Source organism: Arthrobacter sp. TMT4-20, assembly GCF_054510775.1.
In genome coordinates this window covers 1-55,551 of record NZ_JBTNDW010000009.1, presented here as the reverse complement: position 1 = coordinate 55,551, position 55,551 = coordinate 1, and the positions used below count along the sequence as shown (strand labels likewise).

At 65.8% G+C, this 55,551-nt stretch carries 57 protein-coding genes (1 of these 57 only partly in view); 42 read left to right on the top strand and 15 right to left on the bottom strand.

What is annotated here, in order from left to right; translation table 11 throughout:
• Positions 1-261 carry the 5' portion of a MarR family winged helix-turn-helix transcriptional regulator gene (locus tag ACX80Z_RS10225; RefSeq protein WP_019483442.1) on the bottom strand. It extends 213 nt beyond the left edge of the window, so only the first 261 of its 474 coding nucleotides appear in the window; it begins with the start codon at positions 259-261; its stop codon lies beyond the left edge, outside the window.
• A gap of 98 nt (positions 262-359) precedes the next feature.
• Here ACX80Z_RS10225 and ACX80Z_RS10220 point away from each other — a divergent pair, with 98 nt between their 5' ends.
• The 7 genes from ACX80Z_RS10220 to dapF all read left to right on the top strand — a co-directional run bounded on the left by ACX80Z_RS10220 (position 360) and on the right by dapF (position 7,724).
• The gene (locus ACX80Z_RS10220) at positions 360-578 is read left to right on the top strand and encodes a DUF3046 domain-containing protein (RefSeq protein WP_024476256.1); all 219 of its coding nucleotides are present in this window, start codon (positions 360-362) and stop codon (positions 576-578) included.
• Positions 579-768: 190 nt separating this feature from the next.
• Positions 769-1,842: a recombinase RecA gene (gene recA / locus ACX80Z_RS10215; protein WP_019483440.1), complete on the top strand. Its 1,074-nt coding sequence runs from the start codon at positions 769-771 to the stop codon at positions 1,840-1,842.
• A gap of 213 nt (positions 1,843-2,055) precedes the next feature.
• Positions 2,056-2,679 carry a regulatory protein RecX gene (locus ACX80Z_RS10210; RefSeq protein WP_459315811.1) on the top strand — a complete coding sequence of 208 codons (624 nt, stop codon included), beginning with the start codon at positions 2,056-2,058 and terminating at the stop codon, positions 2,677-2,679.
• Between the two features lie 158 nt (positions 2,680-2,837).
• Entirely contained in the window at positions 2,838-4,199 is a 1,362-nt protein-coding gene (locus ACX80Z_RS10205) for a coiled-coil domain-containing protein (protein WP_459315810.1), read from the top strand.
• Positions 4,200-4,277: 78 nt separating this feature from the next.
• The gene (miaB, locus tag ACX80Z_RS10200) at positions 4,278-5,843 is read left to right on the top strand and encodes a tRNA (N6-isopentenyl adenosine(37)-C2)-methylthiotransferase MiaB (protein ID WP_459315808.1); all 1,566 of its coding nucleotides are present in this window, start codon (positions 4,278-4,280) and stop codon (positions 5,841-5,843) included.
• A gap of 2 nt (positions 5,844-5,845) precedes the next feature.
• A complete protein-coding gene (miaA, locus tag ACX80Z_RS10195; RefSeq protein WP_459315878.1) occupies positions 5,846-6,775 on the top strand; it encodes a tRNA (adenosine(37)-N6)-dimethylallyltransferase MiaA in 930 nt (309 codons plus the stop codon).
• Between the two features lie 4 nt (positions 6,776-6,779).
• A complete protein-coding gene (gene dapF, locus ACX80Z_RS10190) occupies positions 6,780-7,724 on the top strand; it encodes a diaminopimelate epimerase (RefSeq protein WP_459315807.1) in 945 nt (314 codons plus the stop codon).
• A gap of 53 nt (positions 7,725-7,777) precedes the next feature.
• Here the strand turns inward: dapF and ACX80Z_RS10185 are convergent, their stop codons facing one another.
• A complete protein-coding gene (locus ACX80Z_RS10185; RefSeq protein ID WP_459315806.1) occupies positions 7,778-8,386 on the bottom strand; it encodes a class I SAM-dependent methyltransferase in 609 nt (202 codons plus the stop codon).
• A 242-nt stretch (positions 8,387-8,628) separates the two neighbouring features.
• On the opposite strand from ACX80Z_RS10185, the gene hflX reads away from it, so the two are divergent.
• Positions 8,629-10,173, top strand: coding sequence for a GTPase HflX (gene hflX, locus ACX80Z_RS10180; protein ID WP_019483432.1), 1,545 nt, complete (start codon positions 8,629-8,631; stop codon positions 10,171-10,173).
• Positions 10,166-12,193, top strand: a complete 2,028-nt coding sequence (locus ACX80Z_RS10175; protein WP_459315805.1) for an ATP-dependent DNA helicase — start codon at positions 10,166-10,168, stop codon at positions 12,191-12,193. The genes hflX and ACX80Z_RS10175 overlap by 8 nt, the downstream gene beginning before the upstream one ends.
• Here the strand turns inward: ACX80Z_RS10175 and lexA are convergent.
• Positions 12,190-12,846, bottom strand: a complete 657-nt coding sequence (gene lexA / locus ACX80Z_RS10170; RefSeq protein WP_050994982.1) for a transcriptional repressor LexA — start codon at positions 12,844-12,846, stop codon at positions 12,190-12,192. The two genes, ACX80Z_RS10175 and lexA, sit on opposite strands and share 4 nt — an antisense overlap.
• Before the next feature lie 470 nt (positions 12,847-13,316).
• Here lexA and ACX80Z_RS10165 point away from each other — a divergent pair, with 470 nt between their 5' ends.
• From ACX80Z_RS10165 to ACX80Z_RS10130, 8 genes are all read left to right on the top strand, one after another.
• Complete coding sequence (locus tag ACX80Z_RS10165) at positions 13,317-13,691, top strand: LysM peptidoglycan-binding domain-containing protein (protein ID WP_116778796.1); 375 nt, start codon at positions 13,317-13,319, stop codon at positions 13,689-13,691.
• 158 nt (positions 13,692-13,849) lie between these two features.
• Positions 13,850-14,959, top strand: a complete 1,110-nt coding sequence (locus ACX80Z_RS10160; RefSeq protein ID WP_459315804.1) for a histidinol-phosphate transaminase — start codon at positions 13,850-13,852, stop codon at positions 14,957-14,959.
• 82 nt (positions 14,960-15,041) lie between these two features.
• Positions 15,042-15,659: an imidazoleglycerol-phosphate dehydratase HisB gene (hisB, locus tag ACX80Z_RS10155; RefSeq protein WP_019483426.1), complete on the top strand. Its 618-nt coding sequence runs from the start codon at positions 15,042-15,044 to the stop codon at positions 15,657-15,659.
• Positions 15,656-16,294 (top strand): imidazole glycerol phosphate synthase subunit HisH, encoded by a 639-nt coding sequence (hisH, locus tag ACX80Z_RS10150; RefSeq protein ID WP_019483425.1) that lies wholly within the window; start codon positions 15,656-15,658, stop codon positions 16,292-16,294. Before hisB ends, hisH begins: the two co-directional genes overlap by 4 nt.
• Positions 16,295-16,314: 20 nt before the next feature.
• Positions 16,315-16,455: a hypothetical protein gene (locus ACX80Z_RS10145; RefSeq protein WP_019483424.1), complete on the top strand. Its 141-nt coding sequence runs from the start codon at positions 16,315-16,317 to the stop codon at positions 16,453-16,455.
• Positions 16,456-16,495: 40 nt separating this feature from the next.
• Positions 16,496-17,254 carry a bifunctional 1-(5-phosphoribosyl)-5-((5-phosphoribosylamino)methylideneamino)imidazole-4-carboxamide isomerase/phosphoribosylanthranilate isomerase PriA gene (priA, locus tag ACX80Z_RS10140; RefSeq protein WP_459315803.1) on the top strand — a complete coding sequence of 253 codons (759 nt, stop codon included), beginning with the start codon at positions 16,496-16,498 and terminating at the stop codon, positions 17,252-17,254.
• Complete coding sequence (locus ACX80Z_RS10135) at positions 17,251-18,129, top strand: SseB family protein (protein WP_459315802.1); 879 nt, start codon at positions 17,251-17,253, stop codon at positions 18,127-18,129. The genes priA and ACX80Z_RS10135 overlap by 4 nt, the downstream gene beginning before the upstream one ends.
• A gap of 34 nt (positions 18,130-18,163) precedes the next feature.
• Positions 18,164-19,489, top strand: a complete 1,326-nt coding sequence (locus ACX80Z_RS10130) for an MFS transporter (protein ID WP_459315800.1) — start codon at positions 18,164-18,166, stop codon at positions 19,487-19,489.
• On the opposite strand, the gene ACX80Z_RS10125 is transcribed toward ACX80Z_RS10130, so the two are convergent.
• Positions 19,482-19,940, bottom strand: coding sequence for a DUF1844 domain-containing protein (locus ACX80Z_RS10125; RefSeq protein ID WP_459315799.1), 459 nt, complete (start codon positions 19,938-19,940; stop codon positions 19,482-19,484). The two genes, ACX80Z_RS10130 and ACX80Z_RS10125, sit on opposite strands and share 8 nt — an antisense overlap.
• Before the next feature lie 345 nt (positions 19,941-20,285).
• On the opposite strand from ACX80Z_RS10125, the gene infC reads away from it, so the two are divergent.
• From infC to ACX80Z_RS10105, 4 genes are all read left to right on the top strand, one after another.
• A complete protein-coding gene (gene infC / locus ACX80Z_RS10120; RefSeq protein WP_019483419.1) occupies positions 20,286-21,299 on the top strand; it encodes a translation initiation factor IF-3 in 1,014 nt (337 codons plus the stop codon).
• A 111-nt stretch (positions 21,300-21,410) separates the two neighbouring features.
• Positions 21,411-21,605, top strand: coding sequence for a 50S ribosomal protein L35 (rpmI, locus tag ACX80Z_RS10115; RefSeq protein WP_019483418.1), 195 nt, complete (start codon positions 21,411-21,413; stop codon positions 21,603-21,605).
• A gap of 99 nt (positions 21,606-21,704) precedes the next feature.
• Positions 21,705-22,127: a 50S ribosomal protein L20 gene (gene rplT, locus ACX80Z_RS10110; RefSeq protein ID WP_116778802.1), complete on the top strand. Its 423-nt coding sequence runs from the start codon at positions 21,705-21,707 to the stop codon at positions 22,125-22,127.
• Between the two features lie 75 nt (positions 22,128-22,202).
• A complete protein-coding gene (locus tag ACX80Z_RS10105) occupies positions 22,203-23,114 on the top strand; it encodes a TrmH family RNA methyltransferase (protein ID WP_459315797.1) in 912 nt (303 codons plus the stop codon).
• Here ACX80Z_RS10105 and ACX80Z_RS10100 read toward each other — a convergent pair.
• Positions 23,107-24,336, bottom strand: a complete 1,230-nt coding sequence (locus tag ACX80Z_RS10100; protein ID WP_459315795.1) for an MFS transporter — start codon at positions 24,334-24,336, stop codon at positions 23,107-23,109. The genes ACX80Z_RS10105 and ACX80Z_RS10100 overlap by 8 nt on opposite strands.
• 116 nt (positions 24,337-24,452) lie before the next feature.
• Between ACX80Z_RS10100 and ACX80Z_RS10095 the strand changes: the two genes are divergently transcribed.
• Complete coding sequence (locus ACX80Z_RS10095) at positions 24,453-24,908, top strand: (deoxy)nucleoside triphosphate pyrophosphohydrolase (RefSeq protein WP_026041162.1); 456 nt, start codon at positions 24,453-24,455, stop codon at positions 24,906-24,908.
• 40 nt (positions 24,909-24,948) lie between these two features.
• On the opposite strand, the gene ACX80Z_RS10090 is transcribed toward ACX80Z_RS10095, so the two are convergent.
• Positions 24,949-26,010, bottom strand: coding sequence for an Rv2578c family radical SAM protein (locus tag ACX80Z_RS10090; RefSeq protein ID WP_459315794.1), 1,062 nt, complete (start codon positions 26,008-26,010; stop codon positions 24,949-24,951).
• 80 nt (positions 26,011-26,090) lie between these two features.
• On the opposite strand from ACX80Z_RS10090, the gene ACX80Z_RS10085 reads away from it, so the two are divergent.
• A complete protein-coding gene (locus ACX80Z_RS10085) occupies positions 26,091-27,122 on the top strand; it encodes an ABC transporter ATP-binding protein (RefSeq protein WP_459315793.1) in 1,032 nt (343 codons plus the stop codon).
• Positions 27,119-27,964 (top strand): ABC transporter permease subunit, encoded by an 846-nt coding sequence (locus ACX80Z_RS10080; RefSeq protein WP_459315792.1) that lies wholly within the window; start codon positions 27,119-27,121, stop codon positions 27,962-27,964. The genes ACX80Z_RS10085 and ACX80Z_RS10080 overlap by 4 nt, the downstream gene beginning before the upstream one ends.
• Positions 27,965-27,980: 16 nt before the next feature.
• Here ACX80Z_RS10080 and ACX80Z_RS10075 read toward each other — a convergent pair whose 3' ends face one another.
• A complete protein-coding gene (locus ACX80Z_RS10075; protein WP_459315790.1) occupies positions 27,981-28,274 on the bottom strand; it encodes a hypothetical protein in 294 nt (97 codons plus the stop codon).
• Between the two features lie 27 nt (positions 28,275-28,301).
• Here ACX80Z_RS10075 and ACX80Z_RS10070 point away from each other — a divergent pair, with 27 nt between their 5' ends.
• Complete coding sequence (locus ACX80Z_RS10070) at positions 28,302-29,498, top strand: cysteine desulfurase-like protein (protein ID WP_459315788.1); 1,197 nt, start codon at positions 28,302-28,304, stop codon at positions 29,496-29,498.
• Positions 29,499-29,609: 111 nt separating this feature from the next.
• Positions 29,610-30,263: a pyroglutamyl-peptidase I gene (gene pcp / locus ACX80Z_RS10065; RefSeq protein ID WP_459315787.1), complete on the top strand. Its 654-nt coding sequence runs from the start codon at positions 29,610-29,612 to the stop codon at positions 30,261-30,263.
• A gap of 33 nt (positions 30,264-30,296) precedes the next feature.
• Here pcp and ACX80Z_RS10060 read toward each other — a convergent pair whose 3' ends face one another.
• The 4 genes from ACX80Z_RS10060 to ACX80Z_RS10045 form a co-directional block, all read right to left on the bottom strand.
• Positions 30,297-30,818: a hypothetical protein gene (locus ACX80Z_RS10060; RefSeq protein ID WP_116778810.1), complete on the bottom strand. Its 522-nt coding sequence runs from the start codon at positions 30,816-30,818 to the stop codon at positions 30,297-30,299.
• Positions 30,815-31,513 (bottom strand): hypothetical protein, encoded by a 699-nt coding sequence (locus tag ACX80Z_RS10055; RefSeq protein WP_459315881.1) that lies wholly within the window; start codon positions 31,511-31,513, stop codon positions 30,815-30,817. The genes ACX80Z_RS10060 and ACX80Z_RS10055 overlap by 4 nt, the downstream gene beginning before the upstream one ends.
• 75 nt (positions 31,514-31,588) lie before the next feature.
• Positions 31,589-32,236, bottom strand: coding sequence for an SIMPL domain-containing protein (locus ACX80Z_RS10050; RefSeq protein WP_459315786.1), 648 nt, complete (start codon positions 32,234-32,236; stop codon positions 31,589-31,591).
• Positions 32,233-32,691, bottom strand: a complete 459-nt coding sequence (locus ACX80Z_RS10045) for an eCIS core domain-containing protein (protein WP_459315785.1) — start codon at positions 32,689-32,691, stop codon at positions 32,233-32,235. The genes ACX80Z_RS10050 and ACX80Z_RS10045 overlap by 4 nt, the downstream gene beginning before the upstream one ends.
• 143 nt (positions 32,692-32,834) lie before the next feature.
• Here ACX80Z_RS10045 and pheS point away from each other — a divergent pair, with 143 nt between their 5' ends.
• Together pheS and pheT are read left to right on the top strand one after the other, a co-directional pair.
• A complete protein-coding gene (pheS, locus tag ACX80Z_RS10040; protein ID WP_459304154.1) occupies positions 32,835-33,926 on the top strand; it encodes a phenylalanine--tRNA ligase subunit alpha in 1,092 nt (363 codons plus the stop codon).
• Positions 33,927-33,928: 2 nt separating this feature from the next.
• Positions 33,929-36,469: a phenylalanine--tRNA ligase subunit beta gene (gene pheT / locus ACX80Z_RS10035; protein ID WP_459315784.1), complete on the top strand. Its 2,541-nt coding sequence runs from the start codon at positions 33,929-33,931 to the stop codon at positions 36,467-36,469.
• Positions 36,470-36,561: 92 nt separating this feature from the next.
• Here pheT and ACX80Z_RS10030 read toward each other — a convergent pair whose 3' ends face one another.
• Positions 36,562-37,527, bottom strand: coding sequence for a quinone oxidoreductase family protein (locus ACX80Z_RS10030; RefSeq protein ID WP_459315783.1), 966 nt, complete (start codon positions 37,525-37,527; stop codon positions 36,562-36,564).
• A gap of 113 nt (positions 37,528-37,640) precedes the next feature.
• On the opposite strand from ACX80Z_RS10030, the gene argC reads away from it, so the two are divergent.
• The 10 genes from argC to ACX80Z_RS09980 all read left to right on the top strand — a co-directional run bounded on the left by argC (position 37,641) and on the right by ACX80Z_RS09980 (position 47,979).
• Entirely contained in the window at positions 37,641-38,672 is a 1,032-nt protein-coding gene (gene argC / locus ACX80Z_RS10025; protein WP_019483400.1) for an N-acetyl-gamma-glutamyl-phosphate reductase, read from the top strand.
• Entirely contained in the window at positions 38,669-39,838 is a 1,170-nt protein-coding gene (argJ, locus tag ACX80Z_RS10020) for a bifunctional glutamate N-acetyltransferase/amino-acid acetyltransferase ArgJ (protein ID WP_024476439.1), read from the top strand. Before argC ends, argJ begins: the two co-directional genes overlap by 4 nt.
• Before the next feature lie 38 nt (positions 39,839-39,876).
• The gene (gene argB / locus ACX80Z_RS10015) at positions 39,877-40,785 is read left to right on the top strand and encodes an acetylglutamate kinase (protein ID WP_116778816.1); all 909 of its coding nucleotides are present in this window, start codon (positions 39,877-39,879) and stop codon (positions 40,783-40,785) included.
• Positions 40,782-42,047: an acetylornithine transaminase gene (locus ACX80Z_RS10010; protein WP_035747660.1), complete on the top strand. Its 1,266-nt coding sequence runs from the start codon at positions 40,782-40,784 to the stop codon at positions 42,045-42,047. Before argB ends, ACX80Z_RS10010 begins: the two co-directional genes overlap by 4 nt.
• The gene (gene argF / locus ACX80Z_RS10005; protein ID WP_459315782.1) at positions 42,044-43,009 is read left to right on the top strand and encodes an ornithine carbamoyltransferase; all 966 of its coding nucleotides are present in this window, start codon (positions 42,044-42,046) and stop codon (positions 43,007-43,009) included. The genes ACX80Z_RS10010 and argF overlap by 4 nt, the downstream gene beginning before the upstream one ends.
• Positions 43,006-43,530, top strand: coding sequence for an arginine repressor (locus tag ACX80Z_RS10000; protein ID WP_019483395.1), 525 nt, complete (start codon positions 43,006-43,008; stop codon positions 43,528-43,530). The genes argF and ACX80Z_RS10000 overlap by 4 nt, the downstream gene beginning before the upstream one ends.
• Before the next feature lie 55 nt (positions 43,531-43,585).
• Entirely contained in the window at positions 43,586-44,788 is a 1,203-nt protein-coding gene (locus tag ACX80Z_RS09995; protein ID WP_019483394.1) for an argininosuccinate synthase, read from the top strand.
• 2 nt (positions 44,789-44,790) lie between these two features.
• Positions 44,791-46,227, top strand: coding sequence for an argininosuccinate lyase (gene argH, locus ACX80Z_RS09990; RefSeq protein WP_459315781.1), 1,437 nt, complete (start codon positions 44,791-44,793; stop codon positions 46,225-46,227).
• Positions 46,228-46,280: 53 nt separating this feature from the next.
• Positions 46,281-47,042, top strand: coding sequence for a maleylpyruvate isomerase family mycothiol-dependent enzyme (locus ACX80Z_RS09985; RefSeq protein WP_459315780.1), 762 nt, complete (start codon positions 46,281-46,283; stop codon positions 47,040-47,042).
• A 61-nt stretch (positions 47,043-47,103) separates the two neighbouring features.
• Entirely contained in the window at positions 47,104-47,979 is an 876-nt protein-coding gene (locus ACX80Z_RS09980) for an SRPBCC domain-containing protein (RefSeq protein WP_019483391.1), read from the top strand.
• On the opposite strand, the gene ACX80Z_RS09975 is transcribed toward ACX80Z_RS09980, so the two are convergent.
• Together ACX80Z_RS09975 and ACX80Z_RS09970 are read right to left on the bottom strand one after the other, a co-directional pair.
• Complete coding sequence (locus ACX80Z_RS09975) at positions 47,952-48,497, bottom strand: methylated-DNA--[protein]-cysteine S-methyltransferase (RefSeq protein WP_459315778.1); 546 nt, start codon at positions 48,495-48,497, stop codon at positions 47,952-47,954. The two genes, ACX80Z_RS09980 and ACX80Z_RS09975, sit on opposite strands and share 28 nt — an antisense overlap.
• Positions 48,494-50,092, bottom strand: coding sequence for an AlkA N-terminal domain-containing protein (locus tag ACX80Z_RS09970; RefSeq protein WP_459315777.1), 1,599 nt, complete (start codon positions 50,090-50,092; stop codon positions 48,494-48,496). Before ACX80Z_RS09970 ends, ACX80Z_RS09975 begins: the two co-directional genes overlap by 4 nt.
• Before the next feature lie 94 nt (positions 50,093-50,186).
• On the opposite strand from ACX80Z_RS09970, the gene ACX80Z_RS09965 reads away from it, so the two are divergent.
• The 4 genes from ACX80Z_RS09965 (at position 50,187) to tyrS (ending at position 55,053) form a co-directional block, all read left to right on the top strand.
• Entirely contained in the window at positions 50,187-50,822 is a 636-nt protein-coding gene (locus tag ACX80Z_RS09965) for a DNA-3-methyladenine glycosylase (RefSeq protein ID WP_459315776.1), read from the top strand.
• Positions 50,819-51,370: an adenine phosphoribosyltransferase gene (locus tag ACX80Z_RS09960; protein ID WP_237715310.1), complete on the top strand. Its 552-nt coding sequence runs from the start codon at positions 50,819-50,821 to the stop codon at positions 51,368-51,370. Before ACX80Z_RS09965 ends, ACX80Z_RS09960 begins: the two co-directional genes overlap by 4 nt.
• Before the next feature lie 76 nt (positions 51,371-51,446).
• Entirely contained in the window at positions 51,447-53,699 is a 2,253-nt protein-coding gene (locus tag ACX80Z_RS09955; RefSeq protein ID WP_459315775.1) for a HelD family protein, read from the top strand.
• 13 nt (positions 53,700-53,712) lie between these two features.
• Complete coding sequence (gene tyrS, locus ACX80Z_RS09950) at positions 53,713-55,053, top strand: tyrosine--tRNA ligase (protein WP_019483385.1); 1,341 nt, start codon at positions 53,713-53,715, stop codon at positions 55,051-55,053.
• 274 nt (positions 55,054-55,327) lie between these two features.
• On the opposite strand, the gene ACX80Z_RS09945 is transcribed toward tyrS, so the two are convergent.
• On the bottom strand, positions 55,328-55,551 hold a 224-nt coding region (locus ACX80Z_RS09945; RefSeq protein ID WP_459315774.1), incomplete at its 5' end, for a hypothetical protein.

Below are 55,551 nucleotides of genomic sequence, written 5' to 3'. Positions count from 1 at the left end.
TTGTTCGAGCATCGCTATCTGCCGGCTGACCGATGGTTTGCCGACGCCGATACTCGCCGCAATGTCGGTCAGCCGCATGGCGCCCTCCCGCTGAAGGATCACCAGCAGGCCGTAGGCGGCCGGTTCCATGTCCGGGTGGACGCGCCGGGCCACCTTGTAGGAGTTCGATCGTGCCCTCCGCCACAGCATGCTCAGTTGTTGTTCCAATGCCTGGATGGCAGTGTCTACGGCGGGATCGGCTTCACGGTGCTCGGCTGTCATGTGCTTCATTCTATGGTTACGCACACAATCGCTCATCAACCGGCCCCGAAAGCGGGCCAGCAAGTCAGCCAACTCAGAGACAGTGAGAGGATTACATCATGCGCACCAGTGCCTTTTGGCGGCTTATGGATGACGAGTTCGGCGCGGGGTACTCCCGTACTTTGGCCCGAACGATCGTCCTCGCCGAACTCGGCGGCCGCACCCCCGAAGAGGCCCTGGGTGCCGGAATCAGCCCGCGCGATATCTGGGTCGCGGTGTGTGACCTCCAGGATGTCCCGTCGGAACGCCGGTTAGGCAAGGACATCACTCCCAAATAGTCCGGATGCGGCACCTGACACGCCGCCCAAGTTATTCGAATACTTGTTCGGATAGGACTATCATTTCTAACAGACGGCTGTCGTGGTTATCCACATACGCCGTGAAGCTTCTCAATTTGTCAGTGCCCCGGGCTACGGTCGAATTGAACACGAAAACGGCCGCAACGGCCATAACCAACCGAGGTGAAGAATGGCCGCACCAGCAGACCGCGAGAAAGCTCTCGAAGCAGCACTTGCGCAAATCGATAAGCAGTATGGCAAAGGTTCGGTGATGCGCCTGGGCGATGAGGTGCGCGCCCCCATCGAAACGATTTCGACCAGCTCCATCGCACTTGACGCTGCACTGGGCATAGGCGGGCTGCCCCGCGGCAGGGTCGTCGAAATCTACGGACCAGAGTCCTCGGGTAAGACCACGCTGGCACTGCACGCGGTCGCCAACGCGCAGCGCAACGGTGGCATCGCGGCATTCATTGATGCTGAACACGCACTCGACCCCGAATACGCGAAGCGGCTCGGCGTCGACACCGACGCGCTCCTGGTCTCCCAGCCGGACACCGGTGAGCAGGCGCTGGAAATCATGGACATGCTGATCGGGTCAGGATCGATCGACGTGATCGTCATTGACTCGGTTGCTGCGCTGGTGCCCCGCGCGGAAATCGAGGGTGACATGGGAGATAGCCATGTGGGCCTGCAGGCACGGCTGATGAGCCAGGCGCTCCGGAAGATCACCGGCCGTCTCGCCCAAAGCAAAACCACAGCTATTTTCATCAACCAGTTGCGCGAGAAGATCGGCGTGTTCTTCGGTAGCCCCGAGACCACTACGGGCGGCAAGGCACTGAAGTTCTACGCCTCCATCCGCATCGATGTACGCCGGATTGAAACCCTCAAGGAGGGCGCTGTCCCGGTAGGAAACCGGACCCGCGCCAAGGTAGTCAAGAACAAGATGGCACCGCCCTTCAAACAAGCCGAATTCGACATCCTGTACGGCTATGGAATTTCCCGTGAGGGCGGGCTGATCGATGTTGGAGTCGAGAACGGTCTCGTGAAGAAGTCGGGTGCCTGGTTCACCTACGACGGCGACCAGCTGGGCCAGGGTAAGGAAAACGCACGGAAGTTCCTGCTCGACAACCCCGACCTGACCGACGAACTGGAACGGCGCATCCGCGAGAAACTCGGTGTTGGATTGGCTGCTGAAGAGGCGGCGGTCGAGCCCAAGGCGAAGGCTGAGCCGAAGCTGAAAGCGGTCAGCGGAGAGAACCGCTAGCCAGCCATGCCTTTCGGACAGAACAACGGTTCCCGCAGTGGATTGAATTCCAGGCGGAAATCCGGGGTCGGCTCTGACGGGACAACCGCTCACCGGACATCAGGCGGCTGGAACGCTGGTGAGCGGAAGTCCGGGAGCGGGCGAAAGCTTCGTGGCCGGCAACCTGCTGGCGCCGGATCGGGTGCCATTGGCTCCTCCGGTTCGGCCTCAGAGATGTCTGCAGGCAAGGTGTCCGCGGGGGTGTCAGGGGATGAGACCGCCGGGGATGCGGCCGCCGGTGAGGCGGCGGGATCTGGCGGGGGAGCCCTTGCACCCGATGCAGACCCTTACGCGACGGCACGGTCCATCGTGTTGCGGCAGCTCACCCTCGCGCCCAAAAGCCGGCATCAGCTTGCCTCCAAACTAGCGGAGCGGGACGTGCCCGCAGAGGTGGCGGTGGCCGTCCTGGACCGCTTTGAAGAAGTCCAGCTGATCGACGATGCCGAGTTCGCGATGATGTGGGTGCGTAGCCGGGCAGCGACCCGATCCCTGGCCAGGAGCGCACTGAAACGCGAACTGGCTGAGAAAGGCATCCACGGCGAGATCGCCGAGGAGGCACTGTCCCAGGTGAGTGACGATGAGGAACGGGACGCTGCAGAACAGCTAGTGCGCCGAAAGCACCGCCCCGCCGCCACGGGTACAGATCGTGCCACCCTCGACAAGGAAACGCGGCGGCTGGTGAGCATGCTCGGGCGCAAGGGATACAGCCCGTCGCTGGCGTTCGGTGTGGTGAGATCGGTGCTCGACGACGTCGCTGCCGGTGCAGCTGACGACGACGCCGAACCTGATTTCCTCTGACGAGCCGAACCTGATTTCCTCTGACGAGGTCCGGCGGGCGCAGGTCAGTCACGCTCAGCCGTTATCCATTCGTTCCCTAAAACGGCCGGTTGAGGTCTGGCGGACCCAGAACACCGAACTGTAGGCTGAGCATCCTTATGATCGGGCTGGCGCGGGGAATGACTGCTGCACGGACGGGCGCTGGTGCAGCGTTGGCCGTGGTGCTCCTTGGCGCTTCCCTCCTCACCTCGATCGCTCCGGCTGCAGCCCAGGACTACCCAACCTGGGACGAGATCAAGGCAGCCAAAGCCGATGCCTCAGCCAAACAAGCCCAGGTCGGCGAGATTGAAAGCCTGTTGGAAGGGCTCCGCACCACCGCCGCCGAACTTGGCGACACCGCCGTCAGCTCAGCGGCTGATCACGCGCAGGCCGCAGAGGAACTGCGGGTGAGCGAACGGCTCTCCGACACGCTCGCCGAACAATTAGCCAATGCCGAGGCCGAGTCCGCGGACCTGCACCGGGCAGCTGGCGCAGCCGCTGCCCTCTCCTACAAGACCGGGAGCACCAACACCTCAATGCTGGCGCTGCTGGATCCGGAGGGCGCCATGGACCTGCTCGACCGCCTGATGATACTTGAAACCGTCACCGACCGGGCTGCCGGATCCTACAACGATGCGGTCGCCGCCGAGCGTGAGGCCGAGTCACTGCGGGACCGCTATGACGCCGCCACCGAGCGGCACCGGGAACTGACGGACGAGGCAGCCGAACGGTTACGCACTGCCCAGGGCGACGCCGCCGCCGCCCGCACCTCGGTGCAGGAGCAGGAAACCCGGGCCGCAGAGCTCTTCGAGCAGCTTGCCGAACTGAACGACACCACGGCCGACCTTGAAGCCGACCGCATCCAGGGCTTGCAGGAAGAAGCTGCTTTCCTCGAACAACAGGTAGCAGCAGAGGCTGCTGCGGCGGCCCGGGCGGCAGCCGAAGCCGCGGTGGCAACGACGACGCCACCGCGGGCTCCTGCACCGCCGGTCGTAGCGGGTCCCGCGCCACAACCGCCGGCGCCCCAGTCTCCGGCGTCCCAGTCTCCAGCGCCTCTACCCATACCCATCCCTGGCCCGGCCCCAGCCCCGCCCCACGCCGAGCCGGACCCCGGCACCGCGCCAACACCGCCAGCACCGGCCCCCGCACCAGCTCCAGCCCCCGCTCCGGCACCGGGCCCCGCACCGATCGTTGACGACCCCGCCGGAGCCCAGGCCTATGCTTCATCCCGACTACCGTCGTTCGGGTGGAACGGAGACGAGTTCCAGTGTCTGGTCAACCTATGGAACAAGGAATCCCGGTGGCTGACCAGCGCGAACAACCCGTACAGCGGGGCCTACGGTATTCCCCAATCCCTACCCGGCAGCAAGATGGGCAGCGCCGGCGCTGACTGGCGGACGAACTACCGCACCCAGATCGAATGGGGCCTCGGCTACATCTCCGGTAGATACGGTTCGCCGTGTGCAGCCTGGCAGCATTCCCAGCGGATGAACTGGTACTGACCGGTTCGCAGCGGTTGCCGCGGGAACTCCAGGTCCCGTCGATTGTGGGGGTCAGCGCAGCACACGTACCCTTAACGGGTGAGTCTCATTACCCCAACCCTTCCCACAGGTCCCGCCGCTGAACGGGCCGGTGTTCCTGGCGCAGCGGTGTCGGGGGCGCAGCGCACCTACGAGGTTCGGACCTACGGCTGCCAGATGAACGTCCACGACTCGGAGCGCATCTCCGGGCTGCTGGAGGCCGCCGGCTATGCCGCAGCAACGGACACCCAGGCCGACGTCGTCGTGTTCAACACCTGCGCGGTCAGGGAGAACGCTGACAACAAGCTCTACGGCAACCTCGGCATGCTCGCCTCGGTCAAGGAAACGCACCCCGGCATGCAGATCGCCGTCGGTGGCTGCCTGGCCCAGAAAGACCGCGACACCATCCTGAAGAAAGCGCCGTGGGTCGACGCGGTATTCGGCACCCACAACGTCGGCGCCCTCCCCGCGCTCCTGGAGCGGGCCCGCCACAACAACGAGGCGCAGCTGGAGATCCTCGAGTCCCTCGATGTCTTCCCGTCCACGCTCCCGACCAAGCGCGACGCCGTCTACTCCGGCTGGGTGTCCATCTCGGTCGGCTGCAACAACACCTGTACCTTCTGCATCGTCCCCGCCCTGCGCGGCAAGGAACGCGATCGGCGGCCGGGGGAGATCCTCGCCGAAATCGAGGCGCTGGTGGCCGATGGTGCGATCGAAGTGACCTTGCTGGGCCAGAACGTCAATTCCTACGGGGTGGAGTTCGGCGACCGGGGTGCCTTCGCCAAGCTCCTCCGCGCCTGCGGGAGCATCGAGGGTCTCGAACGGGTCAGGTTCACCAGCCCCCACCCGGCAGCCTTCACCGACGACGTCATCGACGCCATGGCCGAGACCCCCAACGTGATGCCCCAACTTCACATGCCCCTGCAATCGGGCTCCGACCAGATCCTCAAATCGATGCGCCGCTCGTACCGGTCGTCGAAATTCCTCGGCATCCTGGACCGGGTGCGGGCCAAAATGCCCCACGCATCGATCTCCACCGACATCATCGTCGGCTTCCCCGGGGAAACCGAGGAAGACTTCCAGGCCACCCTCGACGTCGTCGAGAAGTCCCGCTTCGCCACCGCCTTCACGTTCCAGTACTCGAAGCGGCCCGGCACCCCTGCCGCTGACCTGCCCAATCAAATCCCGAAGGCGGTGGTGCAGGAACGGTTCGAACGGCTGACCGCCTTGCAGGACCGCATCGCAGCAGAAGAGAATGCCCTCCAGCTCGGGCGGACGGTCGAGCTGATGGTCACCGCCCAGCAGGGCCGTAAAGCCAGCGAAACCCACCGTCTCTCGGGCCGGGCCCGTGACCAGCGCCTGGTTCATTTCTCGGTGCCCGACGGCGTCGAACCGCCCCGCCCCGGTGACCTGGTCACCGTCACAGTCACGGAGGCTGCCGCCTTCCACCTGGTGGCGGACCCCGCGACGCCGGCAGAACTTCACATCCGCCGGTCCCGGGCCGGTGACGCGTGGGATCGGGCACAGGCCGATTCGTGCGGCGTGCCAGCGCCTGGCGGGTCAGCTGCTGGCCCAGCAGGTGCCGTGTCGCTGGGGATGCCCTCGCTGCCGGTCCGCGGCGCCTGACGGTGCTTCCCGCTGCGCCCGCATCCCCGCCCCTGATCGCCGTCGTCGGACCCACCGGGTCGGGCAAGTCATCGCTTGGCATCGAACTCGCGCGCAGGTTCAACGGCGAAATCATCAACGCCGACTCGATGCAGTTCTATCGCGGCATGGACATTGGCACCGCCAAGGTCAGTCTTGACGAGCGGCAGGGGGTACAGCATCACCTGCTCGACACGCTCGACGTCCGGGAGGAAGCCAGCGTCGCCGCCTACCAGCAGCAGGCGCGGACCGCGATCGACGCTATCCGGGACCGCGGCAGGATGCCGATCCTGGTGGGCGGGTCGGGGCTGTACGTCCGGGCGGCCCTTGACGTCCTGGAGTTCCCTGGTACCGAGCCGGGCATCCGAGCCCAGCTGGAAGCCGACCTGGCCCGCGACGGCGCGGACCTCCTCCGCGAGCGCCTCGCGGCAGTGGACCCGATCTCCGCCGGCCGGGATCTCGATGACCGCCGGCTGATCAGGGCCCTCGAAGTGTACGAGGTGACCGGCCGCCCGTTCAGCTCCTTCATGCCGCAACGCCTGTACCACCAGCCGGCACTGCAGCTGGGCCTGCGGGTGGACCGGCCGGTGTTACGTGAGCGCCTGGCTACCAGGGTCCATACCATGGTCGACGACGGGCTGCTCGACGAAGTAGCACGCCTGGACCGCCAGGGTCTGCGGAGCGGTCGGACGGCATCCCGGGCACTGGGATACGCCCAGTTCCTGCAGGTCCTCGACGGTGAGCTGACCACGGAACAGGCAGCGAGCGACACCATCGACGCGACCCGGCGGTTTGCCCGCCGCCAGCTCACCTGGTTCCGCGCCGACCCGCGGATCACGTGGCTCGATTGGGAGGATCCGCTCCTGGGCGCCCGGGCCGCAGACCACCTCCAGCAGACCTTCGGCCTATCCTAGACACGTGACTATTCAATCCGACGCACTGGTTTCACCAGCACCGACCGCCCTGAGTGGTGTCGCCTTCACCAAGGGCCACGGCACCGGAAACGATTTTGTTCTGGTCACCGACCCGGACGGCGAGCTGGAGATCGGGCCCGACGACGTCCGCACCATCTGTGACCGGCACCGTGGTATCGGCGCAGACGGGTTGATTCGAGCGATCAGATCCCGCCACCTGCCGGAGGGGCGGGTGCTGCTCCAGAGTGATCCGTCGGCCGAGTGGTTCATGGATTACCGCAACTCGGATGGCTCGCTGTCGGAAATGTGCGGCAACGGCGTCCGGGTCTTCGTCCACCTGCTGGTCTCCGCGGGGCTGCTCAGCCTCGCCGAGGGAGCCACGGCGTCGATTGCCACCCGCGGCGGGATCAAACTGGTGGAACGGTCCGCCGATGGTTACTCGGTGGATATGGGTCCCTGGGAGTTCATTTTCCCCGACGCTGCAGCATCGCGAGCCACCGATTCCCTGGTGGAGGCCGATGGTCTGGAGGTTCCGCGGCCCGCCCTGTCAATCAGCATGGGCAACCCCCACACGGTCGTGGCACTGGCTGAGCCTGCCGAACTGGATGCCGCACGGCTGTTCACCGCGCCGGTCGTCGACCCAACGCCCGTCGACGGGACCAACGTCGAATTCGTGGTGCCGCACGATCCGCTGGTGCACGACGGCGTCGGCCGCGTCAGGATGCGGGTGCATGAGCGCGGCGTGGGGGAGACCCTGTCCTGCGGGACGGGGGCGTGCGCAGTTGCGGCGGCCACGAGATTCTGGGCCGGGGCCGAAGCGCCCCTCACCTGGCGGGTCGAGGTGCCCGGCGGCGTCGTCGGCGTCCGGTTCCACGCCGGACCTGACGGGCGCGAACATGTCAGCCTGAGCGGGCCAGCCGTCCTGGTGGCGACCGGGACCTTCCTCTAAGGGCTCCCAGACAGCCGAGCGGTGCTAGGCGGTACGGTGCTAGGCGGCGTGCGCTAGGGAGTGAGGCGTTCCACCCGGATGATCCTGAACGACTTCGAGGTAGCAGTACGGGACACCTCGAACCCGTCGGCCAGCTGATCGGCAATCCACTTCTGCAGCGAGTCAGCGCCGAGATTCTTCTGCACCACCAGCCACGCGGACCCGCCAGGCGACAGCCGGGGCAGCCACTTCAGCAGCAGCGCGTGCAGCTCGTCCTTGCCCACCCTGATCGGTGGATTGGACCAGATGGTGTCGAAGGTGGCATCGGCGTCGACCTCTTCCGGGCGGGTCGCCACCACATTGCCCAGGCCCAACAGTTTCGCGTTTTCCGCGGTGAGCGCCAGCGCCCGTTCGTTGACGTCGACGGCGACCACCTGGGCGTCGGGCGCCAGCAGCGCCATCGTCAGTGCCAGTGGACCCCAGCCGCAGCCAATATCGAGCATCCGGGAGCCCACCGGATTGGCGGCCTCAGCGAGCAGGATGCGGGTGCCCTTGTCGATCCCGTCGGAGCTGAAGATGCCCGAGGACGTCACCAGGGTGCGCTCTACCCCGGCCAGCACCGTGCGGAGCGGTTTGCGGGTCTCCGGGCCGGCCGGCTGGGCGCTGAAGTAATGGGAATCCATAACAAACCAGCGTAGTCGAGCCGCCGACGGTTTCTGGAACCCGGTCACCGCCGAATCCGCCAGCAACCTGGGCGCCCGTGAGGGGAATTTCGGCCACCGCCGTCCCGGTTGGCCCGCCCGGTCCACTTTGCTCACCGGTAGGGCCCTGCCGCGCCGGAGGGATCAATTGCGCGCTCAGTGAAGTGCCTCACCCGATCGGGACCGGGACGACTACCATTGAAGGACACCACTTTAGGGAGCGTATGACCACGAATAACGGGGGACCGGCGACGCCGGAACCAGAGATCGGCCCAGCCGAAATTCAGGCAGTGATTGATCGGATCCTGGCTAAAGACGAGGCCGCGTCCGCGAAGGGCGCAGGCAACCGTTTCGTCGGTGTCTCATCCGGGCACGACGACGAACGGTCGTCCTACGACGGCGACCAGCAGGACCTGGACGAACGGCGTGCACTGCGACGCGTCGCAGGGCTTTCCACCGAACTCGAAGACGTCACTGAGGTCGAATACCGGCAGCTCCGCCTCGAACGCGTCGTCCTGGCAGGGCTCTGGAGTGAAGGCACCGCCGAAGATGCTGAAAACTCGCTGCGGGAACTGTCGGCGCTGGCAGCCACCGCCGGTTCAGAGGTGCTCGACGGCATCGTCCAGCGCCGGCTCAAGCCAGACCCCGGCACCTTCCTCGGCTCGGGCAAGGCCCAGGAGCTCAAGGACATCGTGGTATCCACCGGAGCCGACACCGTCATCGTGGATAGCGAACTCTCTCCCTCCCAGCGCCGCGGACTGGAAGACATCGTCAAGGTCAAGGTCATTGACCGGACGGCCCTGATCCTCGACATTTTTGCCCAGCACGCGAAATCGCGGGAGGGCAAAGCCCAGGTCGAGCTGGCACAGCTCGAATACCTACTCCCCAGGCTGCGCGGTTGGGGTGACTCCATGTCCCGCCAGGCAGGCGGCCAGGTCGGCGGCGCCGGCGCCGGGATGGGTTCCCGTGGGCCCGGCGAAACGAAGATCGAGCTTGACCGGCGGAAGATTCGCACCCGGATGGCGAAGCTGCGCCGGGAGATCAGCGGGATGAAACCAGCCCGCGAAACAAAACGCGCCAACCGCCGTCGTAATGAGATCCCCTCGGTCGCAATCGCCGGCTACACCAACGCTGGCAAATCCTCTTTGCTGAACCGCCTCACCGACGCCGGCGTCCTGGTGGAGAACGCGCTGTTCGCCACCCTGGATCCCACGGTGCGTAAGGCCGAAACCGCCGATGGGTTGGGCTACACGCTCGCCGATACGGTCGGGTTCGTCAGGTCGCTGCCCACCCAGCTGGTTGAGGCATTCCGGTCGACGCTCGAAGAGATTGCCGACTCGGACCTGATTCTCCATGTGGTGGATGTGTCCCACCCCGATCCGGAGGGGCAGATCGCCGCGGTGCGGGAAGTGCTCTCTGAGGTCGATGCCCGCAAGGTCCCCGAAATCATTGTTCTGAACAAGGCCGATGCCGCGGATCCCTTCGTGATCGAACGCCTGCGTCAACGCGAGCCCCGGCACGTGGTGGTCTCAGCCCGCACGGGCGAGGGTATCGCCGAGCTCCTCGAAGCCGTCAGCGCTGCCATCCCGCGACCCAGCGTGAAGCTGACGCTGCTGGTGCCGTACGAACGCGGCGACGTCGTCAGCAGGTTGCACCAGTCCGACGCCGAGATCCTGAACCTTGAGCACGTTGAATCGGGCACCCGGCTCGACGTCATGGTCCGTGCGGGTCTTGCCGCCGATCTGGAGGAATTCCGCCAGCATGCCTGACAGCGGTACCGCGGGGCCGCTGGAACTTCTTGACGCCGCAGTTGAAGCCATGGGCGGCGAGAACCGGGTGGGCCAGCATGAGATGACGCAACGGGTCGCCGAGGCGCTGACCACCGGGGACCACCTGCTGGTGCAGGCTGGCACGGGCACCGGTAAATCGCTGGCCTACCTCATCCCCTTGATCTCCCACGCCCTGACCCACGACAAACCGGCCATCGTATCCACTGCAACGTTGGCGTTGCAGGCCCAGATTGTCGGTCGCGACGTGCCCCGGCTGCTGAAGGCCCTCAAAGGCAAGCTACCCCGCCCCGTCGACGTGGTGCTGCTCAAAGGGCGCGGCAATTACGTCTGCAAGCACAAGACGGGCGGAGGCTTCCCCGAAGAGGGGGCACCCGACGCGCTCTTCAGCCTCGGCGAGGACACCGCCGCACCGCATCCCTCCGCCGGCCCGGCCACCCCGCTGGGCCGCGAGGTTGTCAGGCTCCGGGAGTGGGCCGAAACCACCGACACGGGTGACCGGGACGAGCTGACTCCAGGGGTGAGCGAGCAGGCGTGGCGGCAGGTGTCCGTGACCAGCATGGAGTGCCTTGGCGCCCAAAAGTGCCCGGTCGCGGCGGAATGCTTCAGCGAACGGGCCAGGGCCAAGGCGGGCGACGCGGATATCGTCATCACCAACCATGCAATGCTCGCGATCAGTGCCTTCGAGGGGCTGGCGGTGCTCCCCGAGTACGACGTCGTCGTCATCGACGAAGCCCACGAACTGCATGACCGGGTCACCGGCGCGGTGTCCGGACAATTATCGGCGGGGATGATTTCCGCTGCGGCGTCGGCGGCCCGCCGTCATCTGTCAATCGCCACCGAGGGCCTCGACTCCGCAAACCGCTTTTTCGAGTCAACAGTCGCCGGGATCCCCACGGGGTTAATGGCTGCCGGACTCACCGAGGAGCAGGAAACGGCGATCACGCAGGTCCGCGAAGCCTGCCGGGCCGTCCTGTCGGACGCCAAAGGAGACGGACCGACCCCGGCAGACGGTGGCCGGCAGATGGCGAAGTCCCACGTCCTCGCCGTCTTCGAACTCTGCGAGCGGCTTCTGACGGCGACACCGGCCGGTGAGGTGCTCTGGGCCTCACGGCCAAGCACCTTCTCACCGGGCACCGGGTATTCACAGCCCGACGACGACGCACCCGCGACCATCAACATCGCGCCACTGTCCGTGGCCGGGAAGCTGCGGGAAGGCCTGTTCGCCGATCACACAGTGGTCCTGACCTCGGCAACGCTCGCCATCGGGGCCGAGTTCGGTCCAGTCGCCGGTTCGCTCGGTCTCGCGGGCGCCTCGGCGCCGTCATGGACCGGCGTCGACGTCGGCAGCCCCTTCGACTACCCGAAGCAGGGCGTCCTGTATGTCGCGAAGGACCTTCCAAAGCCGGAGCGGGGCACCTCGCCTGAGCAGCTCGACGAACTGGAGGTCTTGCTGAAAGCATCGCGGGGTGGGGCGCTGGGACTTTTTTCCTCCCGCCGCGCGGCCGAAGACGCAGCCGAATCACTGCGCCCACGGGTCGACTTCGAGATCCTGTGCCAGGGCGAATCGTCAATGTCGGCGCTGGTCAAACAATTCTCGGATGAGCCGGACACGTGCCTCTTCGGCACCATGTCACTCTGGCAGGGCGTCGATGTGCCAGGCCGGTCGTGCCGGCTGGTGACCATCGACCGCATTCCCTTCCCGCGCCCTGACGACCCACTCATGACAGCGCGGACGAGAGCCGTAGCGAAGGCCGGTGGAAACGGTTTCATGAGCGTTTCGGCAACCCACGCGGCCGTCCGCCTCGCTCAGGGCGCCGGACGCCTCATCCGCGCAGCCGAAGACAAGGGGGTGGTGGCGATCCTCGATTCCAGGCTCGCCAACGCACGCTACGGATCATTCCTGCGTGCCGCGCTGCCGCCTTTCTGGTCCACCACCGATCGCACGACGGCGGTCGGCGTCCTGGAGCGGCTGGCAGGAAAACCCACGCCCGGGGGTTAGAGGGCGCGCATCACCGAGACGACCTTGCCCATAATCGTGGCGAGGTCTCCCAGGATCGGCTCGTACTGGGTGTTCTGGGGGAGCAGCCAGGTGTGACCGTCGCGCTGGCGGAAAGTCTTCACCGTCGCCTCGTCGTCGAGGAGCGCGGCCACGATGTCACCGTTCTGTGCTTCCTGCTGGCGCCGGACCACTACCCAGTCACCGTCGCAAATGGCGGCGTCGATCATCGAATCGCCATAGACCCGCAACATGAAGAGATCGCCGTGTCCCACCAACTGGCGGGGTAGCGGCATGACATCTTCCACTACCTGGTCGGCCAGCACCGGGCCGCCGGCAGCGATCCGCCCCACCATCGGAACCATGGCTGCGTCGATCGCGCCGCCGACGTCCGGTGTCGTGCCCTGGCCCGATCCTTCTTCGCCGCTGTGCTGATCATGGTCGAGGGTCAGCGGAAGCAGGATCTCCATGGCGCGGGGGCGCTTCGGATCGCGCCTGAGATAGCCCATCCGCTCCAGCTGCGACAACTGATGGGTGACGCTCGAGAGACTGGCCAGCCCCACCGTGTCTCCGATCTCGCGCATGGAGGGCGGATACCCGTTGGTGCCGATGGCCCGCTGAATGGTCTCAAGGATCTTCTTCTGGCGGGGCGTCATGCCCTTGGGCACCTGGCGCCCACGCGGGCGGCCACGGGCTGGCAGGACGGCCGGGGCGGGGTCAGCCGGGGCAAGGTCGGAGGCCGGTTCATCCAGTGGTGCGTCGGACTCTTTCACGGTCGCTGTCCCTTCGATAAGAATCCATGTACCCCGGCAGATCCCTGGATTCCAGGGGCCGAGCTTATTTTGTCAGTGGCGGATGATGTGCTGGTTTCTGCTGGATCCCGAACCTTCATCCTTGCCCTAACGGTAAGGGAGTCAGGACACGTTTTCAAACATTTGTTCGATCGTGTCTCGACAAAGTTCGTCAATCAGTGCTAAAAATAAACAAGCAGTAATTCGAAGATAAGTTCGAACAAAACAGGAATCGCCGGTTTTAGCTCGAACACCGTCTTCAACCTTCAGGGTTGGTCCCGGGCTCATACCCCAGGACCGAATGGACTGATTCGAGAGTACAGAGAGGTGTATCCATGTCTGTCATCACCACACACCAGAATTTCCCTACCACCGAAAGCGACGCGACCACGAGCGGCGCCACCAAGCTGCGGCTGACCCGCAGGGGCCGGCTCCTGTTGGTCGGATTGCCGATCGTGCTACTCGCGTCGGCCGTTCTGATGTTGTCAGGATTTTTCAACTCGCCTGCCAAGGCATCAGCTGAAGGCGGAGAGGTGACCGAGACCGTGAGTGTCAGCGTCGCAGCCGGCGAAACCATCTGGCAGCTGGCAACCGAGTTCGCTCCGGACCGCGATCCGCGCATCGTCGTCTCCGAGATCGTTGAACTGAACAGCCTGGGCACCTCAGTGCTGCAGGCAGGGCAGCAACTGGATGTCCCCACCAACCGGTAACGCCTCGACAGCCAGTACTGCACCCCCAGAACCCTCCAACCCGGTCGGCCAGTATCGGCCACCGGGTGCGGAGCTTCTGCGAACGCGGTGAAGATCCTGATGAAGGGTGAAGGCCCGCCGATTCTGCACCTGCAGCACTCCACGCTTAACCTTGACAGGTGAGCGAACAGTTTGAGCGGTTGAGCCGGTTGCCCCTGCGCGAGGATCTGCGGGGCAAGCACCCCTACGGTGCGCCCCAGTTGGATGTCCCCATCCTCCTGAACGTCAATGAGAATACCCATGGAGTGCCGGACGATGTCCGGCAGGCAATCGTTGATGCGGTGAGCCGGGAGGTCGGGGGGCTGAACCGTTACCCCGACCGTGAGTTCACCGAACTCCGGACCAATCTTGCACGCTACCTCGGCCACGGACTGACGCCCGAAAACCTGTGGGCCGCCAACGGATCCAACGAGGTACTGCAGCACCTGCTGCAGGCCTTCGGCGGCCCGGGTCGATCAGCCATCGGCTTCCCCCCGACCTACTCCATGTATCCGTTGCTGGCCAGCAGCACCGGCACCCGCTATATCGCAGGGCAGGGTAACGGCAGGTTCGAGCTCAGCGCCGCCGACGCGGCCCGCGAAGTGCGCGAATCCGGCGCGAACCTCGTCTTTCTGTGCTCGCCGAACAACCCGACCGGCTCAGCGCTGGGCCTGGATGTGGTGGAAGCGGTTTATGAGGCGGGCAGCGACGCGCAGGCAATCGTGATCGTCGATGAGGCCTATGCCGAGTTCGCCCACGCAGGCACCGTCAGCGCCCTCAGCCTGCTGGCGGGCCGGGAACGTCTTGTGGTGTCCCGCACCATGAGCAAGGCTTTCGCGATGGCCGGGACGAGGCTCGGTTACCTGGCGGCGGCCCCCGAGGTTGCTGACGCGCTGCGCCTGGTCCGGTTGCCGTACCACCTTTCGGCCATCACCCAGGCGGCAGCGAACGCGGCCCTGACCCACTCTGACCGATTGCTTGCCAACGTGGAAAACATCAAGGTGCAACGCGATCGGATAGTGACCAGTCTCCAGCACCTCGGGTTGACCCCGGTGCCCTCGGACGCCAACTTCGTTCTCTTCGGCGGACTGGACGACCCGCACCGCATCTGGCAGGGCCTGCTCGACGGGGGAGTGCTGATTCGCGACGTCGGTATTCCCGGTCACCTCCGGGTCACCGCAGGCACCGAGACGGAAACCACAGTGTTCCTCGACACCCTCGGTGCCCTGCTGGAGGGGACCGTCTCCTAGACTGGTGATAGACCCTTTCCAAGCGGCGCCCGGTGCTGTCCCTACCGTCACCCATCCGCTACGTACCAATCGAAGGATAGCCATGAGCGTGGAAACCACTGTCGGACGCACTGCGAGCCGGGAACGGACCACCAGCGAGTCGTCGGTGTTTGTCGAGCTCGATCTTGACGGCACCGGACGCGCGGAGATCAGCACCTCGGTGCCGTTCTACGACCACATGCTGACTGCGCTGGCCAAGCACTCACTGATCGACCTCACGGTCCGAGCCACCGGTGACACGCACATCGATGTCCACCACACCGTCGAGGATGTCGCCATCACCATCGGCGAGGTGCTCCGGGAGGCCCTGGGGACGAAGGCCGGGATCCGCAGGTTCGGCGAAGCGACGGTGCCCCTGGATGAGGCGCTGGCCAACGCCGTCGTCGACATCTCCGGCCGGCCATACCTGGTGCACACCGGTGAGCCCGCAGGCCAGGAATACCACCTGATCGGAGGGCACTTCACCGGCTCGCTGACCCGGCACGTCTTCGAGGCGATCACCCTGCATGCCCAGATCTGTCTGCACATGACGGTGTTGGGTGGACGGGATCCACACCACATTGTCGAAGCCCAGTTCAAGGCGTTCGCCCGGGCGCTGCGCGCTGCAGTGGAACCGGACCCACGCGTGGAGGGCATCCCGTCCACCAAGGGGGCACTATGAGTGCGCCACGCGTAACGGTTCTGGACTACGGTTCGGGGAACATCCGTTCAGCGGTCCGTGCCCTGGAACACGTCGGCGCTGAAGTGACGTTGAGCGCCAAACCCGACGACGTCCTGAACGCCGACGGGTTGGTGGTGCCCGGCGTCGGAGCCTTCGCGACCGTGATGAAGGGTCTGAAGGATGTCGATGCACTGCGCATGATCGGCCGGCGGGTGGCGGGCGGCAGGCCAGTGCTTGGCATCTGCGTCGGCCTGCAGATCCTCTTCGAGGAGGGCGTCGAGCACGGCGTCCGGACCGCGGGCATGGGCGAGTGGCCAGGCACCGTTGAACGGTTGCAGGCTGACGTCGTCCCGCACATGGGCTGGAACACGGTGAAGGCAGCCGAGGGGTCACAACTGTTCGAAGGCATCGAGGACGAGCGGTTCTACTTTGTGCACTCCTACGGAGTGCAGCAGTGGAAGTTCGAGGTCACCCAGCCAGCCATGAAGCCCCCAATGGTGACCTGGGCGGACCACGGCGGTCAGTTCATTGCCGCCGTGGAAAACGGTCCCCTCAGCGCCACCCAGTTCCACCCCGAAAAGTCCGGTGACGCCGGGGCCCGTCTGCTCTCCAACTGGACAGCCGGGCTGCGGTAGTCATGTGGAGCATAGTGTTGATGGGGCTCGCGGGCCTGTTGATCGGTGGGGCTATCTCCTTCCGGCGGCAGGAACTACCCAAGGCCCTGATCATCAGCTTCTGGGTCCTGGCGGGAATGGCGCTCCTCGCTGCCTACCTCCTGACCCTGACCGACATCTGATTCCAGACCTCCGACAGCTACGAAAGAGTCACAACACCCGATGAGCCCCTTTACTGAATCCCCCATTCTCGAACTGCTTCCTGCCGTCGACGTCGTCGACGGGCAGGCTGTCCGCCTGGTCCAGGGCGAGGCCGGCAGCGAAACAGGTTACGGTGACGCCCTCGAGGCGGCCCTCGCCTGGCAGCAGGACGGCGCCGAATGGGTGCACCTGGTGGACCTTGACGCAGCCTTCGGCCGGGGCTCAAACCGCGAACTGCTCGGACGCGTGATTAATGAACTCGACATCAAGGTGGAGCTGTCCGGCGGGATCCGCGATGACGCTTCCCTCGACGCAGCCCTGGAACTCGGCGCGCACCGGGTGAACCTCGGCACCGCAGCCCTGGAAAACCCGGAGTGGACCGCTGCGGCCATCGCCCGCTACGGCGACAAGATCGCCGTCGGCCTGGACGTCCGGGGCACCACCCTGGCAGCCCGCGGCTGGACCGAAGAAGGCGGCGACCTCTGGGAAGTCCTGCAGCGCCTCGAAGACGCGGGCTGCTCCCGGTACGTGGTCACAGACGTCACCAAGGACGGCACGCTCCGCGGCCCCAACCTCGAACTACTCCAGCAGGTGCTTGAGCGGACCTCGCAGCCCGTGGTCGCATCGGGTGGAATCTCAAGCCTCGAGGACCTCGCGGCGCTGCGCCAGCTGGTGCCACACGGACTGGAAGGTGCAATCGTGGGCAAGGCGCTGTACGCCGGCGCCTTCACGCTGCCCCAGGCGCTCGACATCGCCGGGCACCCGGCATCCCGGGTGTGAGCGAGCGGCAGCTCCCCGCACATATCGCCGCTGCCCTGGCGGCCAACACCGCCGATTCCGCGGGGCAGGCCTGGGAAGGCCGTGACCTGAGCGGCGAGGGTAACCCGCTGCACAACTTCGACGACGACGACGGCGCCGCACCGCCCGCCTACACCGAGGCAATCGACCGGCTGCTGGCCGGAACCAGCGACGAAACGGGAGTGCTCGCCGCCCTCGCCGGGGTGAGACTTTTCGTACCCGTGGTAGCCCAGCTCGCCGGGGAAACCGCGCCCGACGACCCTCACTCGCACGCCGACCACGGCCACGGCGGGGGAGCACCGGAGGGCGACAAGGAGGCCGACATGGCCCTGGTCACGCTCAAAGCACCCGATGGCCGCACGGCGCTGCCGGTCTTCAGCTCTGTTGCTGCACTGGCCGCGTGGCATCCGGAAGCCAGGCCCGTGGCCGTTTACGCGCCGCGTGCGGCGCTGTCGGCGGTCGCCGACGGAGCGCAGCTGCTGGTCATCGATCCGGGCGCACACTTCACCTTCGTTGTGCGTCGCCCCGCCATGTGGGCGCTGGCCCAGCAGCACCAGTGGCGGCCGGCCTACAGCGACCCAAGCATCGCCGACCTGGTCGCCCAGATCACCGGTAAGGAGCCAGCGATCCTGCGGGTAGCGCTGGGTCCCGGAAGCGGGGTTCCGGCCCGCGCGGCAGACGGTACACTGGCATCCGGCGGCGGACCGGGCCCCGAAGTGCGGCTCCAGATCACGCTCCGAGACGGGCTGGCTGGGGAAGCGGTCCAGACGGTGGTCCAGCAACTGCAGGACCGGCTGCGGGCCAATACAGAACTTGTGGAACGGGTCGACTCCCTTGAGGTGGTACTGACCCGCTGAGGACGTGCGGGCGGACCCGCAGAAGAGTGAACCAGTGAATTTTGCCCTCTACCGGGAGCTGCTCCGTATTGTCCCGGTGCGGCGTCTGCTCATCGTCGGAATGATCGCCAGATTCCCGCACTCCGCGGCCGGGGTCCTGCTGACCCTTCATGTGGTGCAGACCCTCGACCGTGGGTACGCGGAAGCCGGCGCTGTCGCGGCTCTTCTGACGATTGGCATCGCCGTCGGCGCACCCTGGCGGGGCCGTCGGGTCGACAGCGCGGGGCTGCGCAAGGCACTGATTCCGTCCGTGATCGCCGAAGCGGTGATCTGGTCTGTGGCACCCCAGCTGTCCTACGAGTGGCTGCTCGTCGCCGCCCTGATCGGTGGGTTGTTTACCCTGCCCGCCTTCTCGGTGGTTCGCCAGTCCCTGGGCGTGATGGTGTCCGGGGAGAAGCGACGGACCGCGTTCACCCTTGACGCGATCAGCACCGAAATGATCTTCATGGTGGGACCGGCGCTGGGCGTCGTCCTGGCCACCCAGGTCTCGACGGTCTTTGGCCTCACCCTGGTGGGGCTGGCCACCGCCGGTGCCGGTCTCTTCCTGATGTGGTTCAACCCACCGACCCGGAGCGAGCAGCTGGGAGCTGTCTCCCGGCCCCCGACCGAAGCCGAGGACGAGGCCGCCGCCGTCGGTGCGCTGGTCGCATCGGCGCCAGCGCACGTCACCGAAGCGTCGGCCGAACTGTACCCGGGGGGACGCGCAGCACACGGTCGTCAAGGGGCGAAGGGACGTCAGCGGGCCAAGGAGCGGCTGGCGGGCAGCTTCGTCTGGCTGACGGTGGCGGTGGCGGTGGTCCTGGTGGTGGCTGCCGGGGCAGGACTGGTGCTGGCCGGTACCGAGGTGGGGATCGTCGCCGCGCTCGAGGAGTCGGGCCGGGAGGGTGAACTCGGGCTGGTCTTCGCCGCCTGGTGTGCCGCATCGGTGGTGGGCGGCCTGATCTATGGTGCGCTGCACCGGCCGGTGTCCCCGCTGGTGCTCCTCCTGCTCATGGGGCTGTTCACCATCCCCATGGGTTTCGCCGAAAACACACTGGCACTGTGCCTGCTCTCGATCCTGCCGGGACTATTGTGCGCACCGGTCCTGTCGGCGGCGTCCGAACGGGTGGCCGACCTGGTGGTCGAGGAACGGCGTGGCGAGGCGATGGGATGGTATGGCTCGGCACTCACCTCGGGGGTAGCGCTGGGTGCACCACTGGCCGGCATCACCATCGACACGGTGGGCCCGTCCGCGGCCTTCACCGCCGTGGGGTCGGTCGCGGTACTGATCTGCCTGCTGGGCCTAGGCGCCCAGCAGGTACGACGACGGCGGGCTAGTTGACCGCGCCGGTGAATTTTTCGCCGGGGCCCTGACCTGGCGCGTCCTGAATGACCGACGCTTCGCGGAAGGCCAGCTGCAGTGAGCGGAGCCCGTCGCGCAGCGGCCCGGCGTGCTGGCCCCCGATCTCGGGGGCAGCGGCAGTGACAAACCCGGCCAGTGCCGTGATGATCTTGCGGGCCTCGTCAAGATCCTTGAGTTCCTCGGCGTCGTCGCCTTCTGCCAGGCCGCATTTCACGGCTGCGGCGCTCATCAGGTGCAGCGCGGAGGTCATGATCAGCTCCACGGCACTCACCTCGGCGATGTCGCGGCGAACCTGGCGACCGTCGTCGGCGGTTTGGTCTAAGGGGTCCTGGAGTGATGGCTGGTCCGGGGCGCGAGCGGAACCGCCGTCGTCGCCGGGTGCCTGGAAGATGTTGCGTTCGCTGTCTGGATTACTGGCCGGAGTACTCATGCTGGTAAGCTTGTCACAGACCGACTGGAGGTCACTATTTCATGCGCCCACACGGGGCATGAAAAAGATCACTTCCAGTTTGCAAGCGGAGTTTCCTCCCACCCGCGATTGCCAGGTGTTTCGTTGCGAAACATGGTGGCAGCCGGGTAACAGGTCGGTACGTACGATCGTCAAGACATTTCTTGACAGTACGCTTCCACTCGCAGTGGAAGTAACCGATCATCGAGGCCTCTGATTGCACGTGCAGTCGGGGGCCTTCTTCTATTGCAGGTGGTATTACTTCAAAGATTTCAGGAGCAACACATTAGCGAGCCAAGAATCAATGATCGTATCCGCGTCCCAGAGGTGCGGTTGGTAGGACCTGCGGGCGAACAGGTAGGCATCGTCCGTATTGAGGATGCTCTCCGTCTTGCCTCCGAGTCAGACCTGGATCTTGTTGAGGTTGCACCGCAGGCCAAGCCTCCGGTTGCCAAGCTCATGGATTTTGGCAAGTACAAGTATGAGGCCGCGGTCAAGGCTCGTGAGGCGCGCAAGAACCAGACGAACACCGTTCTCAAGGAGATCCGGTTCCGCCTGAAGATTGACACTCATGATTACGAGACCAAGCGCGGACATGCGATGCGCTTCCTGGGCGCAGGCGACAAGGTCAAGGCCATGATTCAGTTCCGTGGACGTGAGCAGCAGCGACCCGAAATGGGTATTCGCCTGCTGCAGAAGTTCGCTGAGGACGTTGCCGAGGTGGGAATCGTTGAATCGACCCCCCGCATCGACGGTCGCAACATGGTCATGGTCATTGGTCCGGTCAAGAACAAGGCTGAGGCAAAGGCTGAAGCGCGACGCGCTACCCAGCGCGCCGATGCCAAGGCTGCGAATGAGGCGGTGAAGGCTGGTACCGAGAAGGTGGATACCACCCCGGACAAGGCGCCCATGACGCAGAGCCTCGCGGACCTGCTGCCCGACGGCTACTCAACCACCGCTTCCCAGGAGGCGGCCGAAGAAGCCGCAGCACAGGAAGTGATTGCGGCCGAAGTTGCAGCCAAGGAGGCCGCGGCGCAGGAAATCGTCGACCGCGAGAAGGCTATCCAGGACAAGGCGGATCAGGAAGTCGCAGCAGCCGAGGCAGCCAAGGCAGCGAAAGCTGCCGAGAAAGCCGCTGCTGAAGCACCGAAGGCTCCAGCCAAGGCGGCCGGTGCGAAGGCAGCTGAGAAACCAGCAGCTGCTCCCAAGCCCGCTGCAGCGCCGAAGCCAACCGCGGCTCCCAAGCCGATGGCCATGCCCAAGCCAGCAACACCCAAACCTGCCAGCAAGGCAGCTCCCCGGAGCACGCCGAGCCGGCCTAAGCCCGGAACCTCCGACTAGGGATTACGTCCCCCGGAGCCGCCAGGCGCCCGAATAAACCCGCAGGCACCCCCGCGGGTGCCGTACGACCCGCCTGCAACAGCTGGTGGAAACCAAAGGAGATCGGTTCTCATGCCGAAGATGAAGACCCACAGTGGTGTCAAGAAGCGTTTCAAGCTGACCGGAAGCGGCAAGCTCAAGCGCCAGCAGGCTAACCGCCGCCACTACCTGGAGCACAAGCCCTCCACGCTGACTCGCCGTCTCGGTAGCGACAAGATCGTCTCGAAGGCCGACACCAAGGTCATCAAAAAGATGCTCGGCATCTAACTCACCCAAACCACTTAACCGGGCTTGCGCCAGTCTCCTGCACACTGCAGGACAGCGCTGAACATCATCACCCGGTAGATCTACTGAAGGAGTACGCACGTGGCACGTGTGAAGCGGGCGGTAAACGCCCACAAGAAGCGTCGGGTAATTCTCGAGCGGGCGAAGGGCTACCGTGGGCAGCGTTCACGCCTGTACCGCAAGGCCAAAGAGCAGCTGCTGCACTCATTTGTGTACAGCTACGGTGACCGTCGCAAGCGCAAGGGTGACTTCCGTCGCCTCTGGATCCAGCGCATTAACGCTGCGTCCCGCGCCAACGGCCTGACCTACAACCGTCTGATCCAGGGCCTGAAGGCCGCCGAGATCCAGGTTGACCGCCGTATGCTGGCCGAGCTTGCAGTATCTGACGCCAACGCGTTCTCCGCATTGGTACAGATTGCCAAGGATTCGCTGCCTGCTGACACCTCAGCACCAGCCGGCGCCCAGGCGTCAGCCACCAAGGCACCAGCCAAGGCAAACGCCTAAGCTTTCGTTTTACCCTTCTCGGTTCGGTCTCACCCGGATTACGGGGAAGACCCAAAATACTGAGAACATCAGTACATGACTAACACCGGACGCCCAGCGGCACCGCCCATGACCAACCCCCGAGCTGATCGGGTCAAGGAAGTGGCTCGGCTCGCTGGGCGTCCGGCCCGTTTAAGGCAGGGCCGGTTTCTCGCCGAGGGGCCTCAATCCGTTCGGGAAGCATTGGCATTGCATTCGGCGCGCCACGCTGCGGGCGAGCCGGAGGTCATCGAGGAACTGTTCATCACCGAGGAATGCCTGGACCGGCACGCCGAGCTTGGACTGTTCGAAGGACAGCCAGCCCCACGGCTGGTGACTGAGGAAGTGCTGGCCGCAATGTCTTCGACGGTGACGCCGCAGGGTGTCATCGCGGTGTGTTCGTTTGTCGATGTCCCGCTCGAAGCGATGCTCGCCAGGGAGCCCCGGCTAGTTGCCGTGATGGTGGAAGTGCGCGATCCCGGCAACGCGGGAACCATCCTGCGGGCAGCCGATTCCGCTGGCGCCGACGCGGTGGTGTTGACGTCGTCGAGCGTTGACCTCTACAACCCGAAGGCTGTCCGGTCAACTGTCGGGTCACTGTTTCACTTGCCGGTGGTCCTGGGCGCCGACCTTGACCTGGTGCTCACCTCGCTGCGGGAGCGCGGGATCACCGTGCTGGCAGCCGACGGATACGGCGACGTCGACCTCGACACCCTGCAGGAAGGCAGTGCACGACGGCGGCTGGCACCCTCAGCCGAGAACGCTGGGGACGGGAGCAGTGCAGCTCAACTGGAAGCCCCGACGGCCTGGCTCTTCGGTAACGAAGCGCAGGGGCTGCCCGACGTCGTTTTGAAGGGCGCGGACCACCGGGTGGCAGTGCCCATCTATGGTCGGGCCGAAAGCCTCAACGTGGGGACCGCCGCAACCGTCTGCCTTTACGCCTCCGCGAGGGCGCAGCGCCTCAGCTGAGGCCCTGGCCGACCGCCGAATGTTCAGTCGGCCGGGTCGTCCTGGTTCCCCGGTCCATCCGCCCGCTGACCAAGGCCACAGCAAGCCCGATGACGGCCAACACCGCACCGACCAGTGCCGGAGCAGTGTACCCCCAGCCAGCGGCGATCACCGCGCCGCCCAGGAACGCGCCCAGAGCGTTGGCAATATTGAGTGCTGCATGGTTCAGGGACGAGGCGAGGGACGGCGCGTCAGGGGAGACGTCGAGCAGGCGGACCTGAAGCGATGGAATCAGCATGGCGCCAATCGCACCGACCAGGAAGACAAACAGCAGGGCGGTCGGCGCCCACTGAACGGCGAAGGAGAACGCCACCAGCGCGGCGGCGATCACGCCCATCACCCAGTAGATGGTGCCCATCACGGAAATGTCGGCCAGGCGGCCGCCAATAATGTTCCCGGTCACCATGCCCAGACCATAGAGGGCAACGACGAACGGCAAGGTCGCTTCGGGGAGGCCCGTGACCTCGGTCATGGTGGGGGAGATGTAGGAGTAGACAGCGAAGAAGCCGCCGAAGCCAACTGTGCCGATCAGCAGCGTCATCCACACCTGGCCACGTTGCAAGGCGCCCAGCTCCCGGCGGATACTCGCATTCTGCAGGACCTGCTGGTGAGGGACGCTGCGGGAAATCATCCAGATAGTGACCACCCCAATGACACCGACCAGAAGGAACATGGTCCGCCACCCGAACATCTGACCCAACCAGGTGGCGAACGGTACCCCGATGACGTTGGCGATACTGAGCCCCAGCATCACCATGGCCACGGCGTGCGCCCGGCGCGTGGGCGCCGAGAGGGATGCGGCAATGACAGCCGCGATGCCGAAGTACGCGCCGTGGGGGAGACCCGACATGAAACGGGAAAACAACAGCCAGCCGTAGTCGGCGGCGAAATAGGACGACAGGTTCCCGACGGTGAAGAGAACCATCAGCCCCAACGCCATCCCTTTGCGGGGCAACCGGGCGCCGAGGGCAGCGAGCAGGGGAGCGCCGATGACGACGCCGATCGCGTAGGCCGAGATGACATGCCCACCCTCGGGAATGGAGATATCAAGGTCGCCCACCATCTCCTGCAGGAGACCCATGATGGCGAACTCGGTGGTGCCAATACCGAAGCCGCCCATGGCGAGGGCGATGATGGCGAAGTTCAGCTGCCGTGGGGTGAGGGTGCGTCGGACGTCAGACATGGAACTCGTTTCGGCATCAGATGGTGTTGGTGGCGTTGCTCTGTAGAGCGCAACGCATCGACGCCGTTGTCTATTTCAACTGTAGCCGGGCCGGTACCGCCAGCTACACTCGGTTCGTGCCAGCTGACCAGTTACCCCGCCAGATTGTCGGCGCAGCGATCGTCGATTCCCTGACTCACCCCACCCGGCTGCTTGCCGCCCGTCGCACGGCGCCCGAGCAGTTCGCCGGCATGTGGGAATTCCCCGGGGGGAAGGTCGAGGCGGGGGAAACGGACACAGCCGCACTGCATCGGGAGCTCCTGGAGGAGCTTGGGGTCGAAGTTGAGCTCGGCGCTGAGATCGTCGGGCCGGTACCCGGTGGCTGGGCGTTGAACGAACGCGCCGTCATGCGGGTCTGGCTAGCCGAAGTCACCACCGGTGAACCCCGGCCGCTGGAAGACCACGATGTTCTCTCCTGGGTTCCCCTTGCCGGTTCCACTGAGTTGGCCGACCTCGCCTGGATCCCTGCCGACCGCCCCATCGTTGACGCGGTGCTGACGCAGACCTGCCATGCCGGAGCGGCTCAACAGTAGACCGGGGAGCTCTCGCGCCGCATCTAGAACAGTGCTGGCTCTAGAACAGTGTCGGCTCCGCATCCGTAGCGGGTGCAGGGCGCACGGTAGACGTAACAGCCGTTTCGCTGACTCCGGGAGGTCCCGGCTGAAGCTCTCGAAAGAACTGCGCCCCGGAGGTGAACCCGTGATTAGCCCGGTGCTGCCGAATCCGCCCCGACAGCCAGGTGCGGTACTCCTTGGATGCATAGCTCCCGCCGCGATACAGGCGCCGGTACCGGCCCACCAGCGCCGGGTGATTCTCCGCCAGCCATTCCAGGTACCACTCCCGGGCCCCGGGCCGTAGATGAAGGGCGCCCGCCGAGACTCCAGTGGCACCGGCAGCGGCCAGGGCGCCAAACAATGCATCGAGTGACTCGTCATCGTCGGTCAGCCACGGCAAGATCGGCATTGCCAGAACCCCGCAGGGCAATCCAGCGTCGCGCAGGCGGCTGATCAGCTCGAGCCGTGCCTTGGGGCTGGGTGTACCGGGTTCCACCGCATGGGCTAGTGCGGGGTCGGTAATGGCGAGCGAGATTCCCATCCCAATCTGCACCGCTGAAGATGCTTTCTTCAGGAGCGGGATATCCCGTGCCAGGAGGGTGCCCTTCGTGAGGATGGAGAACGGTGTCCCCGAATCGGCGAGCGCGGTGATGATGTCGGGCATCAGCCGGTAGCGGCCCTCGGCCCGCTGGTACGGATCGGTGTTGGTGCCCATCGCGACATGTTCCCGCTGCCAGGACCTGCGGGACAGTTCGCGGCGCACCACTTCACCCACATTGGTCTTGACCACCAGCTGGGAGTCGAAGTCCAACCCAGTGTCGAGGTTCAGGTAGCTGTGGGTCTTTCGAGCGAAACAGTAGACGCAGGCGTGGGAGCAACCGCGGTAGGGGTTGATGGTCCAGTGGAACGGCATGCTGGAATTGCCGGGTACCCGGTTCAGCGCCGACTTGGCGAGCACCTCGTGGAACGTGATGCCCGCAAATTCTGGCGTCCTGACAGTCCGGAGCAGGCCGCTCAGGGGCAGCAGCGGCTCCTGAGGAGCCGGCGCCGTCGTCGTCGTACTCTGACCAGCCCATCGCATGAATATATTAGAACATACGTTCTACTGCGGCTGAGGGAGGACTGCTTGTAAGCTGTGAACTCAGGAAGGTGGTGCGTGCCATGGGCCAGGTGATCGAGGTCAAGGGCCTCCGGAAATCGTTTGGTCGCCGGGATGTCCTGCACGGCATCGATTTTGGGGTGGAACGCGGCGAAGTCTTCGGCGTTATCGGGCCCAACGGTGCAGGAAAAACCACCACCATGCGGTGCCTGCTCGACATCATCAGGCCGAGCGCCGGGAGTATCAGGATTCTGGGTGAGAATCCGGGCGCTGCGGGACCTAAACTGCGGCGCAAAATCGGTTACCTGCCGGGTGAGCTATTCCTTGAGCAACGGATCACCGGACGCCGGCTGCTGGCGCACTATGCGGCCATCAGCGGTGCGGTGCGGCCGGGGCGAGCGGACGAGCTGGCGGAACGCTTCAACCTGGACCTGGACCGCCACACCCGCAAACTGTCCAAAGGCAACAAACAGAAGCTGGGGCTGGTGCAGGCCTTCATGCATGACCCCGAAGTGCTGATTCTGGATGAACCAACCAGTGGCCTCGACCCGCTCATGCAGCAGGAGTTCCGGGCACTCCTGCGCGAAGCCCAGCAGCGGGGGCAGACCATCTTCCTGAGTTCACATGTCCTGAGCGAGGTCCAGCAGGCCGCTGACAGGGTCGCCATCCTGCGCGACGGCGACATCGTCCAGGTCTCAAGCGTCTCAGCCCTCCGGGAGGGTGCCCACCGCCAGATCCGGATCGCGGTGACCGGTGTCCCCGGGCCCGAGCTGGAGCTGCTGCTCCGGGACGTGCCGGGGTTGCACACCATCGAAGTTCAGACGGCCGGCGAGCTCACCGAAATCTCAGCCACCCACGAGGGTGCCATCCGGCCGTTGATCCTTGCCCTGGCACCGCTCCAACTCGCCGATCTGGTCATCGAAGAACCCGATCTCGAGGAATCAGTGCTCACCCTGTATGGCAACGGGGGGAACGATGGCACCGGCGGGAACGGAGGCACCGGCGGGACGGGCGCTGCCAGTGCTGCCGGTGCTTCCGGTCGCCGCGGTGCCGTGGCCGGCCCCCGTGGATTCAGCGAGCGGAGCCGGTCATGAGTCACTCGGCACCGCCAGCCACCCGGGACGGCCGGACCGACCCAGCCAGGATCCTGCCGTTGTTCAGGCGCGCGCTGCTTGATCACTGGCGATCCACCCTGGCCTGGGCCGTGGGCCTCGCCGCCGCCATCCTGGTATACCTGCCGCTGTTTCCTTCCCTCGGGAACAGCGACGAGATGCAGGACATGATCAACGCGCTACCTCCGGAGATGACCAGAGCACTGAACTATGATCAGATCGCCTCGGGTCCCGGGTACACGCAGGCCACCATCTTTGGGCTGATCGGCTTCCTGCTCCTGACCATCGCGTCGGTGTCCTGGGGTGCGTCGGCGGTGGCCGGTGATGAGGAGTCCGGCCAGTTGGAACTGACGCTGGCGCACGCGGTCACCAGACCCCAAGTGGTGTTGGAGCGGGCCCTGGCTATTGCGGTGCGCACTGTCGCGCTCGCGGCAGTCGTCTTCATCCTCGTGCTGCTCCTCAACGAGCCCGCTGAGCTGGGGATTCAGACTCAGGACCTCTTTGGTGCGACGGTCCTGTTCGGGGGACTCGCGCTCCTCAGCGGGATGGCCGCCCTGTGTGTCGGGGCGGTGAGTGGCAGGAGGCTTTATGGCCTTGCGGCCGGCGCCGGGGTCGCCGTGCTGAGCTACGTATCCAACGCCGTCGGACGCCAAAGCCCCGATCTTCAGTGGCTGCTGAACCTCTCGCCCTACCACTGGGCGTATGGGAACTCACCGGTGGCCAATGGGGCGGACTGGGGTGCTGCCGCCTGGCTATGGGGCATCTCGGCAGCGCTCGCCGGACTCAGCGCGGTCGCCTTGCAACGACGGGATGTCGGGATCTAGGAGGGAAGGGGTCGGTTCAGCCAGTGAGATCGCGGTGCCGGATGAGGTACGCGGCGAGGACTGCACCCCCAACCGCTACGAGGCCCATCACCACAATCGGGACGGGATCGAAAGCTTCAACCGGCATGGCCGGGGAATGATGAAACGGCCTCACTGCCTGCAGCCACTCCGGCAGGCCCAGCAACTCGCCAAACTGGCCGGGCACCAGCCCGCCCGTCAAAAGGCCCCAACCGTCGCAGTTCCCACCCGTCGCAGTTCCCACCTGCCGTAGTTCCCGCTCGTCGCGGATTTCCCCCTTAGGCTTGAGCAACGCCTGCCAGCCATCCGAAAGGACCTCATGCCCCTCGACGTCGAGAGCCTGCGTTCACACTTCCCGTCCCTGGCCTCCGGGATCGCCCATTTCGATGGTCCGGGCGGAACCCAGACACCGCGCGTCGTGGGGCAGGCGATCGCTGATACGCTCACCGGTCCGCTGTCCATTCGGGGGAGCTCAGTCGCGTCGGAGCGCAACGCTGATCAGGCGGTCCTCAGCTTCAGGTCGGCGATGGCGGATTTCCTCAACGCGGACCCGTCCGGGATTGTTTACGGCCGCAGCGCCACCCAACTCACCTACGACTTCGCCAAGCACCTCAGCACCGGCTGGGGGCCAAACGACGAGGTGGTCGTGACCCGTCTGGACCACGACTGCAACGTCCGGCCGTGGGTTCAGGCCGCCGAGCGGCGGGGCGCCACCATCCGCTGGGTCAGCTTCGACCCTGAGACCTCAGAATTGCGCCTGGACGAACTGCGGGAGGCGCTGAGCCCCCGCACCCGGCTCGTCGCCGTCACAGCAGCATCGAACCTGCTCGGGACCATGCCCGACATCCGGGCTATTGCCGGGATGGTGCACAACGCCGGTGCCCTCCTGTTCGTCGACGGTGTCCACTACGCCGCCCACGCTGCCGTGGATGTGCGGGCGCTGGGCGCCGACTTCTTCGTCTGCTCGCCCTACAAGTTCCTCGGCCCCCATTGCGGTGTGCTCGCCGCAGCGCCAGCCCTGCTGGAGACGCTGTTTCCCGGGAAGCTGCTGCCCTCCACCAACGCGGTCCCTGAACGCTTTGAACTTGGCACCCTGCCGTACGAGATCATGGCTGGCACGACGGCGGCAATCGACTTCACTGCGACCCTGGGCGACGGCGGGTCCCGCCGGGAACAGCTCATCGCGGCCCACGCCGACATCGAACGGCATGAGGCGTCACTCCTGGCGCTTTTTGAGGCGGCAATAGCCCAGCTGCCAGCCGTGACAGTCCACTCCCGGGCCGCCGTCCGGACCTCGACGCTGCTGCTCACCTTCGACGGCCACGACGCTGCCGCGGCCAGCCGGTTCCTCGCCGAACGTGACATCCTGGTGCCCGCCAGCAACTTTTATGCGATTGAAGCGGTCGGCGTGCTGGGGCTGGGAGCGGCGGGCGGGCTCCGGGTGGGTCTGGCGCCCTACACCAACCTCGACGACGTGCAACGGCTGATCGAGGGGCTGACCGCGTTCCTCGCCTGACCGGGCCGCCGGTGCCCGGCCCAGAAGAGTGGCGCACCCGAGGACGCGGTGTTGGGCAACCACTACTGTGCGCCTACGCCACTCGGGTGGGGCGTCGCCTAGGCTTGACCCATGATTCTCCTCACTGGATTCGAGCCGTTCGGCGGCGAAACAGTCAACCCGTCCTGGCAGGCGGCGCAGCAGGCCGCCGAGGACCTGCGTGCTGACGGGGTCGATGCTCTTGCGGTCGAGTTGCCCTGCACCTTTGGTGAAAGCATCGCCATCCTGCGTGCTGCGGTGTCCCTGCACCGCCCCAGACTGGTGTTCTGCGTGGGTCAGGCCGGCGGGCGAACGAGGATCTCGCTGGAACGCGTCGCGATCAACATCGACGACGCCCGCATCCCCGACAATGAAGGCAACCAACCCATAGATGCCCCGATTCGGGTCGGCGGACCGGCGGCGTATTTCTCGACCCTGCCGATCAAGCAGGCGTTGCAGGACTTGATCGAGGCTGGCATTGCCGCTGAAATTTCCCAGACCGCCGGCACCTATGTGTGCAATCACGTCTTTTACGGGCTCATGGACCAGCTGGCCACCACGACCGACCGCAAGGGTGACGGTCCTCGGGGTGGTTTCATCCACGTTCCCTATTCCGTGGAACAGGCAGCAGTTCACGGGGTTCCGGGAATGCGCGTTGCCGAGATGGCAACCGCGCTTCGCCTCATCGCGTTGACGAGCCAGCAGACGACGTCGGACCTGCGCCTGGCCGCCGGGGCGGAACACTAGGTACCGCTCACCCGATCGGGTCGGCGGGTGAGATCAGGGCGGAAGGGAAGCCCACCACACTCTCGGCCCGACGGTGGCGCGCAGCACCTTAAGGAAGGCTCGGCCCGTCAGCTCCTCCTGTCCGTCAAGGGAGCCAGAGATGGTAGTGATGCCAGGGGAGACCGACTTGGCTTGTCCCGAGGTCGCGATGATCGCAGTACCGGTGTCGGAGGACTTCCAGATGATTGGGCCCTCGACTGGTCGGGTGCTGCCATCGTGGAGCTGGGCCACTGCGACGAATTCGACTGTCCCGCCCAGAAGCACTGTTTCAGCTCCGGGCTCGATGATCAGACCGACAATCCGTTCCTCGGCCGGGCTTCCCCACACCAGCCTGGGCGCCAACGCTGCCATCGCGATCAGCGCCACGGCGCAGGCTACGGCGGCGGTGACGGCGAGAACCACGTGCCGCCGATACACTCGCATACCGTCCTGCAGTGCCCGGTCGACAAAAGCCGGATGGGATTGGGCCCGGTCGCTTGCTTCAGCCGCGAGGCGGTCGCGGAGCTGACTGTTCATGGCGTTTCCCGCTGGGCATCTGCCTTGGCATTGCCGGTTCGCAGATCGGCACGCACGCGGTCCACCGACCGGTTGGTGATCACTGCAATCTGGGTGGGCGAAAGTCCGGCGAAGTCGCGGAGGACCATAGCCGTGCGTTCCGGTCCATCAAGCGCTGTCAGCAACGAACCACCCGCCGAGGGTGCCCTGATCCGCCCGGCGTTGTGCAGGTGCAGATCGACGAGGTCGACCAACTGGCAAATCACGAACGTTCGAATGTCGGGAGTCACCGGCCCCTTCCATACCGCGGCCGCCTTCGCCCAGGCCGCTTCAAGTAGCCGCAGGGCTATCACCGGGTCATCACAGAGCAACTGAGCGCAGAGTTCAAGATCCCCTCGCTGACGGTCGAATTCGTCCCGCAGTGCTTCCTCCCGGGAGGAGACTGCTGTGGCCATTCTGTCGCCGGAGGGGAGTCCGAACTCCACCTCCTTCACGGCGGGGAGGATCACCTCGGTCACAAGCAATGCCGTGCCCACGGTGATCAAGCCGAATCCATAGAGGCCCACGCCGAAGATGGCGAGGCTGGCCAGCCCCTCATCGGAAAGATCGGGTGGCAAAAGAATTCCCGCCACTACCAGGGTGACGCTTAAGCACCCCAGGACCAGTTGTTTGGGAGTCAGCAACGACCGTCGCGGACCCTTGGGAATTTCACACACGATTCACCTGATTCAGCCCGAACTCGGGTCTCTGAATAGCACGCCGAGCGTTACTGGTGCGTTATTCCAGCCGCGTTACTCCAGCGTCGCGATCCGCCAGCGGACCGTAACGCTACAGACGACGTCGGCCTCGCCTGGTTCGACGGGCATAGCTGATTGCTCAGCCAACATCACTTCGCGCATCAGGGGACGCGGAGAGTGTCCCGCCACCTCGGATACTTCCTCCACTGTGCCGAGGACGCATCCCGCCAGTTCGGCCCAGCGGCGGGCCCGGGCGAGTGCATCCTGCCAGGCGGCCTCCTGTGCCTGGGCAGCCCTGGCCCCCGGATCGGAGAAGCCGAACGACAGAGAGCTGATCCGGGCATCGTCGCCGCCAGCCTGCACCACAGCCTCAAGTACGGCTGACGCTGACGATAGGTCACCGATCGACAGGTTGAGATCCTGTGACGCGACATACCCGGTGACCCGCTGCTCCTGGTTCTCGCCCCACAGGATTTCCGCGCGCAGCCCGATCTGGTGGGTGGCCCGTTGAAGTGACTGAAGCCGGAGGGAGTCCAGGGCATCGAACACCCTGACAGCAGCGTCGGCGGCCCCGAGATACGCCTGCGGGGCCGTCGGACGGCGTACCTCCACCCCGACGCCGAGGTGCAGGCGGTCGGGCACGGCGGCGACCGAGCCGGTACCAGTGACCGTGATGGTTGGAACGTCGGTACCCAACGTCACGGTGCTCCCCTTTTCCCGAATACGGCGGAAAGTGTCGTGGCAAGCGGCCGCACTGGTCGCTGAACATACCCACCATCGGCCAATCCCGCGCGCCGCTCAAAAAGGTTCAGGGATGCAGGATCACCGGTACGCAGGAGGGAAAAAGCCGCCGCCGCGAAGTAAAGCGGCAGGAAGGGCAACCCCAGACAGACGGCGTACTGGGTGCTGTGCCGGGCTTCGTGGGCAAGAAGCGCCGGGCGGGGTGCCCCCTCCGAGGCGGACCCGCGGAACAGGATGACGTTTCCCACGGTGAAGGCACGCGCGACCGGCAGGGTGCCGGTGTAGCCAAAAGCGAGGAGGAGCCCCTCGGGGCCAGGGCGGAGGTCGCACCGTTTCGTTTTCGCCAGCATCAGCCCCGCCGCGGTGGACAGGTTCAGCCAGTTGAGCAGCCATCGCATTCTGTGGGCCGGGACCATGGGAATCATCCTAGTACGGGAGTCACAGGTGCCCATTGGGGACTCAGCACCGGTGTTAGCTAGACTTGCACCGTCTGCCAACGGTCACCGGATCCGCGGTGAAACACCAGTTGCCCACCACCACTGAAGGTATGAACATCTCGATGTCTGACTCCACACCGCCGGGCGGACCCGCGCACGCAACGTCCGCCGTCGTCGACGTTCCTTCCCCGCTTGATGCCGAGGCGATTCGCGCGACCGTTGATCGCGCGCTCGACGACATTGCAGCCGCGGCCGATCTTGACGGGCTTAAGCAGGTGCGAATCGCCCATACCGGCGACAAATCGCCACTCAGCCTCGCGAACCGGGGCATCGGTGCCCTCGCCAAGGACGAGAAGGCTGCGGCCGGCAAGAACATCGGGCCGGCGCGCGGCAGAATCAACGCTGCGCTCGCCGCCCGGACGGCTGAACTGGAAGCCGAACGTGATGCCCGCATCCTCGTTGAGGAGGCGGTGGATGTGACGGCCGCACCGCGACGTCGGCGTGCGGGTGCACGCCACCCCCTGTCCACGCTGCAGGAACGCGTCAGCGACATCTTCGTGGGCATGGGCTGGGAAATCGCCGAAGGACCCGAGCTGGAGTCGGAGTGGTTCAACTTCGACGCGTTGAACTTCAAACCAGACCACCCGGCCCGTGACATGCAGGACACCTTCTTCGTGGAGCCTCCCGAGGCGCACCTGCTGCTGCGCACCCACACCTCACCCGTCCAGGTGCGGTCCATGCTGGAACGTCCGCTGCCGCTGTACGTGCTGTGCCCCGGCAAAGTGTTCCGCACCGATGAGCTCGACGCCACCCACACGCCCGTGTTCCACCAGTTCGAAGGCCTGGCCATCGACCGGAACCTCAGCATGGCCGACCTGCGCGGCACCCTGGAGCACTTCGCCCGGCTGATGTTCGGCGACGACGCCCAGATCCGGTTGCGCCCGAACTTCTTCCCGTTCACCGAGCCATCAGCCGAACTCGACATCTGGCACCCCGGCGCCAAGGGCGGGCCGCAGTGGATCGAGTGGGGTGGCTGCGGCATGGTCCACCCCAATGTGCTGCGCGCTGCGGGCATCGACCCCGAGGAATTCTCCGGGTTCGCCTTCGGCATGGGCATTGAACGCACCCTGATGTTCCGCAACGAGGTAGGCGACATGCGGGACATGATTGAGGGCGATGTACGGTTCAGCGAGCACTTCGGGATGGAGATCTAAGCATGCGTATTCCACTTTCCTGGTTGCGTGAATTCGCACAGGTCCCAGCCGGTGCCACCGCCGAAGACGTAATGGCCGAACTGGTCAAGGTCGGCCTTGAGGAAGAGGCCGTGCACCGTCCCACCGACACCCTGTCCGGGCCCGTCGTCGTCGGCCAGGTGCTCTCGGTGGTCAAGGAGCCGCAGACCAACGGCAAAACCATCAACTGGTGCCAGGTCCGCGTTGTCCCCGAAGGCCAGCCCCAGACGCTGACCACCGAGGGCATCGACCCGTCGGGGGTGCAGGGCATCGTCTGCGGCGCCCACAACTTCGTCGAGGGTGACAAGGTGGTGGTCACCCTGCCGGGCGCCGTATTGCCCGGCGACTTCCACATCGCCGCCCGCAAAACCTACGGCCACGTCTCCGCCGGCATGATCGCCTCGGTGCGCGAACTTGGCATCGGTGACGATCACGACGGCATCCTGGTGCTCTCCACCCTCGGACTCGACCCGGAGGTGGGCTCCGATGCCATGGACCTGCTGGGTCTCTACGACCAGGCCGCCGAAATCAACGTCACCCCGGACCGCAGCTACTGCTTCTCGATCCGCGGCGTTGCCCGTGAGTACGCCCATGCCACCGGGACCGCTTTCACCGACCCCGCAGCCCAGGTCACCGCGCCCGCGGCACTGTCCGGTGGTTACCCGGTCACCATCAGCGACGAGTCGCCGATCTACGGCAACCCGGGCTGTGACAGGTTCGTCGCCCGCACCGTCCGCAACGTCGATGCGAGCCGTCCCACGCCGCCGTGGCTGGCCTCCCGGCTCCGGCTCGCCGGGATCCGTTCCATTTCCCTGCCCGTCGACATTTCCAACTATGTGATGCTCGAACTGGGTCAGCCCATTCACTGCTACGACCAGGACAAGCTCTCCGGCGGCATCGTCGTCCGGCGGGCAACGCCGGGGGAGACGCTCAAAACCCTCGACGACAAGGTCCGCAAGCTCGACGTCGAGGACCTCCTGATTGCCGACGGTTCAGGCGCCATCGGCATCGCCGGTGTCATGGGTGGCGCCGACACGGAGGTGTCCGACTCGACCGGCACGGTGCTGGTCGAGGCGGCCCACTTCGATGAAGTGTCGATCGCGCGATCACGCCGCCGCCACAAGCTGCCGTCCGAGGCCTCCAAGCGGTTCGAGCGTGGGGTGGACTGGCAGGTTGCCGGCATCGCCGCCCAGCGCGTGGTGGACTTGCTGGTCGAACTCGCCGGTGGCACCGCCGACGACGCCGGAACCGAGGTGGGCACCCAGCCCGGCGCCGTCGTCATCGACCTGCCTGCTGGTTACGCGGCCAGCCGGATCGGCATCGACTTCACCGACGAGCAGATCACCGGGGCCCTCACCGATTTGGGGGCCGTAGTGGAAGCGCACGACGGCGGTCACACCGTCACGGCGCCCAGCTGGCGGCAGGACCTGCAGATCAAGGACGACCTCACCGAGGAAATCGCCCGGCTGGTGGGCTACGACAAGATCCCGTCGCGGCTTCCCGTGGCACCTCCCGGCAGCGGCCTGTCCCGCGTCCAGGTGCAGCGCCGCCGCGTGCTGCAGGCGCTGGCCGACTCGGGCCTCACCGAGGTGCTCTCCTACCCGTTCGTTTCGCTGGACAGCAACAACACCTTCGGGTCCGCCGACGCGACGGAACAGCCCGCCATCAAACTGGCCAACCCCTTGAGTGCCGAACTGGGCTACCTGCGCCGCTCGGTGCTGCCCGGACTGATCGAAGTCGCCAAACGGAACCATTCACGTGGCTTCCGGGATCTGGCCCTGTACGAGGCGGGCCTGGTGTTCCTGCCGCAGGACGCCGTCGGCAGTCGTGACATTCCGCCGTTGGGCGTCCGCCCTTCCGAAGACATCCTTGACGGCCTCTATGACGGACTGCCCGACCAGCCGTTGACCATCGCTGCTGTCTTCACCGGCAACGACTCACCGGCAGGCGCCAACCATCAGCCACGCCCGTGGGACTGGGCGGATGCCCTGGACACGGTCCGGCTGATGGCCGACGTCGTCGGCGTCGACCTTGAGGTGACGCAGGGGGAGCACCAGGTGTTTCATCCCGGTCGCACGGCACGCATTTCGCTGCGCACCGGTGAACTGCTCGGCTATGCCGGCGAACTTCACCCGAAGCTTCTTGCCGCCCTAGACCTTCCAGCCCGCACCGTGGCGCTGGAAATCAACGCCGACCTGCTGTTCGACGCCGCTCCGGATGTGATTGTCGCGAAGCACCTCTCGACCTTCCCTGCCACCACCCAGGATGTGGCACTGGTGGTCGACGGCGGGCTGCCGGCCGACGTCGTGCTCTCGACCCTGCGCGAAGGCGCGGGGGAGCTCCTCGAGGACGTGCACCTGTTTGACGTGTACGACGGCGCGGGAATTGAGGACGGGCGCAAGTCGTTGGCCTTCGCCCTGCGGTTCAGGGCACCGGACCGGACCCTGACCGCCGACGAGGCCAGCGGCGCCCGCGACGCAGCGGTCCACCTGGCGGCCGAACGCCACGGAGCCGTCCAGCGCTAGCCCGTTCCGGGCGGTCCGGTCGCGGTTCCGGGCGGTCCGGACTGCCCGGACCGTCCGGACTGCCCGTGACCCGTGGGCAGTCAATCCGGGTGCTAGGGAACGAGCAGCAGTTTCCCGGTGGTTTTGCGTGCCTCCAGGTCTTCGTGCGCCTGCGCAGCGGCTTCCAGGGGATAGGTTGCGCCAATCCTGACCTTCAGCGAGCCGTCCACGACGGCGGCGAACAGCTCCGAGGAGCGCCAGCGCCGCTCCTCAACGGTCAGCAGGTGATCGAGCAGTTTCGGCCGGGTGAGATGAACCGACCCCGCGGACGCCAGCCGCTGCGGGTCGAACGCCGGAACCGGCCCCGACGCAGCGCCGAACAGCACCAGCGTGCCGCGCTTCCGTAGCGACGCCAACGACCCGTCAAAGGTGGCCCGGCCCACGCCGTCGTACACGACATCCACTCCGACGCCGTTGGTGAGCTCCCGCACGGCGGTGTCGAAGCCCTCATATCGGAGCACTTCATCTGCTCCGGCTTCCCGGGCCAGCGCCTCCTTGGCGTCGGTGGAGACCGTGGTGATCACCCGGGCACCCCTGGCCTTGAGCAGTTGGATGAGGAGCAGGCCCACGCCTCCCGCACCGGCATGCGTCAAGACCGTCTGGCCCAGCTGAACGGTGAAGGTGGTATTGATCAGGTAGTGCGCGGTCATGCCCTGCAACGGAAGCGCTGCTGCCGTTTCGAGGCTGATGCCCTCGGGCACCGGCAGGGCCTTGTCGGCTTCCACCAGGGTGAACTCGGCGTAGGTGCCCTTCCCTTCGGCGAAGGCCACCCGGTCGCCGACGGCGAAGCCGGACGCCTCCGGGCCCAGCGCCACCACCTCGCCGGCGGCCTCGGCGCCCGGGGTGAAGGGATAGCCCACCGGGTAGTAGCCGCTGCGCTGATAGGTTTCGATGTAGTTGACGCCTGCCGCGGCCACCCGCACCAGGAGCTCGGAGCCCGCTGGTGTGGGCCGATCCACCTCGGTCACCTTGAGTACTTCGGGTCCTCCGGCTTGCTGGATAACAATGGCTGTTGGCATCGAGGCTCCTTTGTTGGCGTGCTGTGTTTCCATGCTAGAACGACCGGGTCTCCTCGCAGCACCTCGTGCATATTTATGTGGACCTCTGTATATTCCTGTTGTACTGTTGGGTCATGACTATTTCAGTGGCGGTTTCGGGTGCCAGCGGCTACGCCGGCGGTGAGTTGCTCCGCCTGCTCGTCTCCCATCCTTCGGTGACCATCGGTGCGATCACTGCCCACAGCAGTGCAGGATCGCGTCTCGGTGAACTTCAACCACACCTGCACTCGCTGAGCAACCGCCTGATTGAAGAGACCACTGTGGAAAACCTCGCTGGCCATGACGTGGTTTTCCTCGCCCTGCCTCACGGCGCCAGCGCCGATATCGCTGCCCAGCTACCCGACACCACCCTCGTGATCGATGCCGGCGCCGACCACCGCCTCTCCGACCCGGCTGCCTGGGAAAAGTTCTATGGCTCCGCCCACGCCGGCACTTGGCCGTACGGCCTCCCTGAGCTGCCCGACCACCGCGAACTCCTGCGCTCCGCCCGCCGGGTCGCCGTCCCGGGCTGTTACCCCACCAGTTCGCTGCTGGCGCTCACCCCGGGGTTCGCGGCCGGGCTGCTGCAGCCCGACGACGTCGTTATCGTTGCAGCGTCGGGCACCTCCGGCGCGGGCAAAGCGGTCAAGCCGCACCTGCTGGGGTCCGAGGTGATGGGGGGAATGAGCCCGTACGGAGTCGGTGGCGCACACCGGCACACCCCCGAGATCGAGCAGGGGCTATCCCTCGCCGCCGGGCAGCAGGTCCAGGTGTCCTTCACCCCGACCCTCGCACCGATGGCCCGCGGCATTCTCACCACCGCCACCGCCAAGGTGATGCCCGGAACCACTGCCGAACAGCTGCGGGATGCCTGGACCGCAGCGTACGACGACGAACCCTTCGTCACCGTGTTACCGGAAGGCCACTGGCCGGCCACGAAGGCCGTGCTCGGCTCCAACTACGCCAACCTCCAGCTGGCGTTCGACGAACACGCCGGGCGCGTGATTGTCACCTGCGTGATCGACAACCTCACCAAGGGCACCGCCGGTGGGGCCATCCAATCCATGAACATCGCCCTGGGACTCCCGGAGACCGCTGGGCTCACCTTGCAGGGAGTAGCACCATGAGCATCACCGCACCGGCCGGATTCCGCGCCGCAGGCACTGCCGCCGGACTCAAATCCTCGGGCAAGCCCGACGTCGCGGTCGTTGTCAACGACGGACCCCTGCAGCACGCAGCGGCAGTGTTTACCTCCAACCGGGTTGCCGCCGCACCCGTGCAGTGGTCCCGTCAGGTGGTTTCCGACGGGCGGGTCGATGCAGTGGTCCTCAACTCCGGGGGAGCGAACGCCTGCACCGGGGCCGTTGGCTTCCAGAACACTCACGCCACCGCCGAGTACGTCGCCGACGCGCTGGGGGTCTCCTCGGGTGACGTTTTCATCTGCTCCACCGGGCTGATCGGGGAACAGCTCCCCATGGACAAGCTGCTGCCAGGCGTCAGCGACGCCGTCGCCCAACTGTCCACCGCCGGCGGGCAGGCCGCAGCCGAAGCCATCATGACCACCGATTCGGTGCCAAAGAACGCGAGGCACCCGGCTTCAGTCGACGCCCCCAGCGAGGGATACTCCATCGGCGGGATGGCGAAGGGCGCCGGGATGCTCGCCCCCGGTCTGGCCACCATGCTGGTGGTACTCACCACCGACGCTGTTGTCGATCCCGCACAGCTGGCCACGGCCCTGCGCGCGGCCACTCGAGTGACCTTCGACCGGACCGACTCGGACGGGTGCATGTCCACCAACGACACGGTGGTCCTGCTCGCGTCGGGCGCCAGCGGGGTCACCCCCGACCTGCAGGAGTTCGAGGGAGCGCTCACCGGGGTCTGCCATTCACTGGCCCAGCAGCTGATCAAGGACGCCGAAGGTGCCAGCCACGACATCGCCATCACCGCCGTCAACGCGGCCAGCGAGAAGGACGCCGAAACGGTGTGCCGATCGGTGGCCCGCTCAAACCTCTTCAAGACGGCCATCTTCGGCAACGACCCCAACTGGGGCCGGGTGCTGGCAGCGGTCGGCACCACCGACGCGGCCTTCGAACCGGACCAGTTGAACGTCACCATGAACGGGGTGCAGATCTGCCGCAACGGCGGCATCGGCGATTCACGGGACCTGGTGGACCTCACGGGCCGCGAGGTCACGGTCGAGATTGATCTCAACGCCGGGACCGAGACCGCGACCATCTGGACCAACGACCTCACGCACGAATACGTGCACGAAAACTCGGCGTACTCGTCGTAACGGTTGCCCGCCGCGGCAGCTTAGAACAGAAGGAGACCATGAATTCAGTCATTGCCGCACAGGACAAGGCAGAGACCCTCATCGAAGCGCTGCCGTGGATCCAACGGTTTGCTGGCACCACGATGGTGATCAAATACGGCGGCAACGCCATGGTCAACGAGGACCTGCGCCGCGCCTTCGCCGAGGACATCGTCTTCCTCCACCACGTCGGAATCCGCCCGGTCGTCGTCCATGGCGGCGGACCGCAGATCAGCTCCATGCTGCAACGGCTCGGCATGGAGTCCGAATTCAAGGGCGGCCTGCGGGTCACCACCCCCGCCACCATGGACGTGGTCCGGATGGTGCTCACCGGTCAGGTGGGCCGCGAGCTGGTCGGTCTCATCAACTCCCACGGCCCCTACGCCGTCGGACTCTCCGGTGAGGACGGCGGCCTCCTGCAAGCCACCCGCACCGGCACCGTCGTCGACGGCGTCGAGGTGGACCTCGGCCTGGTCGGCGAGGTGGTCGGCGTGAACCCGGCCGCCATCCTCGACATCCTTGAGGCCGGCCGGATCCCAGTGATTTCAACGGTCGCCCCGGAGATTGACGACGACGGCGAGGGCACCAACCAGGTCCTCAACGTCAACGCCGATACCGCCGCGGCGGCCCTGGCCCAGGCCCTGAACGCCTCCAAACTGGTGATCCTCACGGACGTCGAGGGGCTGTACGCCAACTGGCCCGACAGGTCCTCGCTGATCTCTTCCCTCACCGCCGGCCAGCTGCGCGCCATGCTGCCGCAGCTGGAGTCGGGCATGATTCCCAAAATGACCGCGTGCCTCGCCGCCATCGACGGCGGAGTGGAGCGCGCGCACATCGTCGACGGCAGGCTGGCCCACTCCATGCTGCTGGAAACCTTCACCACCGCCGGAATCGGCACCCAGGTGGTACCGGACGAGGACGGATCATGACTGATCTCAACCACACGGAACAGCTCGCCGAAGTGCTCGACCAGCAGGCCTCGGGTGCTGACTGGCTGGCGCGTTACAGCTCCTCGCTGCTCGGCGTCTTCGGCACCCCGCAGCGGGTCCTGGTCCGCGGCAACGGTTGCACCGTCTGGGATGCCGACGGCAACCAGTACCTCGACCTGCTCGGCGGTATCGCCGTCAACGCTCTGGGCCACGCCCACCCGTTCGTCACCTCGGTGATCTCCAGCCAGCTCGCCACCCTGGGGCATGTGTCGAATTTCTTCACCAGCCCCACCCAGATTGCCCTGGCCGAAAAGCTGCTGCAGCTCTCGGTGGCGCCCGCCGGGTCGAAGGCTTTTTTCACCAACTCAGGCACCGAGGCGGTGGAGGCAGCCTTCAAGCTGGCGCGCCGCAACAGCACCCCAGCGGCGGACGGCAAACCCGCACGCACCCGGATCCTGGCCCTGGACGGCGCCTTCCACGGCCGCACCATGGGGGCGCTCGCGCTGACCGCGAAGCAGGCCTACCGTGAGCCGTTCGAACCGCTCCCCGGCGGCGTCGAACATCTGCCGTTCGGCAGCATCGAGGCGCTGGTGAACGCGGTCGACGAGACCGTTGCAGCGGTCATCCTCGAACCCATCCAGGGGGAGGCTGGCGTCCGTCCGCTCCCTCCCGGGTATCTGCAGGCCGCCCGTGAGGTCACCACCCGAGCTGGCGCGCTGCTGATCCTCGACGAGGTCCAGACCGGGATCGGCCGCACCGGGTCCTGGTTTGCCCATCAGCCCAGCGGCATCGTGCCGGATGCCATGACGCTTGCCAAGGGACTCGGCGGCGGGTTCCCTATTGGTGCGCTGATCACGTTCGGCGCTGCGGTGTCATCCCTGTTCGCCCCCGGCCAGCATGGCACCACCTTCGGGGGGAACCCCGTCGCGACGGCCGCAGCGTTGGCTACCCTGCACACCATCGAGGCCACCGACCTCCTCGGCCACGCGCACGACGTCGGAGCCTGGCTCCGCGCCGAGCTTGCCACTGTCGAGCTGGTCACCGAGGTCCGCGGTGAAGGGCTGCTGATCGGATTCGACCTGACCGGCGACTACGCCGCTGCGGCCGTGACCGAGGCACTACTCCAGGGCTTCATCATCAACGCTCCCACCCCGCACACGCTGCGCCTGGCACCACCGCTGATCCTCACCACAGAGCAGGCTGCCACCTTCACCGCCGCGCTGCCCGGCATCCTGAATATCGCAAAGGAACGTACCCCATGACCCGCCACTTCCTGGTCGACACCGACCTGACCCAGGCCGAGCAGACCGAAGTCCTCGACCTTGCCGCCGAGCTCAAGCGTGCCCCGTATTCGCGCAGCACCTACGCCGGCCTGGACCCAGCCGGAACAGCCACTGCGGGACGTCAAACCGTCGCGGTCATCTTCGACAAAACGTCCACCCGCACCCGCGTCTCCTTTGCCACCGGCATCGCCGACCTCGGCGGGGTCCCACTGATCATCGGGGCGGGGGAGTCGCAGCTGGGCCACAAGGAATCTATTACCGATACCGCCAAGGTGCTCGAACGGATGGTTTCCACCATCGTCTGGCGCACCTACGCGCAGGCCGGGCTGGAAGAGATGGCCGCGGCGTCGAAGGTCCCGGTGATCAACGCGCTGTCCGATGACTACCACCCGTGCCAGCTTCTCGCTGACCTGTTGACCATCCGCGAACACAAGGGCACCCTGGCGGGGCTGAGCCTCGCGTACCTGGGCGATGCTGCCAATAACATGGCCAACTCCTACCTGCTCGCGGGGGTCACCGCTGGCATGCACGTCCGGATCGCCGGCCCCGAGGGGCACCTTCCCCAGCAGTCGGTGATCGATCAGGCCACTGCCCGGGCGGCCGAGACGGGTGGGTCGGTGCTGGTCACCACCGACCCTGCCACCGCGCTTGCCGACGCCGACGTCGTCGCCACCGACACCTGGATCTCTATGGGCCAGGAACCGGACAGCGCGGGAGCCAAGGACGCAACCTTTGAGCTGTTCAGCAGCTACGGGGTGGATGCGGCCGCGATGGCGCACGCCGCCCCCGACGCCGTCGTCCTCCACTGCCTGCCCGCGTACCGTGGTTACGAGATTGCCGCCGATGTCATCGACGGCCCCCAATCGGTGGTCTGGGACGAGGCCGAAAACCGGCTGCACGCCCAGAAAGCCCTGATGGTCTGGCTGATGGACCGACGATGACCTCCCTCCAGCCCACCACCAAGACCGCCCGCCAGGCGAGGATCCGGGCGATCCTCACTGGGCAGTCGGTCCGGTCCCAGGCAGAACTGGCTGCTCTCCTGGCCGACGACGGCGTCCTGGTCACCCAGGCGACCCTCTCCCGCGACCTGGTGGAGCTCGGTGCGGTGCGGGTCCGTGCCGGCGAGGGTACCCTCGTTTACGCGGTGCCCGCCGAAGGCGGCGGGCGGACGCCGCAGAGCGGGGTCACCCAGGAAATCCTCGATTCCCGGCTGTCCCGGCTGTGCTCGGAGTTACTCGTCACTGCTGAGGCGTCGGGAAACCTGGTCGTCTTGCGGACCCCGCCGGGGGCCGCGAACTTCCTGGCCCTGGCAATCGACCACTCGGTGATGCCCTCGGTCCTGGGGAGCATCGCCGGCGACGACACGATTATGCTGGTGACCCGCGACCCGGCGGGCGGGCCGGACGTGGCGGAGCGCTTCCGCCAGTTTGCGCAGGACCCGATGAGCAAACCCCTGTCCTGACCATTTCTTGCCTCTTTCAGACAAAACCAACCTCAACACCCTAGGAGCACAACCCATGACTGAACGCATTGTCCTCGCCTACTCCGGCGGACTCGACACCTCAGTAGCCATCGGCTGGATCGCCGAAGCGACCGGCGCCGAGGTCATCGCCGTCGCCGTCGACGTTGGACAGGGCGGTGAATCCTTGGAGGAGATTCGCCAGCGTGCCCTCGACTGCGGCGCCGTCGAAGCCTACGTGGCTGACGCCCGCGACGAGTTCGCCAACGACTACTGCATGCCAGCGCTGAAGGCCAACGCCCTGTACATGGACGCCTACCCGCTGGTCTCGGCGGTCTCCCGCCCGGTTATCGTCAAGCACCTGGTGGCGGCCGCCCGTGAATTCGGCGCCACCACGGTGGCCCACGGCTGCACCGGCAAGGGCAACGACCAGGTGCGTTTCGAGGTGGGCATCCAGACCCTCGGCCCGGACCTGCGCTGCATCGCCCCCGTGCGTGACCTGGCCCTGACCCGGGACAAGGCCATCACCTTCGCGGAGGAGCACAACCTGCCCATCCAGACCACCAAGAAGAACCCGTTCTCGATCGACCAGAACGTCTGGGGTCGCGCCGTCGAGACCGGTTTCCTCGAGGACATCTGGAACGGCCCGTCGAAGGACGTCTATGAGTACACCGATTCGCCCGAGTTTTCCCCGGCCGCCGACGAGGTGACCATCACCTTCCGTGAGGGCATCCCCGTCGCCATCGACGGCGTTGCAGTCACCCCCCTGCAGGCCATCGAACAGCTGAACCGCCGTGCCGGCGCCCAGGGCGTGGGCCGGATCGACATCGTGGAGGACCGCCTGGTCGGCATCAAGAGCCGCGAAATCTATGAGGCGCCCGGCGCCATGGCCCTGATCGCCGCGCACCGCGAGCTGGAAAACGTCACGGTGGAACGCGAGCAGGCCCGGTTCAAGAAGACCGTCGGCCAGCGCTGGACCGAGCTGGTCTACGACGGCCAGTGGTTCTCCCCGCTGAAGCGCTCCCTTGACACGTTCATCGACGACACCCAGAAATACGTTTCCGGGGACATCCGGATGGACCTCCACGGCGGCCGCGCCACGGTCACCGGCCGCAAGTCCGAGACCTCGCTGTACGACTTCAACCTGGCCACCTATGACACCGGCGACACCTTCGACCAGTCAATGGCCCGCGGCTTCATCGAGATCTTCGGTCTGTCCTCCAAGGTGGCCTCCGGCCGCGACGAGCGGGCGGGTCAGTAGCGATGGCGGGAGCCTCCACCAACGAGGGAGCCCTCTGGGGCGGCCGGTTCGACGGCGGACCCGCCGACGCGCTGGCCGCCCTGAGCAAGTCGACCCACTTCGACTGGCGCCTGGCCGTGTATGACATTGCCGGGTCCCGGGCGCACGCCCGGGTCCTGCACCGGGCGGGCCTGCTCGACGACGATGAACTCACCGGCATGCTCGCCGCCCTCGACGCCCTCGACGCCGACGTCCGCTCCGGCGCGTACACGCCCGCCGCATCGGACGAGGACGTGCACGGGTCGCTGGAACGTGGCCTGATCGAACGTGCCGGCGTCCAGCTGGGCGGCAAGCTCCGCGCTGGCCGCTCCCGCAATGACCAGGTCGCCACCCTGGGGCGCATGTATCTGCGGGACCACGCCCGGATCGTCGGGGCCGGGGTGCTGGCCACCATTGAGGCGCTGGTACAACAGGCCGAGGACCATCTGAGGGTTCCGATGCCGGGCCGCACCCACCTGCAGCATGCCCAGCCCGTGCTTTTGAGCCATCACCTGCTCGCCCATGCCTGGGCGCTGCTGCGCGATGTGCAGCGGCTTCAGGACTGGGACAAACGGGCGGCCGTGTCGCCCTATGGCTCCGGCGCCCTCGCGGGATCCTCGCTGGGGCTGGACCCGCAGGCTGTCGCGGCGGAGCTGGGTTTCGCCTCGGCGACCCACAACTCGATCGACGGGACGGCGGCGCGGGATGTCTACGCCGAGTTCGCGTGGATCGCCTCAATGATCGGGGTGGACCTGTCCCGGATCAGCGAGGAGGTGATCCTGTGGGCCACGAAGGAGTTCTCCTTCGTCACCCTGCATGACTCCTATTCCACCGGGTCATCGATCATGCCGCAGAAGAAGAACCCCGACGTCGCTGAACTGGCGCGGGGCAAAGCGGGCCGCCTGATCGGCAACCTCACGGGGCTGCTCGCCACCCTCAAAGGGCTGCCGCTGGCCTACAACCGTGACCTCCAGGAGGACAAGGAACCGGTCTTCGACGCGACCGACACGCTGGAAGTGCTGCTCCCCGCAGTCTCCGGCATGATCGCCACGTTGACGTTCAACACCGAACGGATGGCGTCCCTCGCACCCCAGGGTTTCGCGTTGGCGACCGACGTAGCCGAATGGCTGGTCCGGCAGGGGGTCCCCTTCCGGGAAGCCCACGAACTCTCCGGTGCAGCCGTCCGGCTGGCCGAGGGCCGTGGCGTGGAGCTGTGGGACCTCAGCGACGCGGATTATGCGTCCATTTCGCAGCACCTCACCCCGGGTGTCCGCGAGGTCCTGACGGTCGAGGGTTCCCTGAACAGCCGAGACTCCCAGGGCGGCACGGCCCCGGTGGCGGTGCAGCGCCAGCTGCAGGCCCTCCGGCAGGAGCTGGCAGGCGTTGCCAGCTTCCTGACTGACGTGCGGGGTACGCTCTAGGACAGGATCTAGTGCAGCCGCCCGTTGACCGGGCCAGACGATAAGGACCCACAGTGATTGAGCATCTCATCCGCGAAGTATCAGCCGGGCTCGCCGTTGCCGGTGAGGACCTGAAGGCCACAGTGAAGGGGATCGACGACAGTTCGTTCGGCGAACCTACCGCGTTGCCCGGCTGGTCGCGGGCCCACGTAGTCGCGCACGCGGAGGGGATCTCGCGCGCCATGCAGCGGCAGGTCGAGCATGCGATGCAGGGCAACCTGATCGAGCTGTACGACGGCGGGTACGAGGGCCGGGTCCAGGCCATCGAGGCCAGGGCCCAGCGCCCGGCCGCCGAGCAGAAGGAAGCACTGGTGGCGGCGGTTGACGCCGCCGTCGGCGCGTTCGAGAACGCCCGCGACCAGTGGGAGGCAAAAGTCTCCTTCCGGAATGGGACTGTCTACGACGCGGCCCTGGCGCTGTGGCGGGAGCTGGTGATCCACGCGTCCGACCTCGATGCCGGCACCACCACCCGGGATTGGAGCGACCGCTTCTGCCATTACCTCATCGATTTCCTTGCAGCCCGCGTCCCACAGGGAACTGTCCTGAAGCTGCAGCCGATGGGCGAGGAAGCGATCACAGTCCAGGCGCCCGGTTCCGACGACACCTCGGAGGCCGCCCACACCGTCGTCGTGACCGGCGCATTGCAGGACATCGCCGCGTGGCTTGCGGGTCGCGAACCCGTCGGTGGTCTGGAAGCCACTGATGCGGCCGAAGACGCCGACACAGTTGACCTGCCGGAGCTGGGACCCTGGCCGGCAGCGGTCTCGCCCCAGTAACACCCTTCCGGAACGGTAGGTGCCTGCTGTAGGTTGGGAGCATCCTGTCCCAGGAGGCAGCATGGAATCCCAACTCACCGGCGAGTTGCAGCGCGAATCGGCGTCCCACCGTGCCGAGCCGCTGGGCCGTGTTGAACGGTTGAGGGACGGGTATGTGCTGGCGTTCGACCGGCAGTTCGATTACCCGCGCTCCTACATCTGGAACCTTCTCACCGAACCGGCACGGCTCGCCCAGTGGCTTGGGAAGCTGACACCTGGCTGGGAACTCGGAAAGGAATATGCGCTGGATATGGGCGGCGACCCGTCCACCGGCACTGTTCTTCAACTCAACCCGCCCACCAGCCTCCAGGTCACCTGGGACGACAACATGGGGCTCGAATCAATCCTGGAATGGCGGGTTCTTGACTGCGCCGGCGGTGCCCTGCTGCAGTTGCGGGTCCGATCGGAAACCGCGGATTTCCTCACCGAGGGTGCTGCCGGCTGGCAACTCATCCTGGACACCCTCGACGCCATCGCTGCTGGCAGGACGCCCGGCCCGGATGCGGACTGGGCTGCGTTACGGGACGCGTACGCCACCAAATACCAGCTCTCCCACACGATGGGTGAACTGGAGATCGCCGACGGGGTCACCATGATCCACTTCGATCGACGCTTCGAGGCGACCCTGCCCAGGGTGAAGGACGCGGTGACCGCGGATCCGTCGCAGCAGCCGCGGGTCGAGCAGGCGGAGGTGGACTTCACGGCCGCCGGCTCTTCCACCATTGTCACCGTCAGACATGTGGTGGAAGACCCCACCGAGACCGCAGCATTGATGGCCCGCTGGCATGCCCATCTTGATGCGGTGGGAGTGGATATCGACGGCGATACCCCTCACATCAGCGTCCGTAAACTGCGAGTGCTTGAGGACTTCTACCGGGCCAACACCGCCGCTGAGTGAGCCGCCTCGCGGGCCAACAGGCTGGTCTTGACCGCCAACCCCCACCGGAAGCCGCCGAGGGAGCCATCGGTGCGGATCACCCGATGACACGGTACAAAGAGCGCCGCAGCGTTCTTGGCGCAGGCGCCGGCTGCCGCGCGCACCGCGCCGGCATTGCCCGCCAGCGTGGCGTACTGCGCGTAGGTGACCGGCCGGCCCGGCTCGACAGTGCGCAACATGTCCCACGCATGGCTGCGGAACGGTCCCGACACCTGTTGCACTCTCACCGAGTCGATCGCCGTAATGTCGCCGTCGTAGTACGCGTCGACTGCCGCAGCGATGGGCCCAAGCTCGGCGGGAGCCACCTCACGTGGTGGGTCGGTGGGACGGAGTGTCGGATGGATTTGCCCGGTCAGTTCCGCCAGCTCCGAGGTCCAGCCAGACGCGAGCACAACGCCGCCCTGCTCCAGGATGGTGAACGGACCGTCAGGGGTGAGGACTGTGGTTTGCCGGACCACGGTGGGGGGATCGAGGGTCATGGGGTTGCTGCTTTCACTGGTGGGGTTGCGGGGGTTGCGGGGGTTGCGGGGGTGCGGGTCGCAGGGTGGCTGGCAGCCAGTCGCCAGAGGTGCATGGTGGCGTAGGAGCGCCAGGGGCTGAAGCGTTCCATGGCCGCCGAAAGCTGCCGCGGGTGGACCGGTCCGGTCTGTCCCGGGAGGGCGGCCCAACCGGTGCGCAGGGCTGCGTCATTGTCCAGCTGGATATCGGGGGCACCGAGCACGCGCAGTGCCACATAGCCGACGGTCCAGGGACCAATGCCCGGAAGTGGGAGGAGTCTGCGTTTCAGGTCGGCGACACTGTCCTCCACACCAAGGTGCAGACTCCCCTCGGCGAGGGCTGCGCTGACCCGCAGAATACTTTCACGACGTCGAGCCGGGCCGGTGAGGAGCTCGGCGCCGCCGTCGGCTAGTTGAGCCGGGGTGGGAAAGAGCCGGTGGAGCGTGCTGGCGCCCGGTTGGGGGACCAGCGTCGACGCGGTACCGAGCGCCGCGAGCCGGTGCAGCGTGCCCCGGGCGGCTTTGACAGTGATTTGCTGACCGATGAGCGCGCGGATCAGAATCTCGTGGGGGTCGGTGGCCCCGGGCAGCCGGATCCCGGGAAGGAGGCGCACCCGGTCGGCGAGCAGCGGGTCGGCGCCCAGGACGCCGTCGACGGCTTGCGGGTCGGCGTCGAGATCGAATAGCCGGCGAATCCGGGACAACAGCACCGGCAGGTCGGGCAACTTCTCCACGGTCACTGTCACAGCCAGCGCAGGCACGCCACTGGGCGCCGTGGTCAGGCGTGCGCTGAACCTGCCCTGTCCTCCCGGCAGCTGCAGCAACCGCTCGTACACCCCATCGGTTGCGTGCTCCACGCCGTCGACCGCTCGGAGCCGCAGGAACTCGAAGATGCCGGGGTCGTAGGGGGCGCGGAGGGGGAGGGTCAGCGCCAGGGTTGAACCCGCCAGGGTGGTGCCAGCCGGGGTTGAACCAGCCGGGGTTGAACCAGCCGGGCGGCCGGGGGTGTTGTCGCCGGCGGCTTTCGCGCGGCCGCGAAGATCGGAAGGTGTGAGCGCAAACACTTCCTGCACGGTGTCATTGAAGGACCTGATACTGCTGAACCCGGCGGCGAAGGCAATGTCCGAAAACTTCAAGCCGGTAGCCGTGAGCAGTGAGCGTGCGGTCTGGGCGCGGGTGGCACGGGCGAGGGCGAGTGGGCCGGCGCCCAACTCCTGATGCAGGATCCGGTTCAACTGGCGGCTTGAGTAACCCAGCCGCGCTGCCAGTCCCGTGACGCCGGTCCGGTCCACCTCTCCATCGGAGATCAGCCGCATGGCGCGGGCCGCAGCATCGGAGCGCAGGTTCCAGTCCGGGGTGCCCGGGACCGCCTCTGGGAGACACCGTTTGCAGGCACGGTACCCGGCCTGGTGCGCGGCCGCCGAGGTCTGGTAGAACCGCACATTGGCGGGCTTGGGGGTTCTCGCTGGGCATGACGGCCGGCAGTAAATTCTCGTTGTCGCCACAGCTGTGACGAACTGGCCGTCAAAACGCGCGTCCCGCGAGTCGATTGCCCGATACTGCTGCCAGAAGTCCATCCACCCATCGTTGCAGGTTGAACCGCCCCTGAGCTAGCGGAAATCGGACATCAGCGTGGGTGGGGTGGCTGCAGGGTTTGCTACCGTCGTGTGCGTGACTGCGACCCCCGACAGAAACCGCCTGGCCCTGCCCGCCACCCAGGTTGCGCCCCTGCTGCTGGGGAGCACCCTGGCCCACGACGACGACACCGGCCGCGTTGCCGTCCGCATTACCGAGGTGGAGGCCTATCTTGGTGCCGACGACCCGGGATCGCACGCGTTCCGCGGACAGACGGCCCGGAACACCACCATGTTCGGTAACCCCGGCCACCTCTATGTCTACTTCACCTACGGTATGCACTACTGCGCCAATGTGGTCTGCGGCGAGGCAGGTCAGGCAACCGGGTTGCTGCTGCGGGCAGGGGAAATCGTCGAGGGGCTCGATGTTGCCCGGGAACGGCGGAAGTCTCCACGACACGACGTCGACCTGGCCCGCGGACCAGCCCGCCTGGCTCAGGCGCTTGGTCTGAACCGGAAACTTGACGGTGCCGACCTGTTTGCGGCGCCCCTCACCCTGGCCCTGCCTGCGGCACGGGTGGACCCGGACCTCGTGTCGAGTGGCCCCCGCGTCGGAGTCGCCGGCGTGGGCGGGGGCAGTGAATATCCCTGGCGGTACTGGCTCACCGACGACCCCACCGTGTCGCGGTACCGCGCGGCGAAGCCCCGTATACCCCGTACAGTTAACGGGTGAATAATTCAGTGCCCACAATCTCCGGGACGACAGCTCAGGACTATGTTGAACAACTCTGCCTGACCGTTCAGGACTTTCCCCGGCCGGGAATCAGCTTCCGCGATCTCACCCCGGTGTTTAGCGATGGACCCGCATTCCGTGCCGTCATCGATGACCTGGTCAAACCCTTCACCGGCACCTTCGACCTCGTCGCAGGGATTGAGGCACGCGGATTCCTGCTGGCCGCCGCCGTCGCCTACGCGACCGGCACCGGAGTGCTGGCGGTCCGCAAACCCGGAAAGCTGCCCCGGCCGGTCCTCTCCGAGTCCTACAGCCTCGAGTATGGGGAGGCAAAGCTGGAGATCCATCAGGACGACGTCGCCCCGGGGACGCGGGTGCTGGTGCTCGACGACGTGCTGGCCACCGGGGGCACCCTGGCCGCGGCGACCGCCCTGTTCGAATCGTGCGGAGCCGAGGTTGTCGGTTGCGCGGTGGTCCTGGAACTCACCGGGTTGCAGGGACGGCTGAAAGTCCAGCAGTACCCAGTGCACAGGGTGGTGGCCTCATAGGATTCACCGATCATGCCAAAAGTGCCAGCTGCACTGTAGAATTGACGGTCTGCCTTTGGCGAGAGGGAAACGCATAATGCATCACACATCCACGGCCCGTAACGAACTCGACCATGAGCGCGGCTACGTGGCGGGACTCTACCAACGGCTCGATGAACTCCGTGACGAGAAGCGCGGGCAGCTGGCAGAGGTGCGCCGTTCCCTGTCGGCCGGCTCCCACCAGAACCGGTCCGAACGCGACGCTTTCGCCACGATGTACGAGGATCGGCTGGCCCAGCTCAACGCCGTCGACGACCGGCTCGTCTTTGGCCGGCTGGACCTTGACGACGGGGATGAGCGGTACATCGGCAGGATCGGGTTGTCCACCGAGGACCTGCAACAGCTGATGGTCGACTGGCGTGCACCCGAAGCCGGTACCTTCTACCAGGCGACCGCTTTCGAGCGGATGGGCGTTCGTCGTCGTCGTCACCTGATTCTGTCCCGACGGAACGTCCTTGCCATTGAAGATGATGTGCTGGATGCAGCCCTCCTGACCGAAGATGAATCACTCCAGGGTGAGGGTGCGCTGCTCGCCGCCCTCAATTCCAAGCGCACCGGACAAATGTCCGACATCGTCGGAACCATCCAGGCCGAACAGGACCGGGTGATTCGGGCGCCGCTGCAGGGCGTCGTCGTCGTACAGGGTGGCCCGGGAACCGGCAAGACAGCTGTTGCGCTCCACCGCGCCGCCTACCTGCTCTACACGCACCGTGAACGGCTGAAGTCGGCTGGCGTCCTCCTGGTGGGACCCACCAACGCGTTCATGAAATACATTGAGCGGGTGCTCCCGTCGCTGGGTGAAACCGGCGTGGTGATGGCGAGCATCGGCAGCCTGATGCCCGGCATCACTGCCATTCAGGAGCCCACCGAGGAAGCAGCAGAGATCAAGGGCCGTCTGGAGATGATCGAGGTGCTGAAGCGAGCCCTGGCGAACCGCCAACGGGTCCCCGACCAGGACAAGCGTCTCAATGTCGAGGGAACCATCCTGACCCTTTCCCCCCGGCAGGTGCGCAAGGCACGCGACCGCGCCCGGGCCACCGGGAAACCCCATAACGAAGCCCGGGTGACGTTCGTCAAGATCCTCCTGCGCGAGCTGACCGAACAACTCACCGAGCAGCTTGAGGAATCGTCGGGCGCCGGCAATACCGCTGACCGGTCCTACCTGGCAGAAGACGTGCGCAGTTCGCGCGACGTCCGGATCGCGTTGAACCTGGCCTGGATGCCGCTGACCCCAGAGAAATTCGTCGCTGAACTATTGACCAAGCCCGGCATCCTTGCCGCTGCAGCCCCTAGCTTCAGCGACGCGGAGGTGGGCCACCTCACCCGACCAGCAGGTGCACCGTGGACCGAAGCCGACGTGGCGTTGCTGGACGAGGCAGCCGAACTGCTCGGCGACCTCGATCCCTCAGCGGGTCGGGACACAGCGGCCCGGGACCAGGAGCGTCGCCGCGACCTGGCAAACGCCGAACGAACCCTCGAGAATGTCAACGAGTCGCTCGCGGATTCAGGGGTCGATGGTGTGCTCAGCGCTGAAGACCTTGCGGACCACAATGCAGTCACCGAAGCCCGGCTGAGCGCAGCTGAACGCGCCTCAGTCGACCGGACATGGGCGTTTGGCCACATTGTGGTCGACGAGGCCCAGGAACTATCCCCCATGCAGTGGCGGGTGCTGATGCGCCGCTGCCCCCTGAAATCGTTCACCATTGTGGGTGATATTGCCCAGACCAGTTCGGCCGCGGGCTCCAATTCATGGCAGCAGGCGCTTGAACCGTTCGTGGGGGAGCGGTGGCAGCTCGAAGAGCTCACCGTCAACTACCGCACACCGGCGCAGATTGCCGAGGCGGCGGCCCGGATGGCCAATGCCGCGGGCCTGGTGGTCTCGGCACCCAAGGCTGTCCGAGAAGGCCGGTGGGCCCCGATCGTGGACCGGGTTCCTGAACTGATTCCGGCGCTCCTGCAGGCTCTTCCCGAAGAACTCAGTGCGGTGGAGGGCGGGTTGCTCGCCATCATTGCCCCCGAGCGGCTCCTGGCGGAGGTGCGGTCCGCTCTGACCGGAGTCTACGGTCAGCGGATCGGCTTCGGTGCGGGCAGCATGGGTCAGGACATTGTGGTCACGAGTCCCCGGGAGGCGAAGGGGCTGGAGTTCGACGGCGTCGTGGTGCTGGAACCAGCGGAAATGCTCGACCCACGGTCCATCCGTGTCGGCGACCTGTACGTGTCGATGACGCGACCTACCCAGCGACTGCGCCTGATTGCCACGGGCGAAATACCGGCGGGCATCGAGGACTGATAATTTAGAGTCTGTGTCCCAGCAAATAGAAACCACAGACCACGGCCTCGCCGAACTCCTGAACGCCCAGCGCAACGACCCAGCTTTCGCCAATGTGTGGCAGGAACTGAAGTGGCGTGGACTGATTCATGTGTCCACCGACGAGGAAGCGCTCGAAAAAGCCCTTGCGGGGGACCCGGTGACTTTCTACTGTGGTTTCGACCCGACTGCACCGAGCCTGCACCTCGGACACCTGGTGCAGCTCCTCACCATGCGCCGGCTACAGCTCGCCGGCCATCGTGCGCTCGGCCTGGTTGGGGGGTCCACCGGTTTGATCGGTGACCCGCGACCCACCTCCGAACGGACACTCAACACTCCTGAAACGGTGGCGGAGTGGGTCGAGAAGCTGCGGGGACAGGTCGAGAAATACCTCGATTTCACCGGGTCCAATCCTGCCCGGATGGTCAACAACCTCGACTGGACGGCACCCCTGAGTGCTATTGATTTCCTGCGTGAAATCGGGAAGCACTACCGGGTGGGCACCATGCTCGCCAAGGACGCCGTCAGTGCGCGGCTGAATTCCGACGCCGGGATCAGCTACACCGAGTTCAGCTACCAGATTCTGCAGGGCCTGGATTTCCTGGAGCTCTACCGCAGCTACGGTTGCACCCTGCAGACGGGCGGCTCAGACCAGTGGGGCAACCTGACCAGCGGCACGGACCTGATCAGGCGTGCCGAGGGGAAGAGCGTCCACGCTATCGGGACGCCGCTGATTACCAACTCGGATGGCACCAAGTTCGGCAAGAGCGAGGGCAACGCCATCTGGATCGATGCCCAGCTGACCAGCCCGTACGCCTTTTACCAGTTCTGGCTCAACACCGCCGACGCTGATGTGGTGGGAAGGCTGAAGGTGTTCACGTTCAAATCCCGTGAGGAAATCGAAGCGTTGGGCCGCGCTGCCGACGAACGGCCGCACTTGCGGGAGGCGCAACGCGCGCTTGCCTTCGAGGTGAACTCGTTGGTGCATGGCGTGGACGCAACAGAGAAGGTCATTGCCGCGTCCGCAGCGCTTTTCGGTCAGGGTGAACTGTCGGAACTCGACGAGACCACCCTGTCGTCTGCAATTGCCGAGTTACCCACTGCCACTGTGTCGACTGCTGGTCTGGGGATTATTGATCTGTTGGTGGCCAGCGGGCTGTCGGCAAGTAACTCAGCCGCACGACGCACCGTCTCGGAAGGGGGTGCCTACGTGAACAACACCAAAGTCCAGGATCCTGACACTGTTGTGGGCCCCGAGTCGCTCCTGCATGGGCGGTACCTGGTCCTTCGCCGGGGCAAACGGACGCTCGCTACTGTGGACGTCGCACCCGCCTAAACCACCTGGTTCAGGCGTGCAGCAGGACGATTTGCGTGCACCTAGATCCACGTGTAATGTTTCATGAGTTGCCGCCGCTGAGTGGCAACCACCCCCTTCGAAAATTTACAGGTAGCTCCGGCGTGTGCTTTGCACAGAAGCCAGAATTACCTCAACTTTTCGTCGGCTCATTCGGTTGTTTTTGCCGAAATCCGGAAATAACGCGGATTTGACAAAGAGAATGCGGATGGAATAACTTTAGATAAGTCGCAGCGAGGAAATGTAAATAGAAAGATTATTTACAGATAATACGAATTGCGCCTGTTATTTGAGAACTCAATAGTGTGCCATGTTTGTTGATACCGATTGTTTTATTGATTGGTTGAATTTGGCTGCATAGCATCACCTCCGTGGTGTTGTGTGGTTGTTTTTGGCTGGTTTCGAATTTTGCGCGTGCCTGTTTACTGGTTTTTCCTGGTGGTGGGTGCGTGTCTGTAATGCATTTACGGAGAGTTTGAT

Coding starts and splice junctions, on each gene's coding strand:
- ACX80Z_RS09955 (WP_459315775.1), top strand. CDS start 51,447: ATGCATCACACATCCACGGCCCGTAACGAACTCGACCATGAGCGCGGC.
- rpmI (WP_019483418.1), top strand. CDS start 21,411: ATGCCGAAGATGAAGACCCACAGTGGTGTCAAGAAGCGTTTCAAGCTG.
- hisH (WP_019483425.1), top strand. CDS start 15,656: ATGAGTGCGCCACGCGTAACGGTTCTGGACTACGGTTCGGGGAACATC.
- ACX80Z_RS10175 (WP_459315805.1), top strand. CDS start 10,166: ATGCCTGACAGCGGTACCGCGGGGCCGCTGGAACTTCTTGACGCCGCA.
- ACX80Z_RS10045 (WP_459315785.1), bottom strand. CDS start 32,691: ATGGTCCCGGCCCACAGAATGCGATGGCTGCTCAACTGGCTGAACCTG.
- pcp (WP_459315787.1), top strand. CDS start 29,610: ATGATTCTCCTCACTGGATTCGAGCCGTTCGGCGGCGAAACAGTCAAC.
- ACX80Z_RS09975 (WP_459315778.1), bottom strand. CDS start 48,497: ATGACCCTCGATCCCCCCACCGTGGTCCGGCAAACCACAGTCCTCACC.
- lexA (WP_050994982.1), bottom strand. CDS start 12,846: ATGACGCCCCGCCAGAAGAAGATCCTTGAGACCATTCAGCGGGCCATC.
- ACX80Z_RS10010 (WP_035747660.1), top strand. CDS start 40,782: ATGACTGATCTCAACCACACGGAACAGCTCGCCGAAGTGCTCGACCAG.
- argB (WP_116778816.1), top strand. CDS start 39,877: ATGAATTCAGTCATTGCCGCACAGGACAAGGCAGAGACCCTCATCGAA.
- ACX80Z_RS10085 (WP_459315793.1), top strand. CDS start 26,091: ATGGGCCAGGTGATCGAGGTCAAGGGCCTCCGGAAATCGTTTGGTCGC.
- ACX80Z_RS10165 (WP_116778796.1), top strand. CDS start 13,317: ATGTCTGTCATCACCACACACCAGAATTTCCCTACCACCGAAAGCGAC.
- pheS (WP_459304154.1), top strand. CDS start 32,835: ATGTCTGACTCCACACCGCCGGGCGGACCCGCGCACGCAACGTCCGCC.
- ACX80Z_RS10000 (WP_019483395.1), top strand. CDS start 43,006: ATGACCTCCCTCCAGCCCACCACCAAGACCGCCCGCCAGGCGAGGATC.
- ACX80Z_RS10220 (WP_024476256.1), top strand. CDS start 360: ATGCGCACCAGTGCCTTTTGGCGGCTTATGGATGACGAGTTCGGCGCG.
- argF (WP_459315782.1), top strand. CDS start 42,044: ATGACCCGCCACTTCCTGGTCGACACCGACCTGACCCAGGCCGAGCAG.
- priA (WP_459315803.1), top strand. CDS start 16,496: ATGAGCCCCTTTACTGAATCCCCCATTCTCGAACTGCTTCCTGCCGTC.
- argJ (WP_024476439.1), top strand. CDS start 38,669: ATGAGCATCACCGCACCGGCCGGATTCCGCGCCGCAGGCACTGCCGCC.
- ACX80Z_RS10210 (WP_459315811.1), top strand. CDS start 2,056: ATGTCTGCAGGCAAGGTGTCCGCGGGGGTGTCAGGGGATGAGACCGCC.
- ACX80Z_RS10090 (WP_459315794.1), bottom strand. CDS start 26,010: ATGCGATGGGCTGGTCAGAGTACGACGACGACGGCGCCGGCTCCTCAG.
- ACX80Z_RS10125 (WP_459315799.1), bottom strand. CDS start 19,940: ATGAGTACTCCGGCCAGTAATCCAGACAGCGAACGCAACATCTTCCAG.
- ACX80Z_RS10070 (WP_459315788.1), top strand. CDS start 28,302: ATGCCCCTCGACGTCGAGAGCCTGCGTTCACACTTCCCGTCCCTGGCC.
- ACX80Z_RS10030 (WP_459315783.1), bottom strand. CDS start 37,527: ATGCCAACAGCCATTGTTATCCAGCAAGCCGGAGGACCCGAAGTACTC.
- ACX80Z_RS10145 (WP_019483424.1), top strand. CDS start 16,315: ATGGGGCTCGCGGGCCTGTTGATCGGTGGGGCTATCTCCTTCCGGCGG.
- ACX80Z_RS10060 (WP_116778810.1), bottom strand. CDS start 30,818: ATGAACAGTCAGCTCCGCGACCGCCTCGCGGCTGAAGCAAGCGACCGG.
- ACX80Z_RS09980 (WP_019483391.1), top strand. CDS start 47,104: ATGGAATCCCAACTCACCGGCGAGTTGCAGCGCGAATCGGCGTCCCAC.
- ACX80Z_RS10100 (WP_459315795.1), bottom strand. CDS start 24,336: ATGTCTGACGTCCGACGCACCCTCACCCCACGGCAGCTGAACTTCGCC.
- pheT (WP_459315784.1), top strand. CDS start 33,929: ATGCGTATTCCACTTTCCTGGTTGCGTGAATTCGCACAGGTCCCAGCC.
- ACX80Z_RS10185 (WP_459315806.1), bottom strand. CDS start 8,386: ATGGATTCCCATTACTTCAGCGCCCAGCCGGCCGGCCCGGAGACCCGC.
- argC (WP_019483400.1), top strand. CDS start 37,641: ATGACTATTTCAGTGGCGGTTTCGGGTGCCAGCGGCTACGCCGGCGGT.
- recA (WP_019483440.1), top strand. CDS start 769: ATGGCCGCACCAGCAGACCGCGAGAAAGCTCTCGAAGCAGCACTTGCG.
- ACX80Z_RS10105 (WP_459315797.1), top strand. CDS start 22,203: ATGACTAACACCGGACGCCCAGCGGCACCGCCCATGACCAACCCCCGA.
- argH (WP_459315781.1), top strand. CDS start 44,791: ATGGCGGGAGCCTCCACCAACGAGGGAGCCCTCTGGGGCGGCCGGTTC.
- ACX80Z_RS09970 (WP_459315777.1), bottom strand. CDS start 50,092: ATGGACTTCTGGCAGCAGTATCGGGCAATCGACTCGCGGGACGCGCGT.
- ACX80Z_RS10080 (WP_459315792.1), top strand. CDS start 27,119: ATGAGTCACTCGGCACCGCCAGCCACCCGGGACGGCCGGACCGACCCA.
- hflX (WP_019483432.1), top strand. CDS start 8,629: ATGACCACGAATAACGGGGGACCGGCGACGCCGGAACCAGAGATCGGC.
- ACX80Z_RS09995 (WP_019483394.1), top strand. CDS start 43,586: ATGACTGAACGCATTGTCCTCGCCTACTCCGGCGGACTCGACACCTCA.
- hisB (WP_019483426.1), top strand. CDS start 15,042: ATGAGCGTGGAAACCACTGTCGGACGCACTGCGAGCCGGGAACGGACC.
- ACX80Z_RS10205 (WP_459315810.1), top strand. CDS start 2,838: ATGACTGCTGCACGGACGGGCGCTGGTGCAGCGTTGGCCGTGGTGCTC.